Consider the following 56,411-nt stretch of genomic DNA (forward strand, 5'->3'; position numbering starts at 1 on the left):
GACCGGCGGGCTCGTCGTCCTCGCGATGGTCGTGGAGGTGGTCGTGAAGCCGAACCTGGCGGGCAAGGAGCACCTGGCGGCCATCGCCGCCGCCCTCGTCCTGATCGCGGTCGTCTCCCGGCGCGAGCGGCGTCAGGGCGGGGTCGAGCCGGGGCCCGAGACGCGCTCCTGGAAGCCGCCGATCAGGTCCTGAAAGCGGCGGCGGACCTTGGTCCAGCGCCGGTCGTGGCGGTACGTGCGGAGCCGGGAGCGGGCCCTGGCCCGGTGGCGGCGGCGGTAGAAGTGCTTGGACCACCAGGAGCCGGGGCGGGCGAGCCGGACGGCGCCGACGATCGCCACGAAGGGGACGAAGACCCCCATCACGGCCATCCGGAACTTCCCCTTCACCAGACTGACCAGGATGAAGAGGAAGTTGAGCACGACGGTGACGATGAAGGCGGCCCGGTCCTGGCGCTCGTCCTCGGACACGTCGTCGACGCCGAGCGGCGAGAAGCCGCTCAGGGCGAGCATCACCAGGGCCGCGGTGAGCACGACCACCTCGACGCTCTTGCGGCCGTCCTCGCTCCAGTACACGTCGTCCAGGTGGAGGATGAGCGCGAACTCGTCCAGGACGAGCCCCGCGCCGATCCCGAAGACGACCGCGAAGACGGCGGCGCCGACGCCGTGCCGGCCGCTGCCCACCGCGCCGAAGCCGCCGACCACGGAGAGGACGACGCCGGGCACGACGTGATGGATGTGGAGCCCGCCCGAGGAGACGTTCCCGAAGGGGCCCTTCCCCGCCCGGATGAGACGGGTGATGGTCCGGGTGACCAGGAACGTCACGACAAATGAGGTCAGGGCGAGGAGCAGCGGAAGCTTCCCCGGTTCGAGGATGTTCCGCGAGAACCAGTGACCCATGCCACCCCCTTCCGAAATGCGCGTTATGCGCAATCTACCGCCCGGAACCGGCGATTACCCTGCCCGGATGGACGGCCTGCGTTTCGCCTTCGGCACCCTCACCGTGCTCCCCACCCGCATCACCCGCTGGGACCGGGACGCGGCGCGCGCCGGCATGCTCTGCGCCCCGCTCGCCGGGCTGACCGTCGGCCTGGTCTCCGCCGCGCTCGGCACGGCGTTCCTGCTGCTCGGCTCGGGCCCGCTGCTCGCGGCCGTCGTCACCGCCGCCACCCCCGCCGTCCTCACCCGGGGCCTCCACCTCGACGGCCTCGCGGACACCGCCGACGGCCTCGGCAGCGCCAAGCCGGCCGAGGACGCGCTGCGCGTCATGAAGCAGTCGGACATCGGCCCGTTCGGCGTGATCGCCGTGGTCCTCGTCCTGCTCGCCCAGGTCGCCGCGCTCTTCCACCTGTACGAGGAGGGCTGGGCGCACGGCGCGGCCGGCGCCGTCCTGGCCGCCACCGCCGCCCGCCTCGCCCTCACCCACGCCTCCCGCCACGGCGTCCCGCCGGCCCGGCCCGAGGGGCTCGGCGCGATCGTCGCCGCGACGGTCCCGGTCCGCTCCGCCACCCTGGTGACGGCCGCGTTCCTGATCCTGGCCGCCGGGGCGGGCCTGCTGCTCTCCCCGTACGACGCGGTCCTCAACGTCCTGGCGGCGGGCGCCGCCCTGGGCGCGGCGGCGCTGCTGCTGCGCCGGTGCGTGCGCCGGTTCGGCGGGGTCACGGGCGACGTGTTCGGCGCGGTGGAGGAGACGGCGGCGACGGCGGCCCTGATGGCGCTGACGCTGGGGTGATCGTTTCGTGACCGGCGGCCGGACAACCATCGGCGCCGCCGCCCGGTCATGAGGGCGTGACCAGACCCCTCGCCCGTACCGTCAGCGCCGTCGCCGGAGCCGTCCTGCTGCTCGGCGCCTGCGACCCGGGAGCCGCGGACGCACCCGGCGCCGCCCGTCCCACCCCCCTCTTCTCCGAGCCCGCCTCCCGGCAGGTCGGCCTCGCGCTGCGGCACACCCGGGAGACCGGCGGCGCCGACCTGCGCCAGACGGTCACCTTCACCTCGGAGAAGGGCGACGCCGTCCAGAACCTCACCGGGCGGCTGGACTTCGCGGGCTCGCGCGGCGAGGCGGCACACACCTGGCGCATCGCCCCCGGCTTCCCCGAAGAGGCCCGCAGGACGATCCTCGGCACCCTGCCCGGACGCGGCACCGGCGACGCCTCCGGCCGGTACGCGGTGGACACCCGGACCATCCACTACCGGGCCGCGTCGGCCGGGTACTGGCTGCGGTACGAAGGCGACGTCGAACCGTTCCCGGGCACCGACTCGATCGACCACCTCCGGGGCACCGCGAGCCCGATCGGCGGCACCCTCCTGGAGGTGCTCGGCGGCGTGCGGCCCGCCGAGGCGCGGGAGCTCGCGGGCGGCGGGCGCTCCTACCGGGCGGACTTCCCGCTGGCCGAGGCCCTGGAGCTCTTCCCGTACGACCTGCGGCAGGAGTTCGTGCCCGCGCCCCTCAACGCCGGCGCGCCGGGTGCACCCGTCCCCGTGGCCGTCGAGGTGGACCGCGAGGGCAGGATCACCCGGGCCTCGGCCGACCTGACGTCCCTGCTGGACAAGGGGAGGGACGGGGCGCTCACCGGGGTGACCGGGCTCCGCGCGGAGCTGGCGCTGAGCGGCTTCGGCGCGCCGGAGCCGCCCCTCGACACCGTTCCCGGCGGGCGGGTCCTGGCGGGCGCCTCGGCGGTCGTCACCCTCTACGGGGCCCGGCCCGGTGACTGCCTGGACTTCAACACCGGCATGCGGCACCGCAGGCTGGTGGTCCGGGTGCCCTGCGCCGGCCCCCACGACGGCGCGATCGTCGAGCAGCATTCCCTGCCCGGCACCTTCCCCGGAACGGAGGAGGCCGCCGAGCGGGCCCGACGGGCCTGCGCGGCGGCCGGGGAGCGGGGGGCCGGCGGAACCCCCTGGCGCACCTGGTCGACCGAGGAGGAGTGGACGGAGCACGGCGAGGGCCGGGCCACCTGCTACACGGTCAGCAGGGCTGCCGCCACACCCCCAGTTCGTACCGCTTCCGCATCGAGCTGAGGCCCAGCTCCCGGGCCTCCGGACAGAACCGACCCGTCGCCAGCTCGTACTCGACGTGGAAGACGGCCTTGCCCGCCTTCACGAACGGGGTGAGCAGGTCGCACTCCTCGTACTGGGCGCACTGCTCGTTGACCGCGAAGTCGAAGTCCGCGAGGAGCTCCGGGATCTGGTCGAGGTCGTTCTTGAGGCCGACCGCGAGGCCGCGCTCGTGGGCCAGACGGGCGATCAGGCGGTTGTAGCGGAGCTGGTCGGCGGCGGTGAGGGGGAAGCCGGTGGTGTTCTTGTAGCCGTCCATGTTGTCGGGCTCGACGGCGTCGAAGCCCTTGTCGCGGCACATGTCGAGGCGTTCGGCCATCAGGGGGCCGAGGACGTCGGTGCGGCGGATGTCGAGCCAGCGCTCGCCCTCCCAGCCGTTGCCCCGGCCGAGCAGGGCCTTCGGGAAGCGGTCGGCGTCCGGACGGAAGTCCTCCCAGGCGCCGGTGGAGAGGTAGCAGATCACCTTCCGGCCCCGGGCGTGCAGGTCCTTCACGGCGGACGCCGGGTGCTCGAAGCCGTCGATGTCGTACACGGGGACGTCGACCGTCGGGTCGAGCCGACCACTGAGCTGCCACTGCCAGGCGAGACCGGGCTTCGGCCGCCAGCGCTCCTCCGCCCGCTTGGCGTCGGGGGCGGGGCCGGGGTCGGGGGACGTCGTCGTGCAGGCGGTGGCGAGGAGCAGGAACCCCGCGAGCAGGAGGGGCAGTCGTCTCATCGGGCGGGCTCCGGGAGGTGCGGGAGGGTGCCCCGGGGCCCTCGAAGGTGACGAGCGGGTCGGCACGGGCCCCAGGGCCTGTCCGGCGGATCATGGTCGCGGCCCCGGCCATGATCCGCCGGACAGGCCCTAGCGGTGGGCGGTGGGTCGTACCAGCAGAACACAGGTGAGGACGGCGAGCGCGGCGGCCGCTCCCCCGGTCGCCGCCGGGCCCGCCGCGGGCAGCGCGGTCTGCGCGGCCGCCGCGAGCAGGCAGACGGTGGCGGCGCCGAGCACCGCGCCGAAGGCCTGGAGCAGCAGCCCGAGCCAGAGCGCGGTCCCGACGAGGAGCAGGGCGAGCAGGTCCGGGAGCGCCGGCCGGGGCGCACCCGGCCAGAGCAGGGTCACGGCCAGGAGGAGGGCGGTGAGGACGGCGAGGTAGCCGCCGAGGCAGAGGACCAGGGTGCCGGTGGCGGCCCGCCGGAACTCGCGGGCGGTGGTGAGGGTCCGCAGCCGGGTCAGGGCCCCGTCCCGGAAGCGGTGCAGCAGCCATTCGGCGGGCCCCATGGAGAGGGTGAGGGCGACGACGGCCCCCGCGCCGCTCACCGGGGTGGTGCCGACGCCCGCGTGCAGGACCAGCAGGCCGCTGCCGAGGCCGAAGAGGCCGTACGGGAGCGAGGCCGCGCGCGGGGGTCCGCCGCGTCCCGCCGCCGCCCGCCGCAGGCCCGGCCGGAGCACGCGCGCGGCCAGGACGGTGGCGGCGGTGAGGGAGGCGAGGAGGAGGCCGATCCGCAGGGGGTCGGGCAGGTCCCGGTGGAAGGCGGGGACGGCTCCGGCGAGCGGCACCAGGGCGCCGAGCAGGGCCCGTTCGCGGCCGAGGACCAGGAGGACGGTCGCGGCGGCGAGGTAGAGCGCCTGCCCGGCGGCGAAGACGGCCGCCGGGCCCTCGCCGGGCGCGGCGACCGCGAGGGCGACGCCCGTCCCGGCGAGGGCGCCCGGGGGTGCGCCGGTGAGCAGGGCGCGGGCGGCGGCGGGCCGGTCGCCGAGGCCGAGCCAGGTGTACGCGCGGTGGGACAGGGCCTGGTTCCAGACCCAGCCGGTGACGGCCCCGGCGAGCAGCGGAACCGTTCCGCCGGGGAGCCCGGACCGGCCCTGCTCCCCCACGAGCAGCGGGGCGGCGAGCACGTACGCGAGGCCGGGCAGCGCGAAGACGAGCCCGCGCAGGAGGCAGTTCGCGAGCCCGCCGTGCCAGGGCCCGGCGGGCGGCGCCGCCGGGGCGGGGTGGCGCCGCTCCACACGCGCGTAGAGGTCCTCGGCGAGGGCGAAGGAGTCGGCGCGGCCGTAGGTGCGCCGGATGTGGTCGTCGGTCATGCCGTCGGACTCCAGGAGCGCGGCCACCTCGTCGGGGTGCACGGCGGCGGCGACGAACCCGTCGAGCCGCTCGGCGAGTTCGTCGAGGGGGTCGGGGGTGGGGTCCGTGTCCGGGGCCTTCTTCGGCTTCGGGATCTCCAGGGCCTCCGGGGCCTTCGGTGTCTCCTCCCGGCGGGGTCTCGGGATCGACGGCAGGGTGTCTTCCTCCGTCGGGGGTTTCGGCCAGGGGGAGCCGCTCATGCCGGGGCGCCTCCCGCCACGAGGTCCGCCGGGGGGCGGCGGACGGCGGGGGTCCGGGCAGGGCGGCGTTCCGGGTCGGGGCGGGGGGACGGGGCCGCGCCCGCCAGTTCGCGGTAGATGCGGCGGAAGCCGTCCACCGAGCGGCGCAGGGTGAAGCGGTCGACGACCCGCTGCCGGGCCAGGCGGCCCAGTTCGGCGCGGCGGGCGCCGTCGCGCAGGAGGGCGGAGAGCGCGGCGGCCATGACGGCCGGTTCGCGGGGCGGGACGACGATCCCGGTGTCGCCGACGGCCTCCCGTACCCCTCCGACGTCCGTGGAGACGGTGGCGCGGCCGCAGGACATGGCCTCGATGAGGGAGAAGGGGAAGCCCTCGCTGATGGAGGAGAGCACGACCACGCTGCCGGCCGCGTAGGCCGAGGGCACGTCGGCGACGCGGCCCTCGAAGGTGACGCCGTCGGTGACGCCCAGTTCGGCGGCGAGCTTCTCCAGGCGGGTCCGGTAGTCCTCGTTTCCGGCGGGCACGGGGCCGAACAACCGCAGCCGCAGCGCGGGGAGTTCGGCGCGGCAGATCGCGTACGCCCGGATCAGGGTCTCCAGGTCCTTGATGGGGTCGACGCGTCCGCACCAGCTGAGGGTGGGGGTCGCGGGCTCGGGGCCGGCCTCGGGGAAGAGGGCCGGGTCGACGCCGTTGTAGACGGTGCGGATGCGGTCGGCGGGGGCGCCGCCGCGCTCCTCCCAGCGCCGGTTGTACCGGTTGCAGGGGGTGATGAGGTCGGCCTTGCGGTAGCCGAGGGTGTTCAGCTCGCGGTAGAAGGCGAGCATCAGGGCCTTGACGGGCCAGGACTGCTTCTCGGTGCGGTAGCCGAGGTACCGCTCGCGGAGGTAGATGCCGTGTTCGGTCAGCAGGAAGGGGACCCCTTCGAAGTGCTGCGCGGCGAGGGCCGGCAGGGTGGCGAGTCCGCTGGAGACGGCGTGCGCCACACCGCCGGTGGATATCCGGGCGGCGAGCGGGCGCAGGGCGTGTTCGAGCAGGTCGGTGGCGGTGAGGGCGTCGTGGACGGTGGGCCGGGCCGCGCGCGTCGGCAGGTGCGGCATGGCCCACGTCCACATCAGGGAGCGCAGGGCGGCCTCGGAGCGGAGGGCGGCGGTCAGCCTCCCCTGCCGGGCGAGGGCGGCCAGCTCGTACAGGCTGGTGCCGAAGTCGTAGCCGGTCCCCGGGTCGAGCAGGGAGAGCAGGAGCCGTTCGTACGTGTCGAGGAAGCGGCGGCGCTCCCCTCCCCGGGGGGCCCGGCGCACGCGGACGGGCGCCGGGCCCCAGAGGGGGAACGCGGTGTGCCGGACGACGTTGGACGGCAGGTCCCAGGTGACGGGCTCCCGTCCGCTGCCGGTGAGGGCGAGGACGTCGAAGCGCACCTCGGGCATGCCCCGGACGAGCTGGTCGCACCAGGTGCTGACCCCGCCGTGGACGTGCGGATAGGTGCCTTCGGTGAGCATGGTGACGTGACGGCCACGGCTCGGCATGTGCGGTTCCCCCCGGAACGTGCTGGGTCAGGTGGTCGGGACGGTGAGGGTGACGGCGCTCTGGAGGAGTTCGGGCGAGGTCCAGGCGGAGCGGGTCCCGGCGTAGGCCGTGCCGAAGGCGGTGGTGCCGAGGAGCAGCTTCTTGCGGGTGCCCTCGGGGGCGGTCACGGGCGCGACGACCCCGGAGGGGGCCTTGACGGTGACGGTGGTGCCGATCCGGTAGGCGGTGACCTTCCCGGCGGCGAGGGCCCGGTCCCAGGCGGCGCGGCGGGTCAGCTCGGTGCCGACGTCCCGCTGGGCCGGGTTGACCAGCGGCGCGGAGGGCGCGAACAGGGCCCGGTAGTCGGCCAGTACGCGGTCGAGGACGGGGTAGAGCAGCCGCTCCTCGGCCAGGTTGGACTGGTGCACGTAGTGCGGGCGCGGGTCGTTGCCGAGGACGTGGGAGAGCGCGATGCGCGCCTCCTGCGGGACGATGTGGTCGGCGTAGCCGGTGGCGAGGGGCAGCGGGGCGGGCAGGCAGGTGGAGGCCGGGTCGGCCTCGCAGATGCCGCTGCCGCCGTCGGCGCGGGAGGTGTAGACCCAGTTGTACTCGTCGGCCATCTCGGCGGCGGTGCCCACGTTGTAGTACACGTTCATGGGGTGGCGGGGCACGGTCTGCGCGGCGCCGGTCGCGGTGCCGACGGTGCGCTGCCGCGGCTCGCGGGAGTTGTCGCTGGCGATCCACTTCACGCCGTTGTCGGCGAGGGCGCCGGCGAGGTTCGGGTTGTCGGCGGACTGCTGGGGCAGGGTCTTCAGGCCGGAGTGCTCGCCGGTGACGAGTTCGGAGCGGTCGACGGAGATGCCCTTGCGGACGGCCCAGTCGTGGTTGTCGCGGATCTGCGCGGACAGCTCGGCGCGGCTGACCCAGAGGGTGTTGCCCTTGGTGTCCGTGGCGCACCGCCAGGGGACGGTGGTGGTGTCCTGGACGCAGCCGAGGAAGGGGTGGGTGTAGGTGTGGTTGATCCACCGGTACTGGGCGCGGTCGGCGACGAGCCGGTCGGTGAGCGGGTCGGAGCCGCCGTGCTCGGCCTTCCACTGCTCGCCCTGGCCGCCGTTGTAGACCATGTCGAGGGTGAAGCCGGAGGCCTTCTGCCAGGCGGCGGCGTACTGGGCGTCCGCGGCGGTCATGCGGATCGGGGCCGTGCCCTCGCCGTCGCCGCCGGCGCAGTCGAAGTCGCCGGGGGTGCAGTCGCGTTCGGGGTCCCAGCGGGCGTCGGGGGCGAAGACGTCGTCCACGTGGACGGAGAGGTAGTTGCGGCTCTGCCCGAGGTGGATGCCCTGGGTGAGCCATTCGACGATGCCGCGGGCGAGGGCCCGGAACTGCCGCTGGTACCGGTTGTACGCGAAGGTGACGACCAGCTCGCGGCGCCCGTCGGCCGCGTACTCGCCGACGAGGCTGGCCCGCCCGCCGCCGTCGACGGGCACGTCGAGGTAGCTGGTGTAGCCGGCGCGGGGGCGGCCCGCGTAGCCGTAGCTCTCGGCGATCGCCGGGTCGTTGTCCTCGAAGGTGAGCGAGCCGGCGAGGTAGCGGAAGGGGCCCGCCCTCCCGGCGGGGGTGACGGAGGTGGTGACCCCGTCGAGGACGCCGGAGAGGCCGCCGTCGCCGGTGTAGTCGAGACCGACGCCCGGGTGCGACCAGGTGTAGGCGTCGACCTGCGGGATGCCGAAGGTCCGCTCGTACGCCTGGAGCGCGGTCTGCTCGGCGGAGCCGGCGCCGAAGGCGGTCTCGTGGGGCAGGACGACGCCCTGGTACTTGGCGCGGGGCCGCCCGTCGACCCTGTCGCTGAGGAAGGCCTGGTCCACGACCGGCCGGTTCGGGTCGTTCAGGTCGATCCTGCGGTACGGGACGCCGGAGCCCTCCAGCTCGGCGGTGATCGCCCCGACCGCGCTGCCGCCGTCGTCCACGACCAGGACGGTGAGGTCGATGCGCGGCATCGGGGCGGTGGCGGCCTGCGCGGACGGCACGGCGGTGGCGACGAGCGCGGCGACGGCGAGGGCCGCCGTCCGGGCTATGCGGCGCGCGGGGCGGGCGGTGCGGGCCGGGGCGGGGTCGCCCGGGGCGGTGCGGGACGTGTTTCCGGGCATGCGGATTCGGCCGGAGTCCATCGGTGGTTTCCCCCTCTGCAGGACCGCGCCGGGCCGGGACGGGACCGGGCGGGCCTGTGGAGACGTCGCAGATGGTGCGAAGGCGAGGGCGTCGCCCTTGCGTGATTGAGGCGAGTGTGGAGGGAGCTCTGCCGGCCAGGCCGGTAAACATGAAAGAGACACCACGGATGAGTGAATCAACGCCGCCGTGAGCGAACCGGGTGAGCGAGCGTAGGCTCGTCACCGGCGCTCTCCGGGCCGAAATACGATGCGGCGGGCACGGTCGGCCCATCCCTCGACCGCCACAGAACTCAATGGAAGCGAGAAATCACCACCGTGACTGCTCTCACTCTCAGCACTGCCGGCGCGGCGACGCTGCGCGCCGACGCCCTCGTCGTCGGCGTCGCGAAGTCCGGGAAGGAGCTGATCGTCGCCCCGGGCGCCGAGGCCGTCGACAAGGCCTTCGACGGCCGGCTCGCCGCCGTCCTGGAGACCCTGGGCGCCTCGGGTGCCGAGGGTGAGGCGACCAAGCTGCCCGCCCCCGCCGGCCTCAAGGCCCCCGTCGTCCTGGCCGTCGGCCTGGGCGGTGCCCCCGAGGACGGGGAGGCGTTCGGCACGGAGACCCTGCGCCGCGCCGCCGGCACCGCGGCCCGCGCCCTCTTCGGCTCGAAGAAGGCCGCGTTCGCCCTGCCGGTCGCCGAAGCCGACGCCGTCTCCGCCGTCGCGGAGGGCGCCCTGCTCGGCGCGTACGCCTTCACCGCGTACCAGGAGGCCGGCAAGGACGCGAAGAAGCCGCTCGCCGAGGTCGCCCTGCTCGGCGCCAAGCCGCGCGACAAGGCCCACAAGGCCGCCGCCGAGCGCGCCCAGGCCGTCGCGGAGGAGATCAACCGCGCCCGCGACCTGATCAACACCCCGCCGAACGACCTGACCCCGGTGACCTTCGCCGCCGCGGTGCAGACCGCCGGCAAGGAGCACGGCCTGAAGGTCCAGGTCCTCGACGAGAAGGCCCTCGCCAAGGGCGGCTACGGCGGCATCCTCGGCGTCGGCGCCGGCTCGGAGAACCCGCCGCGCCTGGTCCGCGTCGCCTACACCCACCCGAAGGCGGAGAAGACCCTCGCCCTGGTCGGCAAGGGCATCACCTACGACTCGGGCGGCATCTCCCTGAAGCCGGCCGGCCACAACGAGACGATGAAGTGCGACATGAGCGGCGCCGCCGCCGTGTTCTCCACCGTCGTCGCCGCGGCCCGCCTCGGCCTGGAGGCCAACGTCACCGGCTGGCTGGCGCTCGCCGAGAACATGCCGTCCGGCTCCGCCACCCGCCCGGGCGACGTCCTGCGCATGTACAGCGGCAAGACCGTCGAGGTCCTGAACACCGACGCCGAGGGCCGCCTGGTCCTGGCCGACGCGCTGACCCGCGCCTCCGAGGAGAACCCGGACGCGATCGTCGACGTGGCGACCCTGACCGGTGCGATGATGCTGGCGCTCGGCAGCCGCACCTTCGGCATCATGGCCAACGACGACGAGTTCCGCTCCACGATCCACGAGATCGCGGAGGAGGTCGGCGAGGCGTCCTGGCCGATGCCGCTCCCGGCGGACCTGCGCAAGGGCATGGACTCCCCCACCGCCGACATCGCGAACATGGGCGAGCGGATGGGCGGCGGCCTGGTCGCCGGCCTCTTCCTCCAGGAGTTCGTGGGCGAGGGCATCACCTGGGCCCACCTGGACATCGCGGGCCCGGCCTTCCACGAGGGCGCCCCGTACGGCTACACCCCCAAGGGCGGCACCGGCTCCTCGGTCCGCACCCTGGTGCGCCTGGCCGAGCGGGCCGCCGAGGGCGAGCTCTGAGCACCGCGCCACCCCGTGCGACGGACGGCCCCGGGCTGCGTGCCCGGGGCCGTCCCCGTTCGCTCCCGACGTAACCGCGACGGAATCCGCGGGTTCGTCCGCGGTCCGGAACCCTCCGTACGGACGATCGGCCGTCCCGGAGGGCGGCCCCGCGTCCCGCCATCCGCCAACAAGTGCGAAGATGGGTTCTCGGCAGGACAGGGCCCCCATCACAGGGCCGGAAAATAAGCGGCCGAATACCAGCCGCCGCCCGGTCATGGACGACCGGCGACGAGCGCACATGCATGGAGGACGTGACGTGGCGAACGACGCCAGCACCGTTTTCGACCTAGTGATCCTCGGCGGCGGTAGCGGCGGTTACGCCGCGGCGCTGCGCGGAGCGCAGCTGGGCCTGGACGTCGCACTGATCGAGAAGAACAAGCTCGGCGGCACCTGCCTGCACAACGGCTGCATCCCGACGAAGGCCCTGCTCCACGCCGGCGAGGTCGCCGACCAGGCGCGCGAGGCGGAGCAGTTCGGTGTCAAGGCCTCCTTCGAGGGCATCGACATCAAGGGCGTGCACAAGTACAAGGACGACGTGATCGCGGGCCTCTACAAGGGTCTGCAGGGTCTCGTCGCCTCCCGCAAGGTGACCTACATCGAGGGTACGGGTCACCTCTCCTCCCCGACCTCCGTCGACGTGGACGGCCGTCGCGTCGAGGGCCGTCACGTCCTCCTGGCCACCGGCTCCGTGCCGAAGTCGCTGCCGGGCCTGGAAATCGACGGCAACCGGATCATCACCTCGGACCACGCGCTGACCCTGGACCGGGTCCCGGAGTCCGCGATCATCCTGGGCGGCGGCGTCATCGGCGTCGAGTTCGCCTCGGCGTGGAAGTCCTTCGGCACCGACGTCACCGTCATCGAGGGCATGAAGCACCTGGTGCCGGTCGAGGACGAGAACAGCTCGAAGCTTCTTGAGCGCGCGTTCCGCAAGCGCGGCATCAAGTTCAACCTCGGCACCTTCTTCCAGTCCGCCGAGTACACCGACAACGGCGTCAAGGTCACCCTGGCCGACGGCAAGACCTTCGAGGCCGAGGTCCTCCTGGTCGCCATCGGCCGCGGCCCGGTCTCCGCCGGCCTCGGCTACGAGGAGCAGGGCGTCGCGATGGACCGCGGCTACGTCCTGGTCGACGAGTACATGCGCACCAACGTGGAGACGATCTCGGCCGTGGGCGACCTGGTCCCCACCCTCCAGCTCGCGCACGTCGGCTTCGCCGAGGGCATCCTCGTCGCCGAGCGGCTGGCCGGTCTGAAGACCGTCCCGATCGACTACGACGGCGTGCCGCGGGTGACGTACTGCCACCCCGAGGTCGCCTCCGTCGGCATCACCGAGGCGAAGGCCAAGGAGGTGTACGGCGCGGACAAGGTCGTGGCCCTGAAGTACAACCTCGCGGGCAACGGCAAGAGCAAGATCCTGAAGACCGCGGGCGAGATCAAGCTCGTCCAGGTCAAGGACGGTGCCGTGGTCGGCGTCCACATGGTCGGTGACCGCATGGGCGAGCAGGTCGGCGAAGCGCAGCTGATCTACAACTGGGAGGCGCTGCCGGCCGAGGTCGCGCAGCTCATCCACGCCCACCCGACGCAGAACGAGGCGCTCGGCGAGGCCCACCTGGCCCTGGCCGGCAAGCCGCTGCACTCCCACGACTGACGCTCACGTCATCACAGGGCGCGACGACCACTTTCCGCAATTCGTTAGGAGCAACTGAAACCATGTCGGTTTCCGTAACCCTGCCGGCGCTCGGCGAGAGCGTCACCGAGGGCACCGTCACCCGCTGGCTCAAGGCCGAGGGCGAGCGCGTCGAGGCCGACGAGCCGCTGCTCGAGGTCTCGACCGACAAGGTCGACACCGAGATCCCCGCCCCCGCCTCGGGCATCCTGGCCTCCATCAAGGTCGCCGAGGACGAGACGGTCGAGGTCGGCGCCGAGCTGGCCATCATCGACGACGGCTCCGGCGACTCCGCCGAGGCCGAGGCCCCGGCCGCCGAGTCCGCCCCGGCGCAGGAGGCCCCGGCTCCGGAGGCCCCGCAGGCCGAGCCGTCCACCGAGACCGAGCAGCCCGCCCCGGCCCCGACGGCCGAGGCCGCCTCCGGCGGCGGTTCCGCCGAGGGCACCGACGTCGTGCTGCCCGCCCTGGGCGAGTCCGTCACCGAGGGCACCGTGACCCGCTGGCTGAAGTCGGTCGGCGAGACCGTCGAGGCCGACGAGCCGCTGCTCGAGGTCTCCACGGACAAGGTCGACACCGAGATCCCGGCCCCGGCCTCCGGTGTCCTCCTGGAGATCGTCGTCAACGAGGACGAGACCGCCGAGGTCGGCGCCAAGCTGGCCGTCATCGGTGCCGCGGGCTCGGCCCCGGCCGCCGCCCCGGCGCAGGAGGCCCCGGCTCCCGAGGCCGCTCCGGCCCCGAAGCAGGAGGAGGCCCCCGCGGCTCCCGCCCCGGCCCCGGCTCCCGCCCCGGCCGCTCCCGCCGCCCAGGCCCCGGCTCCGGCCGCCCCGGCTCCGGCTCCGGCCGCTCCGGCCCAGGCCGCTCCGGCCGAGGACGGCGCCTACGTGACCCCGCTGGTCCGCAAGCTCGCCACCGAGAACGGTGTCGACCTGGGCTCCGTCAAGGGCTCCGGCGTCGGCGGCCGCATCCGCAAGCAGGACGTCCTCGCGGCCGCCGAGGCCAAGAAGGCCGCCCAGGCCCCGGCCGCCGCCGCTCCGGCCGCGTCCGCGCCGAAGGCCCCCGCTCTGGAGGCCTCCCCGCTGCGCGGCCAGACCGTCAAGATGACCCGCATGCGCAAGGTCATCGGCGACAACATGATGAAGGCGCTGCACGGCCAGGCCCAGCTGACCTCGGTCGTCGAGGTCGACATCACCAAGCTGATGAAGCTGCGCGCCCGCGCCAAGGACGCCTTCGCCGCCCGTGAGGGCGTCAAGCTCTCCCCGATGCCGTTCTTCGTGAAGGCGGCGGCCCAGGCGCTGAAGGCCCACCCGGTCATCAACGCCCGGATCAACGAGGACGAGGGCACGATCACCTACTTCGACACCGAGAACATCGGTATCGCGGTGGACTCCGAGAAGGGTCTGATGACCCCGGTCATCAAGGGTGCGGGCGACCTCAACATCGCCGGCATCTCGAAGAAGACCGCGGAGCTGGCCGGCGCCGTGCGCGCCAGCAAGATCACGCCGGACGACCTGGCCGGCGCGACCTTCACCATCTCCAACACCGGTTCGCGCGGCGCGCTGTTCGACACGATCATCGTGCCCCCGAACCAGGTCGCCATCCTGGGCATCGGCGCCACCGTGCGCCGTCCGGTCGTCATCGACCACCCCGACCTGGGCGAGACGATCGCGATCCGCGACATGACGTACGTCGCGCTGTCCTACGACCACCGTCTGGTGGACGGCGCCGACGCCGCCCGCTACCTGACGGCCGTCAAGGCGATCCTGGAGGCCGGCGAGTTCGAGGTGGACCTCGGTCTGTAGTCGCGTGCGGGCGGGCTCCGGTCCGTCCGCAACGTAACGAGCCTCACCTGCGGCGCCCCCGTCCGGAAGTGTTTCCGGACGGGGGCGCCGCCGTATTGTCTAAGGGTCAACACTCCCCGAGGAGCCCTTCATGACCGTCCCCGTCGTCCACTCGCTGCGCGAACAGATCCGCGAGCACATCGTGGAGGGGATCGTCAGCGGCCGCTGGAAGCCGGGCGAGCGGATCGTGGAGCGCCGGATCGCGACCGAGCTGGAGGTCAGCCAGACCCCGGTCCGCGAGGCGCTGCGCGAGCTGGAGTCGCTGCGGCTGATCGAGTCGGCGCCCAACAAGGGCGTCCGGGTCCGCAACCTGACCGCGGCCGACCTGGAGGAGAGCTACCCCGTACGGGCCGGTCTGGAGCAGATCGCGGCCGAGCTGGCGGCCGGGCGCCTCTCGGCGGACTGCTCGGCCCTGGAGCCGCACGTGGCGGCCCTGTACGAGGCGGACGCGGCCTCGGACGGGACGGCGCAGGTGCGGCACACGGTGGCCTTCCACCGGGAACTGGTGAAGGCCGCCGGGAACGCCGTGCTGCTGCACACCTGGGAGACGCTCGGCATCGAGGTCTTCACGGCCCTCTCGATCCGCTGGCTGGGGACGGTCCAGAAGTCGTACGCGGAGGAGCACCAGGAGCTGGTGGAGGCCTTCCGGCGGGGCGACCCGAACATCGGCGCGCTGGTGAAGGCGCACGTCCTGGGCTGCGCGCCGCGCGCCTGACCGTACAGAGACACCAGCGGGTCCGCTCTCCGGCGGGCCCGCTTCTTCGCGTCGTAGGACCGCTCATCCGTGCGCGCACCCCCTCAGAAAACCGCCCCCACCTGCGAAAACAAGGCACCGGGTGCCCCTTTTCGCGGCACCCTGTGCCGACTTTCTCGATCTGAAGAGGTTTTCGCCTTCAACCCTTTGATCGATCATCGATCGCCGGTTTACAGTCTTCGGCGGGCCACACCCGGCCCTCCGCCCTGTCCTGCCAGACAAGGGCCCCATCTTCACCCCCACCTGTCCGGAAGGCGGCGATCATGACCGATCCCGTAGGCAAGATTCCGAGCGAGCTCGACCAGCTCCCGGACCGTGACACCGAGGAGACCGCCGAGTGGGCGGCTTCCCTGGACGCCGTCACCAAGGCCGCCGGCCCGCACCGGGCCGCCTACCTGATGCGCCGCACGCTCCAGCACGCCGAGGGCGCGGGCCTCGCCCTCCCCAAGCTCCTGGAGACGGACTACGTCAACACCATCCCCACCTCCGCCGAGCCCTCGGTCACCGAGACCGGCGGCGACGAGGAGATGGAGCGAAGGATCACCGCCTGGAACCGCTGGAACGCGGCCGCGATGGTCACCCGCGGCTCCAAGTACGGCGTCGGCGGCCACATCGCCACCTTCGCCTCCGCGGCCTGGCTGTACGAGACGGGCTTCAACCACTTCTTCAAGGGCAAGGAGTCCCCGGACGCCCCCGGCTCCGGCGACCAGCTCTACATCCAGGGCCACGCCTCCCCCGGCATCTACGCCCGCGCCTTCCTCGACGGACGCCTGAACGAGGCGCACCTCGACAACTTCCGGCAGGAGTCCGGCGGCAACGGCCTGCCCTCCTACCCGCACCCGCGCCGCCTCCCCTGGCTGTGGGAGTTCCCGACCGTCTCCATGGGTCTGGGCCCGCTCTCCGCGATCTACCAGGCGCGCTTCAACCGCTACCTGACCAACCGCGCCATCAAGGACGTCTCCGCCTCGCACGTGTGGGCGTTCCTCGGCGACGGCGAGATGGACGAGCCCGAGTCGACCGCGGCCCTCGCGCTCGCGGCCCGCGAGGGCCTGGACAACCTGACCTTCGTCATCAACTGCAACCTGCAGCGCCTCGACGGCCCGGTCCGCGCCAACTTCAAGATCGTGCAGGAGCTGGAGGCCCAGTTCCGCGGCGCCGGCTGGAACGTCGTGAAGTCGCTGTGGGGCAACGCCTGGGACGAGCTGTTCGCGCTCGACACCACCGGCGCCCTGGTCCGCCGCCTCCGCGAGGTCCCGGACGCGCAGGTCCAGACGTACCAGACCCGCGACGCCGCCTACATCCGCCAGGACTTCTTCGGCAAGGAGCCGGCGCTCGTCGAGATGGCGAAGCTGCTGAGCGACGACAAGATCCTGGAGTGCTTCCACCTCTCGCGCGGCGGCCACGAGCCGCGCAAGGTGTACGCCGCGTACAAGGCCGCCCTGGAGTTCAAGGGCGCGCCGACGGTCATCCTCGCGCAGACCGTCAAGGGCTTCACCCTCGGTGAGGGCTTCGCGTCGAAGAACGCGAACCACCAGATGAAGAAGCTCTCCACCGACGAGTTCAAGAACATGCGCGACCTGCTCGGACTCCCCATCTCCGACGCGCAGTTCACCGACGGCCAGGTGCCCTACGGCCACCCCGGCGCCGACTCCCCCGAGGTCCGCTACCTCCAGGAGCGCCGCGCGGCGCTCGGCGGTCCGGCCCCGGCCCGCCGCGTCCACCCGCTGGCCCCGCTGCCGGCCCCGGCCGAGAAGGCGTTCACCGCCTTCGACAAGGGCTCCGGCGCGCAGTCGATGGCCACGACCATGGCGTTCGTGCGCCTGGTCAAGGACCTGATCCGCGACAAGGAGACCGGCAGGCGCTGGGTCCCGATCGTCCCGGACGAGGCCCGCACCTTCGGCATGGAGAGCCTCTTCCCGTCCCTCGGCATCTACTCGCCGAAGGGCCAGACGTACGAGCCGGTCGACCGCGACCAGCTGATGTACTACAAGGAGGCCAAGAACGGCCAGATCCTCAACGAGGGGATCACCGAGGCCGGTTCGATGGCCGATTTCATCGCCGCTTCCACCGCGTACTCCACGCACGGCGAGGCGATGATCCCGTTCTACATCTTCTACTCGATGTTCGGCTGGCAGCGGACCGCCGACCAGATGTGGCAGCTCGGCGACCAGCTCGGCCGCGGCTTCCTCGTCGGCGCCACCGCCGGCCGCACCACCCTCACCGGTGAGGGCCTCCAGCACGCCGACGGGCACTCGCCGGTGATCGCGGCCACCAACCCGGCGGCCCTGACGTACGACCCGGCGTTCGCCTACGAGGTCGCGGCCATCGTCAAGGAGGGTCTGCGCCGGATGTACGGCGAGGCCGCCGAGGGCGAGGACCAGGACGTCTTCTACTACCTCACGGTCTACAACGAGCCGATGCCGCAGCCCGCCAAGCCGGCCGGGATCGACGAGGGCATCGTCAAGGGCCTGTACCGCTTCAACACGGCCGAGTCCGCCGGGCTCGACCTCCCCGCGAACTCCTCCCGCATCCAGCTGCTCTCCTCCGGCACGGCCATCCACTGGGCCCTGGAGGCGCAGAAGCTGCTCGCCGCCGAGTGGGGCGTGGCCGCCGACGTGTGGTCGGCGACCTCCTGGACGGAGCTGCGGCGCGACGCCCTGGAGGCGGACGCGGCGCTGCTGCGCGGCGAGGAGCGGGTGCCGTACGTCCGCGAGGCCCTGGCGGGTGCCGAGGGCCCGGTGCTCGCGGTCTCCGACTACATGCGCCAGGTCCCGGACCAGATCGCGCAGTGGGTCGAGCAGGACTGGTCCTCGCTCGGCGCCGACGGCTTCGGCCTCTCGGACACCCGCGACGCGGCCCGCCGCCACTTCGGCGTCGACGCGCAGTCGATCGTCGTCGCGGCCCTCGCACAGCTCGCGCGGCGCGGCGAGGTGCAGGCGTCGGCCGTGAAGGAGGCGCGCGAGCGGTACGGCCTGTAAGGGTCCTTCCGTTCCGGCGAGGCGGTCGGCACGCATGATGGAGTCATGCGTGCCGCCCGCCTCATCAAGTTGGTCCTGCTGCTCCAGTCCCGTCCGTCGATGACGGCGGCCGAACTCGCCGCCGAGCTGGAGGTGTCGGAGCGGACGGTGGCCCGGGACGCGCTCGCACTCTCGGAGGCGGGGGTGCCGGTGTACGCGGACCGGGGCAGGGCCGGCGGGTACCGGCTCGTCGGCGGCTACCGGACGCGGCTCACCGGCCTCGCCCGGGGCGAGGCGGAGGCGCTGTTCCTGTCCGGACTGCCGGGCGCGCTGCGGGACATGGGCCTGGAGGACGCGGCCTCGGCGGCACGTCTGAAGGTGTCGGCGGCGCTGCTCCCCTCGCTGCGGGACGCGCCCCGTACGGCGGCCCAGCGCTTCCACCTGGACGCGCCCGGCTGGTACCAGGAGCCCGCGACCCCGGAGCTGCTGCCCGCGCTCGCGGAGGCCGTCTGGGACGACCGGTGCGCCCGGGTGCGCTACCGGCGCGGGGACGGCACGGAGGTGGAGCGGGAGCTGCGGCCGTACGGGCTCGTCCTGAAGGCGGGCGTCTGGTACGCGTGCGCGTGGACGGACGGTTCGTTCCGTACGTACCGGGTGGACCGCTTCACGGCGGTGGCGGTGGGCGGGGAGGGCTTCGAGCGGGACCCCGGCTTCGACCTGCCCGCGTTCTGGTCCGCCCGCTCCCGCGAGTTCGCACGCTCCCTGCTGCGGGCCGAGGCCGTGCTGCTCCTGACGGAGGAGGGGGCGCGGCGGCTGCCGTACGCGACGGACCGGGAGGCGGCCGAGGAGGCCCTGGCGGCGGGCACGGCGGAGGCCGACGGGCGGCTGCGGGTGACCCTGCGGGTGGAGAACGAGGAGGTGGCCTTCGCCCAGCTCCTGGGCCTGGGCCCGGAGGCGGAGGTGACGGCCCCGGCCGCGCTCCGGGAACGGTTCGCGGAGGCGGCACGGGGTTTCGGACGGCTCTACCGGTAGTCGCGCCTGTAGGCAGGCGTCTCCTTCGTCGGTCTACCGGTAGTCGTCCACCGACACGTTCTCGTCCGTCTCCTTGGCGATGATGAAGCCCCACGCGTCCGGCCGCGAGCCGTCCGCGTCCGTGAAGCCGTACTCCTTCGCCAGCTGCCCGCTGGAGAGCGAGCGGCCGTTCCAGCGGGCCCGGTCGGGGTCGGCGGCGAGGGCGGCGACCGCGCGGCCGACGTAGACCGGGGACTCGGCGACGGCGAAGTCGGGGAGCTTCTCGGCGGCGTCGCGCCAGTTCTCCTCGGTGACGCCGAAGTGGTCCAGCATCTGCTCCGAGCGGAGCCAGCCGGGGGTGAGCGCGACGGCCGTGCAGCCGGCCGGCTCCAGCTCGCGGGCGAGGCCGAACGCCATCCGGATCGGGGCGTTCTTGGCGAGGTCGTAGTAGACGTTCTCGCGGTAGCGGGTGCCGTTGTACTCCTGGGTGCCGTCGGTGACCTCGACCAGGAGGCCGCCGGGGTTGCGGACGAGCAGCGGGGTGGCGGCCGCGCTGGTGATCAGATGGCTCTTGACGCCCAGCTCCAGCATCCGCAGGCCGTCGGCGAGGTCCACCTCCCAGATCTTCTTGTCGAAGCCGGCGACGACGAGGTGTTCGCCGCCCCAGATGTCGTTGACGAGGACGTCGAGGCGGCCCCGCTCGCGGTCGATACGGTCGACCAGGGCGGCGACCTGGTCGGGTTCCAGGTGGTCGGTGGGGACGGCGATCCCCTCGCCGCCGGCGGCCGTCACCAGTTCGGCGGTCTCCTCGATGGTCTCGGTGGTCCGGCCGACCTCGCTGACCTTCTCGCGGGTGGTGCGTCCGGTGACGTAGACGGTGGCTCCGGCGGTGCCGAGCTGGACGGCGATGGCCCGTCCGGCGCCCCGGGTGGCCCCGGCGACCAGGCAGATCCGTCCGCGCAGGGGCTTGTTGTCGGATGTCTCGGTGCTCATGGGGACCAGGCTGGCAGGAAAGTAAGACACCTTCTGTCCGGATTCATTTCGGGCTTTCCGGGTGCGTCGTCCCCGCCGGGGCAGGATGCTGGTCCCGTGATGGACGAGACCGAGTTCTGGAAGATCGTCGACGCCGCCCGGGAGGACGCCGAGGGCGACGCCGAGGAGCAGGCGGACCTGCTGGTGGAGCGGCTGACCCGGCTGGACCCCGACTCGGTGCTCGACTACGCGCGCCATTTCGAGGCCCGCTACAACCGCGCGTACCTCTGGGACCTGTGGGGCGCGGCGGCCGTGCTGTTCGACGGGGCGGGCGAGGAGGTCTTCGACGCCTTCCGCTGCTGGCTGATCGGCCAGGGCCGGGAGGTGTACGAGGGGGCCGTGCACGACCCGGACGCGCTCGCGGAGCTGCTGGACGACTTCGACGCGGAGATCGACGGGGACGGCGAGGAGATCGGTTTCGCGGCGGACGAGGCGTACGAGGCGCTGACCGGCGCCGAGACGCCGGACCTGGGCATTCCGATGCCGGGGGGCGAACCGCTCGGGACCCCGATCGACCTGACGGACGACGAGGCCCTGGCGGCCCGCTTCCCCCGGCTGTGGGAGCGCTTCGGGGCGGGATGACGCGGTGACCGGGAGGCTCCCGGGCGGGCTCAGAAGTGGGTGCCGCCGTCGACGCGGACCTCGGTGCCGGTGATGAACCTGCCGTCCTCGCTCGCCAGCATCGCGACGACGCCCGCGACGGTCTCGGGGCCCGCGAAGCCCTGGCCGAGGGCGGGGGCGAGCTTCATGAAGAGCGCCATGTCGGCGTCGGCGGGGAGGCCGGGGCCGACGGACCGGCGGCTGGCGCCGCTGCCGTCGGTCATGCCGGAGGAGATCGAGCCCGGCTGGACGGCGGTGAAGCGGATGCCCCGCCCGGCGTACTCGGCGGCGAGCGCGTGGGTCATGGACTGGATGCCGCCCTTGCTGGCCGCGTAGGCGGACATGTACGGGTGGGCGAACGCCGCGGACGTCGAGGAGAAGTTCACGACGGCCGGGCCCTCGCCCTCCAGGAGGGCCGGGATCGCCTCGCGTATCACCAGGAAGGTGCCGGTGAGGTTGGTCCGGATCACCTGCTCGAAGGCGTCGAGGGTGGTCTCGTGGGTGTGCGAGGAGCGCAGGATCCCGGCGGCGTTGACCAGGACGTCCAGGCCGCCGAGCGCCTCGACGGCGGCGGCGACGCCGGCCCGTGCGGAGGTCTCGTCGGCGACGTCCAGGAGGACGGTGGTGAGGCGGACGGCGGCGGCGCCGGCCTTGTCGGCGGTGTCCTTGAGGCCGTCCTCGCTGATGTCGGCGGCGACGACCCGGCCGCCCTCGGCGAGCATGCGCAGGACGGTGGCCTGGCCGATGCCGGAGCCGCCGCCGGTGACGAGCGCGCGGCGTCCTTCGTAACGGGCTTCGTGACGGGTGGGCTGGTTCATGGGGGCGGCCTCTCGGTGTCGGGCTTCACTGCTGGAGCCCTGTCACCGTACGCCCAGGTGGCACGTTTTGCCATTACTGCATTTCGCGCACGTCTGGCAGGCGCGGGCGTACCCTGGGTGGGTGAGCGACACGACGCCCTCCCGGGCCCCCTCCCTGACGGAGCGCCGCAAGGCCGCGACGCAGCTCGACATCGCCCGCGCGGCCGTCGAGCTGTTCACCGAGCGCGGCCCGGACGACACCACGGCCGAGGACATCGCCCTGCGGGCCGGGGTCGCGCTGCGCACCTTCTACCGGTACTTCCGCTCCAAGCAGGACGCCGTCGCCCCGCTCCTCGCGGGCGGCGCCGACCGCTGGCGCGCCGGCCTGGCCGCCACCGCGCCCGGCACGCCCCTGGCCGAGGCCCTGGAGCGGTCCGTCACCGCGTCGCTGACCCCGGCGGACGCGGAGGCCGAGGAGGAGCTGCGCCGGACCCGGGGGCTGCTGCGCGCGGCCACCGGGGACCCCGCCCTGCGGGCCGTCTGGTACCGGGTCAACCAGGAGTCCGAGGAGCGGCTGCGCGAGGTCCTCGCCGGGCTCGCGGGCCCGGACGCCGACCCGCTGGGGGTGCGGCTCGCGGCGGCGGCGGCCACGGACGCGATCCGGATCGCCCTGGAGGGCTGGGCGGAGCCGGACGGCGAGCCGCCGGTGCGCGGCGAGGGCTCCCCGGCGTCCCTGGCGGTCCGCTGCCTGCGCGAACTGACCGGCGGAATCGCGATGTTGAAGGAGTGACGGAAGAGAACGGGCCTCCTCAGCCCACCAGCGACCGTCCCATGCACACGTCGTCCACGTACTCCCCGTCGATCAGGAACTCCCCCGGCAGGACGCCCTCCACCGCGAAGCCCTCGGAGGCGTAGAGCGCGCGGGCCGGGGCGTTGTGCCCGAGGACCCGCAGGGTGAGCCGGGTGGCGCCCCGCTCCCGCGCCAGGTCCCCGGCCGCCCGCAGCAGCGCCCTGGCGACGCCCTTCCCCCGGGCGGACTCGGCGACCACCAGGCCCTGGATCTGGAGCACGTGCGCGTGGGAGGCGAGCGGGATGGACTGCGCGACCCGGACGTAGCCGACGAGTTCGCCGCCGCGCACCGCCACCAGGTAGTCCTCGGGGAGGTGGCGGTCGTCGAAGAAGGGGCCGTACGGCGGGACCGGCGCGGGCACCACCGCGTGGAGGGTGGACCAGGTGTCCCGGTCGAGGACGCCGAGGTCGACGTCGTCGCCGTGGGCGGCGACGCGTATCAGCGTCTCGGGCACGTTCGTCTCGGGCTCGGTCATGACGGCCACTGTGCCATGGCGCGGCCGGTGTGCCATTCCCCGGCCGGAAGGGGGCAGGATGACCCCATGCAGCGTTCCGCCTCCCGCAAGCGCGTCGCCGTCACCGGCGCCTCCGGTCTCATCGGCTCGGCCCTGGTCCGCTCCCTGCGCGCCGACGGCCACGACGTCCTCCGCCTCGTCCGCCGCCCGGCCCGTACCGCCGACGAGGTCGAGTGGGACCCCGAGCGGCTGTACGTGGACGCCGCCGGGCTCGTCGGCGTGGACGCCGTCGTGCACCTGGCGGGCGCCGGGGTCGGCGAGCGCCGCTGGAACGAGGCGTACAAGAAGGAGATCCGGGACAGCCGGGTGCTCGGCACGACGGCGGTCGCGCAGGCGCTCGCCTCGCTCGCGGAGCCGCCGGAGGTCCTGGTGTGCGGCACGGCGCTCGGCTGGTACGGGGACACCGGCAGCCGCGCGGTCGACGAGGACGCCCCGGCGGGGACGGGCTTCCTGCCCTCGGTCTGCGTGGAGTGGGAGGCCGCGGCGGCCCCGGCCGAGGAGGCAGGCATCCGGGTCGCCTACGCCCGCACCGGTCTGGTGGTGGCCCGCGAGGGCGGGGCGTGGGGGCGGCTCTTCCCGCTCTTCCGCGCCGGGCTCGGCGGGCGGATGGGCGACGGCGGCCAGTACTGGTCCTTCATCTCCCTGCACGACGAGGTGGCCGCCCTGCGCCACATGGTCGACACGCCGTCCCTGTCGGGCCCGGTGAACCTGACGGCCCCCGAGCCGGTCACCAACCGCGAGGTGACGGCGGCGATGGGCCGGGTGCTGCGCCGGCCGACCCTCCTCACGGTCCCGGCGCCGGCCCTGCGGATCGTCCTCGGGGACTTCGCGCAGGACGTGCTGGGGAGTCAGCGGGTGCTGCCGGGGCGCCTGTTGGAGACCGGTTTCGACTTCGCGTTCCCGACGATCGACGAGGCGGTCAGGGCCGCCGCCCGCTGACGCGCGCCCCCGGCGGCAAGGCGGTCCGCGCCCCTCTCCCGACCCCTCCGTGCTCCCCCGTGCCGCGCGCACCCCGGTCGCGCGCTCCTGGCACCCGTGGGAGCGCTGCCTAGGCTCGACGCGGACCGTGAACTCCGGCATTCCGGAGGCCCGTTGGGGGCATAGGCCTCCCACCGGCCGCGCCGACCTGGGGAGGGGCACGTGCTCAGCAGCGCAGACAACACCGTCAGCAGCACGGAACACACCATCAGCACAGTCACCACGGGCGACACCGGCGGAACCGGCGGAACCGTGGACGTCGTCGTCGTGGGCGCCGGGGCGGCGGGGCTCGCGGCCGCCCACCGGCTGACCCGCGCCGGGCTCTCCGTCGCCGTCCTGGAGGCGGAGCCGTGGATCGGGGGCCGGATGGCGACCGCGTCCGTCGACGGCTTCCGGCTCGACCGGGTGGGCCCGCCGCTCACCCTCTCGTACGAGGAACTGCGGGCCCTGCCGGGCCTCGACGGCCTCGCGCTGCGGTCCTTCGCGCCGGGGGTCCTCGTGCACAGCGACGGCCGGTACGCGCGGTGGGGCGCCCCGCACCCGCGCCGGACGGCCGGAGCGCCCCGGACGGCGGGCGGCCGGAGCGTGGGGGGAGCGTTCAGCGTGGCGCGCGCCCTCGCGAGCGCCCCCCGCCGTCCGGCGGCCTCGCTCGACCAGGCGCGGCTCGGCGCGTCGCTCGTGCGGCTCGCCGCGACCCCGCCGCAGCGGATCCTGGCCCGGCCCGAGCGGACCGCGCGCGAGGCCCTGAACGCGCGGCTGCCCGCCCGGACGGTCCAGGGGGTGCTGCGGCCGCTGCTCGCGGCGCTCCTGGCCGACCCGGACCTCGGCACGTCCAGCCGGCGGGCGGACCTGGCGCTGCGCGCCTTCGCCCGGGGGCGGCTCGCGGTGCCGGAGGGCGGTGCGGCGGCGCTCCCGGAGCTGCTCGCGGCCGGGCTGCCGCCGGGCACGGTCCGTACCGGCGTACGGGTCACGGAGGCGTCCGTCTCCCGGGTCACGACGGCGGAGCACGGGGTGTTCCGCTGCCGTTCGGTGGTCCTGGCCACGGGGGCGCGCACGGCGGCGGAGCTGCTGCCGGGGCTGCGGACGCCGGCGTTCCACGCCGTGACGGTCCTGCACCACACGGCGCCGGTCGCGCCCACCGGCGATCCGGTGCTGCTCCTGGAGTCGGACCCGGGCGGGCCGGTGGCCCACACGGCCGTGATGAGCGCGGTCGACCCGGGCCGCGCCCCGGCGGGGCGGACCCTGATCACCTCGACGGTGCTCGGGACGCCGCCGGACGACACGGAGCGGCGGGTCCGCAAGCACCTCGCGACGCTGTACGGCACGTCGACGGACGAGTGGGAGCTGCTGGCGCTCCGGCACACCCCGGACGCGGTCCCGGCGATGCCGCCCGGTCACGACGGGCACCGCCCGGTCCGGCTGCTCGCGGGGCTCTACGTCTGCGGCGACCACCGCGCCACGAGCACCCCCCGGGGCGCCCTGGCCTCGGGCCACCGCGCGGCCCGCGCCCTCCTGACGGACCTGGGCGTCCGCCTCCCGGCGGAGCCCTCGGCGACGGAGGCGGCCTAGGGCCCGTCCGGCGGCTCGCGGGCCGGGACCGGTCAGCCGATCGCCGCCACCCGGTCGCGGTAGGCGCGGGCGGCGGCCGCGTCGCGGTGGGGCTCCAGGCGCCGTTCGAAGTCGCGCACGTACTCGGCGGCGCGGGCCGAGCGCATCTCGGAGGCCTCCCTGGCGGCCTCGGCGCCCAGCGCGCAGGCCTGCTCCAGTTCGCCGAGGGCGAGCCGGGAGGTGGCGAGGACGACCCGGCAGAAGAGGCGGCTGCGGGCGAAGCCGGGGGCGCGGAGCTGGAGGGCGCGTTCGGCGTGCTGGGCGGCGGGGCGGTACTGCTGGAGGTCGCGGTGGCAGTGCGCGAGCTCGTCGGCGAGCTGCGCCTCGTCGAAGGCGCGGGCCCAGTAGGGCACCTCGTCGCCGGGCCGGGCCGCCTCCAGGGCGCGTTCGGCCCGGACGAGGGAGGCGCTGCACACCCGCGCCTCCCCCAGGACGGCGTGGCCGCGCGCCTCGACGGCGTGCAGCATCGCCTGGACGACGGGCGGCGCGGCGGGCCCGACGCCCTGCTGGGCGACCCGGGCGAGCTGCACGGCCTCCCGCCCGTGGCCGAGGTAGACGGCCTGGCGGCTCATGGTGAGGAGCACGTACGAGCCGTACGCCCGGTCCCCGGCGGCCTGCGCGAGGCGCAGCGCCTGGACGAAGTAGCGCTGGGCGAGGCCGTGGGCGGCGATGTCGTACGAGGTCCAGCCCGCGAGGCGGGTGAGGTCGGCGACGGCGGCGAAGAGGCGGCGACCGGTGGACTCGCCGTACGTGCCGCGCAGCATCGGCTCGGCCTCGTGCTCCAGGTAGCGGACGAGGGCCTGGCGGGCGTGGCCGCCGCCGTAGGCGTGGTCGAGGGTGCGGAAGAGTTCGCCGACCGAGCGGAGGGCGGCGATGTCGCCGCTGGAGACGCGCTGTCCGGGGCCCCGGTCCGTACCGCGCTGGCGGGGCACGGAGAAGCGGCCCTGGGCCGGGACCCGGGGGTCGTGCGGGGGTGCCCCGGCGGAGGGGCGGGAGGGGGCGGGCTCGCCGCGCGCCACCCGTTCGTCGGCGCGGCCGATCAGCCAGTCCCGGCTGGGGACGACCAGGCCCGCCGGGGTGAAGGCGATCTTGCGGAGTTCGGCGTGGCTGCCGGAGTCCTTGCGCCACAGGCCGCTGACGATGTCGACGGCCTCCTCGGGGGTGGCGGCGAACTCCAGGCCCGCGTAGACGGGCGCGCAGGCGTCGAGGCCGAGGTCCTGGGCGGAGAGCCGGCGGCCCAGGCGGCGGGTGAAGACCTCGGCGATGAGGGCGGGGGTGGTGCCGCGCGGCTGCTGGCCGCGGAGCCAGCGGGTCACGGAGGTCTTGTCGTACCGCAGGTCGAGGCCGTGTTCCAGGCCCAGCTGGTCCACCCGTCTGGCGAGGCCCGCGTGGGAGAACCCTGCTTCGGCGATGAGCGCGGCGAGCCGGCTGTTCGGGATGCGCTGCGGGGGTCGTTCCGTCATCAGCTGTGCGGTCTCCTGTTTTCCGGGCCCGGGCGGCACCCCTGCGGACCCTCCTGGAACGGCGTGAATTTAGCGGCCCCCGCGGTCCGTACCGCCGCCTTCGCCCCACATTCATCCGATCGTGTGAGGATTGACGGCATCGCTGACGTGGGCGCCCCGCCCGGGCGCTCCGTCCGCCCGCCGGAGGGGCGGTCCCGGCGCCGCCGTACAGTGGCATGGGCGCGAATGACGCATGGTGCCGAACCGGCCCGGGATGATCCCCGGTCCCCGGACTCCCGGCACAGGAGGAGGCATGGCCGTGAGTGAGCTGCGATTCGTCCGTCTCGGCTTCGGCGAGGACGCCGTCGACTACCGGGCGGCCTGGGACAGGCAGCGCGAGGTGCACGCCGCGCGGTTCGCCGACGAGATCGAGGACACCTGCCTGCTCCTGGAGCACCCGCCGGTCTACACGGCCGGCCGGCGCACGGCGGAGAGCGAGCGCCCCCTGGACGGGACGCCGGTGGTGGACGTGGACCGCGGCGGGAAGATCACCTGGCACGGTCCCGGCCAGCTCGTCGGCTACCCGATCATGAAGCTGCCCCGCCCGGTGGACGTCGTCGCGCACGTGCGGCGCCTGGAGGAGGCCCTGATCCGCACGGCCGCCGAGTTCGGCGTGGAGACGACGCGGATCGAGGGGCGCAGCGGCGTGTGGGTGCTCGGCGATCCGGTGGAGCAGCGGCCGTCGCTGGGCGGGCTCTCGCTCGACTTCGACCCGCGTCTGAACGACGAGGAGTTCGACCCGCGCCTGAACGGGCCGGAGTACGCGCCCTCCAACGCCGGCCAGCGCCGCGAGGACCGGAAGCTGGCGGCGATCGGCATCCGGGTCGCCAAGGGCGTCACGATGCACGGCTTCGCGCTCAACGTGAACCCGGACAACGCCTGGTTCGACCGGATCATCCCGTGCGGCATCCGCGACGCGGGCGTCACCTCGCTCGCCAACGAGCTGGGCCGGGACGTCACGGTCCGGGAGGCGCTGCCGGTGGTGGAGAAGCACCTGCGGGAGGTCCTGGAGCACGCGGAGCTCAAGCCGCGGACCGTGGAGCCCGCGACCCCCGGGCCCCGGGCCGTGGAGCCCGCGTCCGCCTGACCCCGGGCCCGGCCCCGTCCGGACCGCCCCCAGGAATGCGGGGCACTGGCCAGAGGTTGGCCGGACGTAGGCAAGGCATGGAAGCCACGGGCGTACCCTGGTGTACGCCGAAGAATCGAAGCTACAGGAGCCGATGTGTCCGCAGTCGCACCCGACGGACGCAAGATGCTGCGCCTGGAGGTCCGGAACGCCCAGACCCCCATCGAGCGCAAGCCCGAGTGGATCAAGACCCGGGCGAAGATGGGGCCCGAGTACACGAAGATGCAGGGCCTCGTGAAGAGCGAGGGCCTGCACACGGTCTGCCAGGAGGCGGGCTGTCCCAACATCTTCGAGTGCTGGGAGGACCGCGAGGCGACCTTCCTCATCGGCGGCGACCAGTGCACCCGGCGCTGCGACTTCTGCCAGATCGACACGGGCAAGCCCGAGGCCCTCGACCGCGACGAGCCGCGCCGCGTGGGCGAGTCGGTCGTCACGATGGACCTGAACTACGCCACGATCACCGGCGTCGCGCGCGACGACCTGGAGGACGGCGGCGCCTGGCTGTACGCGGAGACCGTGCGCCAGATCCACCAGCAGACGGCGGACCGCGAGGCCGGCCGTACGAAGGTCGAGCTGCTCGCCCCCGACTTCAACGCGGTGCCGGAGCTCCTGGAGCAGGTCTTCGACTCGCGCCCCGAGGTCTTCGCGCACAACGTGGAGACGGTGCCGCGCATCTTCAAGCGCATCCGCCCCGGCTTCCGGTACGAGCGCTCCCTGGACGTCATCACGCGGGCGCGTGACTACGGTCTGATCACGAAGTCGAACCTGATCCTCGGCATGGGCGAGACCCGCGAGGAGATCAGCGAGGCGCTCCAGCAGCTGCACGACGCGGGTTGCGAGCTCATCACGATCACGCAGTACCTGCGCCCCTCGGTCCGCCACCACCCGGTGGAGCGCTGGGTGAAGCCGCAGGAGTTCGTAGAGCTGAAGGAGGAGGCCGACGAGATCGGCTTCTCGGGCGTGATGTCGGGCCCGCTGGTCCGCTCCTCGTACCGCGCGGGCCGTCTGTACCAGCAGGCGATGGAGAAGCGGGCGGCCGCGCAGAGCGCGTGAGCCGTGTGCGCACGGGCGGGCGCGCCCCCGTGTGAATCCGAGCACAAGCAGTTACCGGCCGGTAGTGGCCGGATCCGGTGCGGCCCGTACGACCCCGCAGCTCAGCGGGTGCGTACGGGCCGCACCACCGTTCTGCCACTGGGCCGACCGGCCGCACCGACGTTTCATCAGTGTTTGACCGTCGGGTCACGTCCTGGTAACACCGATCTGTGAGCCTGGTTTCACACACCGCCACCGCCCGCTCACACCCCCACCTCGTCTCACCCGCCATCGAGGGAGGACCCCGCCATGCCGGCCGCATCGACGCACGTCCGCGTCACCGCGATCCCGTCCGTCACCGACGCCCTGAGGGCCGTGGAATCGCTGCTCCTGGGCTCGGGACAGCGCACCGCCCGGCGCAACGCCTGGAACTCCGTCCTGGAGGACCGGCGCCGCGCCAAGGACCGGGTCGAGGCCCAGCGCGTGATGGAGGTCGCGTCGGGCCGCGCTTCCCGGGCCACGTAAACTTCAGGGCATGGCGAGGAAGGCAAACACGAGCAGCGCTGACGCTGCCAACCCCGGGCGACTGAAGCAGATCGCCCTCACGTACAAGATGACCCGGAAGGCCGACCCGAAGGTCGGTCTCGTCGTCGCGGGCGTGGGCATCGGCGTACTCGGTGTCCTCCTCGCGATCGGCTTCCTCATCGGTCATCCGGTCTATCTGGGCATCCTGGGCTTCGTCCTGGCGCTGCTGGCAATGGCCATCGTCTTCGGGCGGCGCGCCGAGACCGCGGCCTTCGGGCAGATGGAGGGCCAGCCGGGCGCGGCGGCGGCGGTGCTGCAGAACGTCGGGCGCGGCTGGACGACGACCCCCGCGGTCGCGATGAACCGCAACCAGGACGTCGTGCACCGCGCGGTCGGCCGGGCGGGCATCGTCCTGGTCGCCGAGGGCAACCCGAACCGGGTCAAGACGCTCCTCGCGGCCGAGAAGAAGCGCATGAACCGCGTCGTGCTGGACGTGCCGGTGCACGACATCATCGTCGGCGACGGCGAGGGCCAGGTGCCGCTGAAGAAGGTCCGCACGACCATGCTGAAGCTGCCCCGGGTGCTCTCCGGCCCGCAGGTGACCGCGGCCAACGACCGGCTGCGCGCGATGGGCGACCTGATGAGCAACATGCCGCTGCCGAAGGGTCCGATGCCGAAGGGCATGCGGATGCCGCGCGGCGGAAAGATGCGCTGACGCGCCCGACCGAACACGAGAGAGGGGCTCCGGACCGCACGGTCCGGAGCCCCTCTCTCGTACGTACGACGCCTCAGACGCGGACCTGGACCGCGCCGGAGAGGCGGTCGTGGAGGCCGCGGCCGTCGCGGTCCCAGATCAGGGCCGGGATCGCCAGGCAGACGAGGAGCGAACGGAGCACCGCGCGGAGCGGGCCGAGCCGGCCGCCGTTCACGGAGACGACGCGCAGCCGGAAGAGGAGCTTGCCGGGCGTGGCGCCGACGGTCCCGACGGTCAGGGCGCTGGTGACGAACAGGATGCCGAGGGCCCAGTTGCCGGTGGCCTGGTTGTAGCCGTCGGTGATCAGGCCGTATGCGATCAGCATGCAGAGGGCCCAGTCGACGGCGAGGGCGCCGAGGCGCTGCCCGGGGCGGGCGATCGAACCGGGGCCCTCCTCGGGCAGCCCCAGCTGCTGACCGCGGTAGCCGAAGTCGACGCCTGCGTCCTCGGCCGCCGCGCGGGGGCCGGAGAGCCAAGATCCGATTGCTTGCCTGTTGTCCACCCGACCACGGTACTGCGCCCGTTTTCGATCTCTTCGACCCGGGTGGGGAAAGGGATCCGGCGGCCTCCCCCCGGACCGCGCCGGGCACGCGACGGGCACGACCGGCACCCACCCCGGTTAACTTCGACGAAACAATTGGGTCATGCTTGAGAAATCACGTCTGCCTATGGTCGGGTCCAGCGTGTGCCACCGCACTGGCCGCACGACCGAGCTGCAACCCCGCCCCTCCCCGGGCCGGGAGTAGGAGGAGTGGGATGTCCCAGACGAACGGGTTCCAGAACGCCGAAGAGGCCCAGAAGTTCATCAAGGACAACGACGTCAAGATGGTCGACGTCCGGTTCTGCGACCTTCCGGGTGTGATGCAGCACTTCACGATCCCTGCATCGGCCTTCGACCCGGCGGAGGAGCTCGCCTTCGACGGCTCGTCGATCCGCGGCTTCCAGGCGATCCACGAGTCCGACATGGCGCTGCGCGCCGACCTGTCGACGGCCCGTGTGGACCCCTTCCGCCGCGACAAGACGCTGAACATCAACTTCTTCATCCACGACCCGATCACGGGCGAGGCGTACAGCCGCGACCCGCGCAACATCGCGAAGAAGGCGGAGGCGTACCTCGCCTCCACCGGCATCGCCGACACCGCGTACTTCGGCCCCGAGGCCGAGTTCTACGTGTTCGACTCGGTGCGCTTCGAGACCTCGGCGAACCAGGGCTTCTACCACATCGACTCCGAGGCCGGCGCCTGGAACACCGGTGCGGTGGAGAACAACCGCGGTTACAAGGTCCGCTACAAGGGCGGCTACTTCCCGGCCCCGCCGGTCGACCACTTCGCCGACCTGCGCTCGGAGATGTCCCTGGAGCTGGAGAACGTCGGCCTCCAGGTCGAGCGCCAGCACCACGAGGTCGGCACCGCCGGCCAGGCCGAGATCAACTACAAGTTCAACACGCTGCTGGCCTCGGCCGACGACCTGATGCTGTTCAAGTACATCATCAAGAACGTCGCCTGGCGCAACGGCAAGACCGCGACCTTCATGCCGAAGCCGATCTTCGGCGACAACGGCTCGGGCATGCACGTCCACCAGTCGCTGTGGTCGAACGGCGACCCGCTGTTCTACGACGAGACGGGCTACGCGGGCCTCTCGGACACCGCCCGCTACTACATCGGCGGCATCCTCAAGCACGCCCCGTCGCTGCTCGCCTTCACCAACCCGACGGTGAACTCGTACCACCGCCTGGTCCCGGGCTTCGAGGCCCCGGTCAACATGGTGTACTCGCAGCGCAACCGCTCCGCCGCCATGCGCATCCCGATCACGGGCGCGAACCCGAAGGCCAAGCGCGTCGAGTTCCGCGCGCCGGACCCGTCCTCGAACCCGTACCTCGCCTTCTCGGCGCTGCTCCTCGCGGGCCTCGACGGCATCAAGAACAAGATCGAGCCGCTGGAGCCGATCGACAAGGACCTGTACGAGCTGGCTCCGGAGGAGCACGCCAACGTCCCGCAGGTCCCGACCAACCTGGAGGCCGTCCTCTCGGCCCTGGAGGAGGACAACGAGTACCTCCAGGCCGGCGGCGTCTTCACCGCGGACCTGATCGAGACCTGGATCGACTACAAGCGCACGAACGAGATCGCCCCGATCCAGCTGCGCCCGCACCCGCACGAGTTCGAGCTGTACTTCGACCTCTAAATCGCGAGGCGCTGGTCGTATCGTGCCGTCGGCCGTGGTTCCCGTTCCGGGGGCCACGGCCGACGGCCGTTTCCGTGCTTGTTCTACGCCTGGTCGGGCTCGGGGACACGCCAGACGATGGGGAACCTCTGCTCCAGGGGCAGCCCCAGCCTCCCCGGAGGACCGATGCTCTTGATGAGATAGCCGAAGACCTGGTGCTGGGCCTCTTCGGAGATCTCGTGCCAGGTCTCCGGCGTCACGGTCATGACCTCGAACATCAGAGACTTGTCCGACTCGGACCGCAGCATCTCGATGCGGTCGTCGCGGTCCATCGTCTCGTCCTCGTGCATGGCGGCGATCGACCGCTGGAGCAGGTTCGGTTCGACCGCCAGGCGCTGGATGATCCGGTCGCAGCCGTAGCGGAAGGCCGTGTGGGCGTCGACGGCTTCCTGGTCGGGGAAGGTGTAGCCGAAGGGGCTGCCCTCCTCCGCACCGAGGTAGTCCCCCTTGAGAGCCTTCAGAAGGGCACGGAGGGCGAATTCGGCACCCTGCTCCTCGATGAGGCGAACGCCCACTCGCACCCATTCGTCCTCCGAGAAGATCGGCTCGTGCGGAACCGCCAGTGAAGGATGGATCTCAATGGCCGCGAACGGGTTGATCAACAACCCCACGACAGCTTCCGAAGTCCACTTCCCGTCGTCCGGTCCCCAGCCCTGGGACAGAGCCAACTCCCGTGCCGACTTCATGCTGTCCGGTCCCTTTTCCCGGGTGGCACGCCACAGGGCGCGGAAGCGAGCCACCTCGGCATCAGGGTCCCGGGGCGGATCGGCGCAGGCGGCGGCGAGCACCGCCACGATCGAGTGGATCGTCTCCCAACGCGGAGTGGTCAGCCCCTTGAGCGCACTCCGGACGCCTTCGTGGCTGATGTGCGCGGGATGGTCGCCCTCCTTGATCAGAGTGCTGATCTTCCGGAACCCCGGGCGATCGGCCGCCCGGTGGAGTTCGTCCAAGGCGCTCAGGAGTTCCTGCTGAGCTTCGTGGGAAGGCGAAGCCGCGATGTCGGCCACAGTTGAGGAGGCTCCTTCGGTCGGCTGCCGCTCCCGGCAACTGTCAGATGGTGTCAGCAGCCTAGAAGCCGCAGGCCACAAGGCACATGTCAGTTTTCGCCAGCTTTCTTTTCCTGGCCGTCAAGCCGCGACAAGCAGCCCGACAAGCGCCACAGCATGGGATCAGCGCCGGACTCTAGGACCGGCGCCTTCCCCAGGAGTTGAGCGCCCTTGCACATCCCTGCCTACGCCTACGCCACGATCCGGGCGGCGATCCCGCCCTTTCCCACGTCCCGGCAGGTGGGAGCCGTGGACTGTTGTCTGTGCGACCGGCCTTTCGAGGACCTGGCAGCCATACCGCTCGGTCCGACGCCGGAGTCGGGGCTCTTCGGCTGCCGCCCCTGTCTGACGCGCCTCGTTACCCGGGCCCGGCGGGCCCGTGACGCCTCGCTCCTCGAGAACGCCGAGCAGGCCCGGGCCGAGTCCGCCCATTGGGAGCCTGTACGCGAGCGGTATCTGGCCCGCCTCGACAGCGTCCGGGAGGCCGCCGAAGCCGTGGCCGAGCTGGTCAAGGACGAGAAGACAGAACCACTGCGGGCCGCCTGGCTCCTGGTCTCCCTGGAGTCAGCCTACAACTGGGTCCCGGACGCTCCCGAACCCCCGGCGTCCGCGGGCCGGGAGGATCGCGAGCTGAGGGACGGAGCGTTCCGGCTCGACCTGGCCATGATCTCGGTGCGCGAGGCGGTGGCGGAACGGCTGGCCTATCACCTCATCAACGAGGCGCAGCCCGACGAACCCGAGATGTGCGAGGAGTTCGAGTGCCCGGAGGACTGCTCGGGACGGCACGACTCCTCGGACGTCGACTGCGGTCCGGACGCCGTCTTCGAGGATCTGGCGGAGCACGGTGTCGTCGTGGAACCGCCGGAGCCGGAACCCTTCCCCGGCGAGTTGCTGCGCCGGTTCATGAAGACGGACCCCGAGGAAGAGCAGGAGGAGGACCCGGAGCGGGCGGAGCTCGAAAAAGGCCCCGCCACCGTCCTCGCCCACTTCGGTGTCGACGCGAACGACACGGACGTCCTCGTGAGCGCCGCGGCGGTGGGGCTCGTCGCCGACGCCTGGCGCGACGGGCCGCTCGACGAGATCCATGCGACGGACGGAGGGCCGAGCGACGGAGAGATCTTCGCGCAGAGCGTCGACCTCTACCGCAGGGCGCGCGAGGCCCTGGTCGCCGCGCGGGAAGACGGTCCCGAGGCACTGGCGGCATTCGTGGCCGTCGCCTCGGACACTCGTCTGCGGTGGGCGGGCGGCTCCCGCTTCATGCTGCGGGCGCTCTCCAGAACGCAGACCGAGGCCGTGGAGGGGTTCGTCCGGCACCTCGACAACCGGGTCCGGTTCACGACGGAGGCGATGCGGGCGAGGAGCTGGCGCGCGGCACTGCTGTACAGGGCCGCGTCGGCAGCGGTCAAAACCCCGGGACACTTCGGGATGCCGGCGTGGCCGGCAGTGGTGGCCGCGGCGATGGCACGGCTCGGCAAGCTGGACCGTACGGGTGCTCCCGAGGTGCTGAACGACCTCACGGCCGTGGAGAACGCCCTGCTCGAAGCGCCGGACCGGCTCGGGGCGGCAGCTCTCGACTGGCTCGTGGAACACGCGGTCTTCAAGGTGTCGCTGTCTGTCGAGCCAGGGGCCGGATTCCGCGTCACGCCGGAGGACGCGCCATGACGTGGGACAAGGCCACGCTCTTCGTGCTCGCTCTGTTCGGACTGGTGATCCTCGTCCTGGCGCAGGTCGGCGAGGTCCTTACCCGGCTGCCCCGGCTCATCCGCGCCTGGCGCGACGTACGGAACGAGCTTCGGGATGGAAACCACGGGGCCGCGGAGCACGACACCGACACGGAACAATCCGAAGGCCGCACCGCCGGGTGAGGTGCCGCCCGTCCTATCCCTGTCTTCGGTGTGGAAAGGGTGCTGCCCGGTCCGGGCGCCGGACCGGGCAGCACGGAAGGTGCCGGGTCAGCGCCCGTAGCGGATCAGGGCGCGGACCATGCGGCAGGTGGTGTCCGAGGGCGGGTGGATGCCGAGCTGCTCGGCCGTGGTGCGTATGGTCGCGTTCGTGGCCTTCGACGGGACGTAGACGCCGGCGTCGAGGAGGGCGATCGCGAGGCGCATGGCCTTCAGGCGCCGGTTGTGCGTGACGTACCACTCGCGGGGCCGGCCCGCGGGGAGCGGCTGCTTCTGGAGCGGCTTCCAGGGTTCGAGGGACGGCGTCCGGATCACGGCGAGAGCCATGGGCTACCTCCTGGCGAACGGCGGGGTGCGGGCCCTCCTCGGGACCCTCACCTTCACCCCTTATTTTACCGGCCCCCACTGACAATCGGCCCTGGCCAGGACCGGTTTTCGGCAGTACGGAAGGGGGGCTCGGGGGTAGCGTGGGCGGCATGGAGATCTGGATCAATCCCGCCTGTTCCAAGTGTCGCGGCGCCCTCACCCTTCTCGACGCAGAAGGGGCCGAGTACACCGTCCGGCGCTACCTGGAGGACGTGCCCTCGGCCGACGAGATCCGGGAGGTGCTCGGGCGGCTCGGGCTCGAACCGTGGGACGTCACCCGGACCCAGGAGGCCGAGGCGAAGGAACTCGGGGTGAAGGAGTGGCCCCGGGACGCGGAGGGCCGCGACCGGTGGATCGAGGCCCTCGCCGCGCACCCGAAGCTCATCCAGCGGCCGATCATCACCGCCGAGGACGGCACCGCCGTCGTGGGACGGTCCGAGGAGGCCGTGCGGGACGCGCTGTCCCGCCGCTGAGCGCCGCCGCCCTCGGTCAGTCCCTCGCCGTCAGGCGTTCCGCCTCCGTCAGGATCTCCGTCAGGCGCAGGCCGAAGCGGGCGTCGCAGGGGTGCGGGGCGCCCGTGCGGGCCGACGCGACCAGGGCGTCCACGGCCGCCCCGAACGCGTCCACCGCGCCGTTCCAGCGGGGCATCTCGGCGCGGCCCTCCGTGCCGTACAGGGTGAGGGCCGCCTCCGCCGCCTCCGGCGGGGCGCTCAGGGTGAGGGTGGCGGTGCTGCTCGCGCCCGACGCGTGGCGCAGGACCAAGTGGTGGGTGTCCCCCGGGCCCCGCGCGGCCGTGATCTCCGTGACGTCCCCGAGGACCGGCAGGTAGACCGAGAGGACGTGCGGGCCCACGTCCCACAGGCCGCCCTTCTCGCGCCGCCAGGGCGAGGCCGCGTACTCGCTCGTGGAGCCGGAGCCGTACAGCGAGCCCAGCCAGTGCGCCTCGCCCAGGAACCAGCCGTCCGCCGCCGCCCGCTCGGCGATCCAGGAGGCCGTCGGCTCCGCGAAGCGGAGGGTGCAGAAGACCACCGACGCCACCCCGGCCGCCTCGACCGCCTCCGTCACCTCGCGGGCCCCGGCCACCGTCGTGGCGACCGGCTTGTCCAGGAGGACGTGGCAGCCCGCGGCCGCGGCCCGGACCGCCAGCGGGGCCTGCACGTCCGGCGGGAGGGCGAGGGCCACGGCGTCGCTCGCCGCGAAGAGCGCGTCCACGTCCTCGTACGCGCGCGTGCCCGACACGGCGGCCAGCGCCTCCGCCGCCTCCGGGCGCCTGCCCCACACCCCGCTGAACTCGACGTCCGGGTGCGCGGCGAGCGCCGGCGCGTGGGTGTGACCGGCCCAGGGGCCGGTGCCGAGGAGTCCTATGCGGGGCCTCGCCCCGAGCTGCTTCGCCATGGACACAGTCTGCCGGGTGCCCCCGCCGGGCGGTGGTGACGGGGTGCGGCGCCGAAACCCCCTGGCTCCCCTCGCCCCTCCCGGGTTAACGTTCCCCCGCCGGCCGCGGGACTCCGGCGCGACTTCCGGAACCTGCCTATGAAGCAACGTCTTCGCTGTTCGCGCCCTCATTCCCCGGCCGGCACTCAGGAGGGGGAAGGTCCGTGTCCGAGCTCGTCGCCGCCGAGGACGTGCTGCTCTTCGTCAACGCCGCCGTCACCGCCACCGGCCAGCGCGAGTTCCGCTCCTCCGCCGGCGAGCAGCGGCTCTCGCTCGCCTTCCTCCACGAGTACGTACGGGTCAACTACCGCCCTGTGTACGCCGCTTCGCTCGCGCTCGACATCAACGACCACAACGCCGCCCTCGTCGTCGAGCACCTGCTGCGCACCCCGGCGGAGGCCGGACCGGGCGAGGGGCGGCTGATCGCCGCCCGGCTCGCCCTGCTGCCCCCGCAGCGCGCCTACCGGCTGTTCCGGGCGCTGCGCGCCGCCAAGGTCAACAACCGGCGCACGCGCGCGATCGTGCGCGAGTGGATCGCGGCCCGGCCCGATCCGGCGCTCGACGCCGTGAAGTACCGGCCCGGTCTGAAGACCGCCCTCCGGCACGTCCACGGGCCGGCGGCCGATCCGGAGACGGGCGACTTCCTCTTCGCGCCCCGCCGCCGCGTCCGGTACGGGAGCCCGCTGCTCGACGCGTACCGCCGGGCGCACTACGAGCAGGGCGCGCTGTACGAGCTGCCGTTCACCGTCGCGGAGGGGTTCGCCGCGAAGCACGGCGTGCCCCGGGCGCTGTTCCTGGAGCGGATCGCGCCCCGGATGACCCGGTTCGAACGGCTCAGGACCGAGCGGACGGCGGGGGCGGCGGGCGACCTGTCCGCCATGCCGCTGACCCGGCTCGCCGTGTACGTGCTGTCCCTGCCCTTCGCCGAGCGGGTCGCCCGGCGCGGTGAGCTGACCGGGGCGCTGCGGGCCGCCGCCCGGCGCGCGGCCGGGCCGCACGCCGGGAGCTGGGGGCGGGTGGCGGCCGTGCTGGACGACAGTTTCTCGTCGTCCGGTTCGGCGGTGAAGCGGCGCCGTCCGCTGGCCGTGGCCCTGGGCTGCCACTTCCTCCTGGAGGCCCTGGCGGCGCCGGGCGCGTACACCCCGCTGTGGACCTCGAGCGGGGACGATCCGCTGCTCGTCCGGCCGTACGGGCCGACGCCGCTCGGCCTGCGGGTCCTGGACGCGCTGGAGACCGGGCCCGAACGGCTCGTGATCGTCTCGGACGGCTGGGACAACGCCCCGCCGGGGCTCGCGGGCGAGGTCCTTCGGGTGTGGCGGACTCGGCTCGATCCGGAGCGGCGGACGAGCGTCGTGCACCTCAACCCCGTATACGACGCCGGGGGCTTCGACGTGCGCCGGCTCGCGCCGGGCGTGCCGACGGCCGGCGTCCGGGACGCGGAGGACCTGCCGGCCCTGGTGGAGATCGCGCAGTTCGCGGAGGGCCGGACGGGGTTCGGAGAGCTGCGGGCCTATCTGGACCGGCGGGTGGAGGCGTTCCTGAAGGGGGCCGGGGGATGACCCGGATCGATCTCGGCGGGCTGGAGGCGCGGCCCGCGCAGGTGTGGGGCGGGGTGCGGCTCGTACCGCTCGTGCGGACCGAGCCGGTGGCCGGGCTGCGGCTGCGCCGGGAGGTGTACGAAGGAGCCGGGACGGCCTCGGTGGAGCTCGGCGACCGGACCGCGTACACCTCGTACGTCCCGCACGGCTTCGTCGCCGACTGGTCCGGCGCCCGGCAGGACGGCGAGTCCGCCGCGTACGGGACGCTGCTCGGCGATCGTACGGGCGGGCCCCCTCCCTGCGTGCCCGTGCGCCGCGTCCACCGGCTCGCCAAGCGGCGGCGGGGCGAGCGGCGGCTGCGGTTCCTGCCGCTGCACCTCGCCCTGGAGGGCTATCTCGCGCTGCACTTCGGCGGGCCGTCCGTGGTGTGGGACGACTGGTCCCGGGAGGCGGTGCGGCGCGGGCTCTCGCCGCGGGCCGAGGCGGCGTACGCCGGGTGGGACGTGCCCGGACTCGGGGAGGCGCTGCGGGTGTTCGAGCTGCACCCGGGGCAGTGCGGGGTGCTCCTGTACGTGGCCGACGCCCTGGCCGCGGCCTTCGTCGTGCCGCACCCGGAGGACTACCGGGTCCTGCACCCGACGCTGGTCGAGGACCTGTACGGGGAGCTGGTCCACCAGTACGCGCACTACGGCGCCCCGGTGCCGGAGTTCACCGCGCGGATCCGGGACGGCGCCGGCGGGATCCGCACGCTCGCGGACCTGCGGGCGGCGGCCGTGGGGCAGGAGCGGGCCTGGGCGGCGGCGCACGACGGGCTGATGGCACGGGACCTCCTTGAGACCTCGTACTCCTTCGAGCGGGCGTACCGGGCGGGGGCGTTCGACCTGTACCGGTTCCTGCCGCCGTTCCGGCGGGACGGGCGGGAGCAGCACATCGGGGAGCTGATCACCGACCACAAGGGGCGGGCGGCCTATCTGAAGACCTTCCGGCTCTCGGAGAAGCAGGTCAGGAAGGGGTACCTACTGCACCGGCTCGCGGACCACGACTGGCACCTCGGGCGGACCGCGGAGGCCCTGGGCACCACGTACCCCGAGCTGGTGCGGCGGATCGGGGCGGCGGGGCTCGGGGGGCTCCTGGACGCCCACGTGGTCGCACGGAAGGCGAAAGGGGCCGGGGAAGGCTGAGTAACACGGGGTTCACAAACGGGCAACCGACGGGAAATCCCGTGTTGCGAAGCTGCGGTCCGAAAGCAACCGCGCGGTCCGGCCCCGGCCGGGTCCGTGCGGAGACCGCAGCTTCTCGCAGCGCCGCGAGCCGCCGCGGGCAGCCCCTCCCGCCGCCTCCGGGCGCCGGGGGAAACCCCAGCAGCACGCCACGCGCCCTAAGGATGAGCCCCGTGACCTTCAAGGCTGAGTACATCTGGATCGACGGCACCGAGCCGACCGCGAAGCTTCGCTCCAAGACGAAGATCATCGCCGGTGAGGGCCTGGCGCTCGACGAGCTGCCGATCTGGGGCTTCGACGGTTCCAGCACGAACCAGGCCGAGGGCCACGCCTCGGACCGCGTCCTCAAGCCGGTCCACGTCTGCCCGGACCCGATCCGCGGCGGCAACGACGTCCTGGTGCTGTGCGAGGTCCTCAACACGGACATGACGCCGCACTCGTCCAACACCCGCGCCGCGCTCGCCGAGGTCGCCGCCAAGTACGCCTCGCAGGAGCCGATCTTCGGCATCGAGCAGGAGTACACCTTCTTCGAGGGCACCCGCCCGCTCGGCTTCCCGGTCAACGGCTTCCCGGCCCCGCAGGGCGGCTACTACTGCGGCGTCGGCGTGGACGAGATCCACGGCCGCCCGATCGTCGAGGCGCACCTGGAGAACTGCCTGAAGGCCGGTCTCGGCATCTCCGGCATCAACGCCGAGGTCATGCCCGGCCAGTGGGAGTTCCAGGTCGGCCCGCTGGCCCCGCTGGAGGTCTCCGACCAGCTGTGGATCGCCCGCTGGCTGCTCTACCGCACCGCCGAGGACTTCAACGTCGCCGCGACCCTGGACCCGAAGCCGGTGAAGGGCGACTGGAACGGCGCGGGCGCGCACACCAACTTCTCCACGAAGGCGATGCGCGAGGGCTACGACGCGATCATCACCGCGTGCGAGTCCCTGGGCGAGGGCTCGAAGCCGCTCGACCACGTCAAGAACTACGGCGCCGGCATCGACGACCGCCTGACCGGTCTGCACGAGACCGCCCCGTGGGACCAGTACTCCTACGGCGTCTCGGACCGCGGCGCCTCGGTCCGCATCCCGTGGCAGGTCGAGCAGGACCGCAAGGGCTACATCGAGGACCGCCGCCCGAACGCCAACGTGGACCCGTACGTGGTGACCCGCCTCCTGGTGGACACCTGCTGCGAGGCCCTGGAGAAGGCCGGCCAGGTCTGACCGGAGGCTCTCCGAGCGTCTTCCGGAGGGGCGCCCACCGTTTCGTACGGTGGGCACCCCTTCCGTCATGTGGGACGGATGACACAGGTTTCGACCGCTCCGGGGGTCCAATCCAATTCCCGAGTAGTAGACTAGGGATATGGCCGACTTGCAGAACGACACCGCGACGGGTCGTCACGACCTCGAGCCGTTCTGGCCTTCCCGGCAGCATCACGACTTCGACCGGGTGTGTTGCCGCGCGAGGAACGCGTCGGCCCTCTAAAGCCCCGATCGGCCCTGTCCGATCCCCGGCCTTCGGCCGACGCGCACGACGTACGACGCCTGTCCGTCCGTTTCTCCGCGCGAAAGAGCTGACCTGCCATGGCCCACACCCAGACCGCCTCCCTCACGGCCGTCCGTCCCGGCCGGCACCGACTGCGTGCCGTCGATCCGAACGAGGTCGTCGACCTCTCCCGGGTGGCGGACTTCCTGCCGCCCGGCGCCACCCTGCTGCCCGCGCCGCCGCACGCGCTGCCCGCGCTGCCGGGCCGCCCGCCGATGGTCGGGTACCTCGTGCTCGTCCCGGCCGACCAGCAGCCGCACCTGCCCGTGGCCGCCGTCCCCTCCCCCGCGCCCGCGCCCGTCGCGGCCGAGGAGCGCGGGCCGGTGACCATCGACGACGTGCAGCGGATCGCCGTCTTGGAAGGGGAGCCGCTGGACCTGACGTACCTGGAGTTCGAACTCCTCGCCCATCTGGTGGCGCACCCCCACCGGGTGCACACCCGCGACCAGTTGGTCACCACCGTGTGGGGGTACGGGCACGTCGGCGACGGGCGTACGGTCGACGTCCACGTGGCCCGGCTGCGCCGCAAGCTGGGTGCCGAGCACCGCCACACGATCCAGACCGTGCGGCGGGTCGGCTACAAGTACACGCCCTGATCAGGCGGTTCGGTTCGTCCCCGACTTCGCCCTCGTCCTCGCCTTCGCCTTCGCGGTGAGGGCGAGGGCGAGGTCCACGGTCAGGAACAGCAGCAGGCTGATCCCGAGCAGCGGGACGAACCAGGCGACCAGCGCCGTGGCCGCCGCGAGCGGGAGCAGCAGGGTGACCGGGACCTTCCGCCAGGCCCCGCGTGCCGCCGGGCGGCCCGGGCGGCGCAGCCACCACATCCGGTAGCCCCAGAGGATCATCAGGACCAGGGCGAGCGCGAGGGCCGCGAGCAGCAGCTGGTTGAACAGGCCCAGGAAGACGCCCATGTGCGCGTCGATGCCGATCCGGGTGAGCTTCGCGAGCAGCGGGTAGTCCGCGAAGGCGAGCCGGTCGAGGACCGTGCCGTCGGCCGGGTCGAGGGCGACCGAGTCGAGTTCGAGCGGGAACTGCGTGTCGGTCTCCTTGACCACGTACCCCTTGCCGTCGGCGGGCAGGGCCACCGAGATCCGCGGGCTGTCGATGCCGGCGGCGCGGGCCGCCTCGACGGCCCGGTCCAGACCGACGTCCGGGCCCTGGGCGGTGGTGCCTCCGGAGTGGCCGTCGCCGTGTCCCTCGTGGCCCTCGTGGCCGGTGGGCGCGCCGCCGACCGTCGCGGTGAGGGTGGGGGTCGCGCCACCAAGGCCGTCCTGGACGGTGCCGATGTTCTCGCCCGCGTACCGCGACCAGGTCAGGCCCGTCGCGGAGAGCAGGACGAGGCCGGCCGCCGCCCACAGGCCGACCGAGCCGTGCCAGGAGAGGGTGCGGCGGCGGGAGGCCGGGCCGCCCTCGGGCACGAACAGGGCGCGGCGGTTCTTCCGGCGCCGGCCGATCCAGAGCAGCAGGCCGCCGAGCGCTATCACCCACAGCCAGCTCGCGGCGAGTTCGCTGTAGTTGCGGCCGAACTCGCCCAGGTGCAGGTCGCGGTGGAGGCCGTCGATCCAGGTGCGCAGCGGCAGGGCGCCGGAGCTGCCGTAGCTGGGCAGCTGCCCGCGCACGTCCCCGGTGTACGGGTCGACGAAGACGGCGAGCGAGGTGCCCTCGGGGGCGTCGGGGTCGGCCATCAGGACCCGGGTCGTCGCGCCGGGTTCGGCGCCGGGCCAGACGGCGGTGACGGTGCCGTCCGGGTTGGCCGCGCGGGCGGCGTCCGCCTGCCGGGAGAGCGGCAGGGTCGTGTCGCCGACCGGGACCTCCAGCTCGTGCGCGTAGACCACCTTCTCGGCCTGGAAGGAGAGGGCGTAGAGCAGGCCGCTGAGGGCGGCGACGAGGAGGAAGGGGGCGACGAGGACGCCCGCGTAGAAGTGGAGACGGAGGAGGAGGGGGCGGAGGGCGCTCCAGGTGGTGGGCTTGTGGGGAGTGGTGGGGGATTCCTGGGTGGAGGATTCCTGCGCGGGTGATTCCTGTACGGGTGGTTCCTGTGCGGGGGTTTCCGGGCGTGCGGGATCGTCGATCGTCATGGGTGACTGTCGTCCTGGTTCTCGAAGCGTGCGGACAGGGGGGAGCGGCCCCCGGGTCAGACGTGTGCTCCGAGGGCCGTGGCGCGGGGTGCGGACGACCGGGGCGGGCCGCGCCGGGACAGGGCGTGGGCGAGGACGACGGTGTGCGGGCGGTGGGCGTTCCGGCGCGCCCGGCGGACCGGGGCGCGCGGGGCGCCGGGGACGCGGACGCGCGTGAACAGCGGGCGCAGTGGCGTGAAGGCGTACGCGAGGGCGGCGCGGGCGAGCGTGAAGAACGCGGCCTCGCCGTGGGCCAGCCAGAGGCCGCAGAGGAGCGCGGCGAAGAGGTGGGCGGCGAGCATGCCGGAGCCGGAGGCCGTGACGGAGTCCACGAGCTGGGCGAGGGCGGGGTCCAGGGCGGAGGCCGTTCCCTCCGCGCCCGCCGTGCCGTGCGGCGCGTGGTGGTGGGCCGTGGCGGCGGGACCGTCCGGGGGCGCCGCGTGCCCTCCGTGGGCGCCCGTCGCCGAGAAGAGGACGTGGAGCGCGCCCTGGAGGGCGAGCAGCGCGCCCGCGATGGCGGGGGCGCCCCGGCGGCGGCCGGCCGCGGCCCAGGCGACGGCGGCCGTCACGACGAAGGCGCCGAGGAGGGCGGTGGCCGGGAGCTGGTGCGCAGACATGGACGAATGCCCCACGGCTGCCAGAGCGACGCACACCACCGCGAACAGTGCGGCTCTCAGGGCGCGCAGGGGCGACCGGGCATCCGTCATCGCCCGCCATGGTGTCATCCCGCCATCCGACCGAACAGACCCCCTTCCGGGGGCCGGGGCCGGGGCTTCCCGGCGGCTTGGTGGCTTGGTGTGCCCCGACGGCCAGGGGCTTGATGCGTCCCGGTGGCACGGGGCTCGGTACCTCCCGGCAGCCCGGGCCCAACACGTCCCGGCAGCCCGGGCCCGGCGCTTCCCTCCGGCCCCGGCCCCCGCGCGTCCGCCCCCGGCGGAATCCTCCCGGAGCGGAACCGCTGGTCTCCGGCCACGGGGGGCGGGCAGGCTCGGATCATGAAGCTGCTGATGCTCGGAGGTACGGAGTTCGTGGGTCGCGCGGTGGTCGAGGCCGCGCTCGAACGGGGGTGGGAGGTGACGGTCTTCCACCGGGGCCGGCACGCGCCCCCGGCCGGGGTCCGGTCGCTGCTCGGCGACCGCACCGCGGGGCCGGACGGTCTCGCGGCCCTCGCCGGGGGTTCCTGGGACGCGGTCGTGGACACCTGGTCGGCGGCCCCCTCGGCGGTGCGGGACGCGGCCGGGGCGCTCGCGGACCGGGTCGGGCGGTACGCGTACGTGTCGAGCCGTTCCGTGTACGCCTGGCCCCCGGCGGCCGGGCTCGCGGAGGACGGGCCGCTGGTGGCGGGGTCGCCGGACGACGGGGACGTGTCGTACGCGGAGGCCAAGCGGGGCGGGGAGCTCGCCGCCGGGGCCGCCTTCGGCGCCGACCGGACGCTGCTCGTCCGCGCGGGCCTGATCCTCGGCCCGTACGAGAACGTGGGCCGGCTCCCCTGGTGGCTGAACCGGATCGCGCGCGGCGGCCCGGTCCTGGCCCCGGGGCCTGAGGCGGCGCCGATCCAGTACGTGGACGCGCGCGACCTGGCCGCGTGGACGCTGGACGCGGTGGCGGCCGGGCTCTCGGGGCCGTACAACCTCGTCTCGCCGCCCGGGCACACCACCATGGGCGGGCTCCTCGACGCCTGCGTCCGGGCCACCGGTTCGGACGCCGAGCTGCGCTGGACCGCGCCGGAGGAGCTGCTCGCGGCGGGGGCGGAGCCGTGGACGGAGCTGCCCGTGTGGCTGCCGCCGGGCGAGACGTACGACGCGATGCACACCGCCGACGTGTCCCGCGCGCTCGCCGCCGGGCTGCGCTGCCGGCCCGTGGCGGAGACGGTCGCGGACACCTGGGCGTGGCTGGAGTCCCTGGGCGGGGTCGCGCCCCAGCGGCCGGACCGCTCCGGGGCGGGCCTCTCGCCGGAGCGGGAGGCGGAGGTGCTGGCGGCGCTGGCCGGGGGGTGAGGGCCTGTCCGGCGGATCACGGCCGGGGCCGCGACCCCGACCCACCGGACAGGCCCGAGGGGCGGGCGGGGCCGGTGGCCCGGGAGGCCGCCTGGACCTGCCCGTGGCGGTGTGATCGCTTACGGTCGACGGGAGAGGTGCGCAGCAGTACGAGGGTGTACGAACCGGAGGAGTCGACGTCATGGCCGCCATTCCCGCCGTCTCCGTCGCCAACCTCCGTGACCTCGGGGGCCTGCCGCTCCCCGGCGGGCGTTCGGTCCGTCCGGGGCTCGTGTTCCGTTCCGCGCAGCTGAACCGGCTCGACCCGGACGATCCCGCCGTGGCGGACCTGGGCGTCCGTACGGTCGTGGACTTCCGGACGGACGGCGAGCGCGGGGAGCGGCCCGACCGGCTGCCGGTCGGCGCGCGGCTGCTCGTCGCGGACGTGCTCGCCGACTGGCTGGCCACCAGCGGGCTGCCGCCGGCCGCGCGCCTGAAGACGCTGCTCACCCATCCGGCCCTGGCCGAGGAGCACCTGGGCGGGGGCCGGACGCGGGAGGCGTTCGCCCGTACCTACCGGGCCTTCGTCTCCGCCGACTCCGCCCGCGCCTCCTACGCCGCCCTCCTCGCCGAGCTGGGCGCGCCGGACGCCGGGCCGCTGCTCTTCCACTGCACTGCGGGCAAGGACAGGACGGGGTGGGCGGCGACGGTCGTCCTGTCGCTGCTCGGGGCGGACGAGGAGACGGTGCGGGAGGAGTACCTGTCGGTCAATCCGGCGGTGCGGCAGGCGTTCGCGCCGATGATCGAGGGGTTCACGGCCCAGGGCGGCGACCCGGCGCTCGCGCTCGAACTGATCGGGGTGCTCCCGGAGTACCTGGACGCGGCGCTCGACGAGGTGGCGGTGCGGCACGGCTCGATGGAGAAGTACGTACGGGAGGGGCTCGGGGTGCCGGACGAGGTGACGGAGCGGATCCGCGAGCGGCTGACGGCGGGCGGGGGTTGACGGGTCCCGGGCCGGCCTCGGGCGGAGGGGGCGGCAGAGGGCGACAGGGGCGGGAAAAAGGCGCCGCACGCACCTGTTCCCGCCGCTTACCCCTCAGTACATTGACGGCATGTCTAATACGCAGCCCGCACCGGTGGCGTCGGAGCACGTCGAGCTCAAGGCCCGCAAGGTCTCCTTCGACTGGGAGGAGACGCCGCTCCACTGGGTTCCGGGCGATCCGTTCACCACGCACACCATCAACGTGCTGCACCTGCTCCTCCCGGCCGGCGAGCGGTGGTTCGTGCACGTCTACAAGCAGGCGCTGCCGTACGTCACGGACGACCGGCTCCGCGAGGACGTCATCGGCTTCATCGGCCAGGAGGCCATCCACTCCCAGGCCCACGACGACGTCCTGCCGCACCTGCGGAAGCTGGGCCTCGACCCCACCCCGTACACCGCGCAGGTCGACTGGTTCTTCGAGAAGCTGCTCGGGGACCGCACCCTGCCGCCGGGCCGGGCGCGCCGCTGGTGGCTGATGGAGCGGGTCGCGATGATCGCCGCCATCGAGCACTACACCGCCTTCCTCGGCGACTGGGTCCTCAACGCCGACGCGCTCGACCGGGTCGGCGCCGACCCGACCATGCTCGACCTGCTGCGCTGGCACGGCGCCGAGGAGGTCGAGCACCGCTCGGTCGCCTTCGAGCTCTTCATGCACCTGGACGGCGGCTACCGGCGCCGCGCCCGCACCTGGGCCGTCGCCTTCGGCGGGCTCGCCTTCTTCTGGCAGCGGGGCGTCCGCTTCTTCATGGAGAACGACCCGAGCCTCTTCGCCGCCAAGCCCTCCCTCGCGGACTTCGTCCGCCGGGGCCGGCGGGGCGTGCTGCCCTCCACCCCGGCCATGCTGCGGTCCGTCCCCCGCTACCTCAGCCGCTCCTACCACCCCTCCCAGGAGGGCGACACCGCGCAGGCCCTGGCCTACCTCGCCTCCTCGCCCGGCGCCAACGGAGGCCGCTGATGCCCCGGTTCGCCGCCGTCGCCCTCGCCGCCGGGACCGCCCTGCTCGTCCGCCGGGCCGTCCGCCGCCGCATGTCCACCGCCCCGCTGTGGCCGATGCCCGCCCTGGACGAGCCCGTCTCCGGGTACGGCCGGGGCCGCACCGTCCCCCGCAAGGTCCGGGTCACCGCCCGCACCGCGCCCGCCGAGGGCGTCGTCGAGCTGCGCCTCGAAGGCGCCGACCTGCCCGCCTGGCAGCCGGGCGCCCACGTCGACCTGGTCCTGCCCTCCGGGCTCGTCCGGCAGTACTCGCTCTGCGGCGACCCCGCCGACACCGGCGCGTACACGGTGGCCACCCGGCTCATCGAGGCCGGGCAGGGCGGCCGGGGCGGTTCGCGCGAGGTCCACGAGCGGCTCCACGAGGGCGTGGAGATCGAGATCCGGGGCCCCCGGAACCGCTTCCCGCTCGTCCACGCGCCCGCGTACGTCTTCGTCGCCGGCGGCATCGGCATCACCCCGGTCCTGCCCATGCTGCGCGCCGCCGAGGCGGCCGGGGCGGACTGGCGGCTCCTCTACTGCGGCCGGAGCCGCGCCACCCTGCCGTACCTCGCCGAGGTCGAGGCGCTGGGCGGCGGCCGTACGACCGTCGTCGCCGAGGACGAGTCCGGCCTGCCCGACCTGGGCTTCCTCGCGGACGTGCCGGAGGGGACCGCCGTGTACTGCTGCGGGCCCGACGGCCTCATGGACGCGGTCGGCACGGCGCTGCCCGAGGGCCGGACCCCGCGCCTGGAGCGCTTCTCCGCGTCCGCGACGACCGGCGGCGCCCCCTTCGAGGTCGAACTGCGCCGCTCCGGCCGCACGGTGGCGGTGGCCGCCGACCAGACCCTCCTGGACGCGGTCCGCGCGGAGCTGCCGGACGTGCCGTACTCCTGCACGCAGGGCTTCTGCGGGACCTGCGAGCAGCGGGTCCTGGCGGGCGAGATCGACCACCGGGACGAACTGCTCACCGACGCCGAGCGGGACGGCTCGATGCTGATCTGCGTCTCGCGGTGCGCGGGGAAGCGGCTCGTGCTCGACCTCTGATCCCGTACGGCCCCGGGGCCTGCCCGGCCCCGATCCGCCGGGCAGGCCCTACGGGAGGACCAGCCAGTCCAGGGCGAGCGCGGTGAGCAGACCGCCCACCAGGAGCCAGGTGCCGAGGCGGGTACGGCCGTTGCGGGACAGCTCGATCACGATCCCGCAGAGGATCATGGCGAGTCCGTACACGCCGACGACCAGGACGGACGTGCGGCTGGCGAGGCGGACGACGAGGACGACGGCGAGGGCGACGAGGAGGACGGAGGCGGCTGTGACGCGGAGCCGCCTCGCCTGCTTGGGGGTGAGGCCGCCGACGGGCCGCCCGTCCTCGTCCTCTTCTTCCTCGTCCTCTTCTTCCTCGACCTCTTCATCGGCGAGTTCGCCGTCGGGTTCGTCGGCGGGTTCGTCGGCGGCCGGCGTCTCCGTGACCGGGGCTTCGGACTCCCCCGCCGTGTCGGGGACTTCGGGGCCCTTCGCGGCCTCGGCGGTCTTCGCGGCCCCGGTCGCCGGGGTGTCCTGGTCGGAAGCGCTCATGGGGCAGGAGCGTAACGGACACCGTTAGGCTGTTCGCATGACGACCGGGGTACGCCGCAGGATGGGCGTCGAGGAGCGCAAGCAGCAGCTGATCGGGGTGGCCCTCGAACTCTTCAGCCACCGCTCTCCCGACGAGGTGTCCATCGACGAGATCGCCGCCGCCGCCGGGATCTCGCGACCGCTGGTCTACCACTACTTCCCCGGCAAGCAGAGCCTCTACGAGGCGGCCCTGCGGCGGGCCGCCGACGAGCTGGCGGCCAGGTTCGTGGAGCCGCCCCGGGGGCCGCTGGGGGCGCGGCTGCTGCGGGTGATGGGCCGGTTCTTCGACTTCGTGGACGAGCACGGGCCCGGTTTCGCGGCGCTGATGCGGGGCGGTCCGGCCGTCGGGTCCTCCACGACGAACGCGATGATCGACGAGGTGCGGCAGGCCGCGTACGAGCAGATCCTCGCGCACCTGGAGGTCGGGGAGCCGTCGGCCCGCCTGGAGTTGGTGGTCCGCTCCTGGGTGTCCCTGGCCGAGTCGACGGCCCTGCTCTGGCTGGACGGGCGGCGGGTGCCGCGCGCGGAGCTGGAGTTGCAGCTCGTCCACGACTTCGCGGCCCTCGCCGCGGTGAGCGCCGCGTACGACCCCGGGATGGCGGAGATCCTGGTCGGGATCCTGGCGGACGAGCCGGCCGACGGGCCCTTCGGGGACCTGGTGACCCGGCTGGTCGCACTCGTACCGGCCCCCGGCCCCGCCCCGGACGCCCTGCCGGCCGTGCCCGATCAGCGCCTGCCGTAGAACGGTTCGAGACAGCGAACCGCCGTGCCGCCGGCGAGGAGCCGGGAAGGCTCGCCACCGACGGCACGTGCTACGGGGTCACCCTGATGGAGCGGGTGCTCCCCGGGGAGCGGGTCAGCCGGTCTTGAACACCGCCGTCGTCCGCGCCGGGACCGTGAAGGTGCCCGAGGCCTTCTCGTAGGCGGCGGTCCTCACGACCGCGTCGGAGCCCTCGGCCTGGACGGGGTGCAGGCGGTAGCCCTTGCCGGCCAGGTCGGTGACCTTCTGCGCCTGTGTCTCCGGGGTGGCGTTGAAGACGACGACCAGGTCACCCAGGCGCATGGTGATCACGCCGGGGGTCTCGTCGCGGCCGGAGAGCGGGAAGGTCAGGGCGGACCGCACCCGGTCGGTGGTGGCCAGGGAGAAGACCGGTTCGGTGGTGCGGATCTTCTGGAGGTCCCGGTAGGCGGCCGAGGCGCCGTCGATCTGCGCGCAGCCGACGGTGAGGGACGGGTTCGCCAGGAGCGGCTTGCCGAAGCCCCACTTGGGCTGGTTGTCGGCGGCGGGCGGGAGGCCCCGGCCGAAGCCGTTGCCGTCGCGGCAGTCCCAGTGGATGGCGTTGAACCAGTCGCCGCTGTCGTACGAGTTGCGGTCCAGGGACTTGGAGCGCAGCAGGTCCGAACCGGCCTGGGAGAGCGCCGGACCCTGCGAGAGGGTGGCCGTCGCCATGGCGAGGACCTGCGCGCGGGCGCGGTCGGCCGGGGACGTGCCCGCCGGGAGCTTGAAGGCGAGCGCGTCGTACAGGGACTCGTTGTCGTGGGCGTCGGCGTAGGCGAGGGCGTCGCCGGGGGCGGCCGCGTAGCCGGCCGGGGAGCCGTTGTAGTCGACCTCGGAGCCCTTGACCGTGCGGCCGGAGGTGTCGGTGAAGGTGTAGTCGGCGAGGTTGCCGGTCAGGCCGACCTTGATGAGGTCCTGGTAGTGCAGGAGGCGGGCCTTCTGCTCGGCCGGGGTGCCGTTGGCGGCCGAGGTGTTGGGGTCGGTGTACAGGCCGGAGGCGAAGCCCTGGACGCCGGGGTCCTCGTCGAAGGGACCGCCGCCGCGCACGGCGTCGCGGGCCCGGTCGGAGAAGGTCGCGATGCCGGTGCCGGCCATGTTCTTCTGGGTGGCCTGGACGAAGCGTGCGTCGTCGGCGACCTCGCCGAAGTTCCAGCCCTCGCCGTAGAGGACGATCGCCTTGCCGTCGACGCCGTCCTTCGCGACGGTCAGGGCGTCGAGGGCCTTGCGGACGGCGAGGATGTTCTCCTTCGGGTGGTGGCCCATGAGGTCGAAGCGGAAGCCGTCGACCTTGTACTCCTTGGCCCAGGTGACGACCGAGTCCACGACGAGCTTGCCCATCATGGCGTTCTCGGGCGCGGTGTTGGCGCAGCAGGTGGAGGTGGTGACGGCGCCGTCGGCGTCGAGGCGCTGGTAGTAGCCGGGCACGATCCGGTCGAGGACGGACTTGTCGGACTGTCCGGCGGCGACGGTGTGGTTGTAGACGACGTCCATGACGGTGCGCAGTCCGTCGCCGTTGAGGGCCTGGACCATCCGCCGAAACTCGACGGTGCGGCGGGTGCCCTCGGGGTCGGTGGCGTAGGAGCCCTCGGGGACGGTGTAGTGCAGCGGGTCGTAGCCCCAGTTGAAGGCGTCCTTGGCCGCGGCGGCGGCGACGCAGGCCTGCTGCTCCTCGGAGTCGGGGGCGTACGCCTTCAGGTCGCAGGCCGGGGCGGCCTGGTCGGACTTCTTCTCGGGGATGGTGCCGATGTCGAAGGCCGGCAGGAGGTGGACGTAGGAGGTGCCGGAGGCGGCCAGGTCGCGCAGGTGCTTCGAGCCCTTGCTGTCCTTGTCGGTGAAGGCGAGGTAGGTGCCCCGGTGGTCCGCGCGGGCCGTGGTGTCCGCGATGGAGAAGTCGCGGATGTGGAGCTCCTGGATCTGGGCGTCCCGCAGCGGCACGGCGGCGGGCTTCCTGAGCTGCTTCCAGCCGGTGGGGGCGAGCTTCGGGTCGGTGAGGTCGACGGCGAGGCTGCGGGCGGAGTCGGTGGTGAGGGCGGTGGAGTAGGGGTCGGTGACCTTGTTGGTGACGATCTTCTGGACGGTGGGGGCCCAGACCTTCACCGCGTAGCGGTACGGCTTGCCGGTCCAGGACTTCGGGCCGGTGGCGGACCAGACGCCGGTGGTGTCGTCGCGGCGCATGGCGACGGTCCTGCCGTCGAGTTCGAGGGCGACGGACCGGGCGGTGGGGGCCCAGACGGAGAGGGTGACGCCGTGGCGGCCGAAGACCGGGCCGAGGGCGGCGCCGGTCGCCTTCTTCGCGTACAGGTCGTCGAGGACGCCGGCGGTCTGGACGCCGGTGGCGGCGAGCAGGGCGCCGTTGGCGGCCCGCTGGGTGGCGATGAGCTGGCCGCGCAGGGACTCGCGGATCCGGTCCGCGTCGCGCGGGTCGACGGTGAAGGCCGGGTAGTCCTTGAGGTGCGGGTACTTGGCCTTCTGGGCGTCGGTGAGCGCGGCCCGGTCGAGCCGGAGCCACTGGCCCTCGGTGTTCAGGGCGCCGCCGGTGACGGCGATCCCGCCGTCCTTCGCGTACACCAGCTGCTGGCTGGTGGCGTCGGTGGCCTTCACCTTCCAGACGACGGTGTTCCGGTCGATCCACTGGGCCGAGGCCTTGGCGAGGTCGAGGTCGGGGGTGCCGCCGACGGTCGGCAGGAGGTACTTGGGCTCCCCGCCGAGCAGCCAGACCTCGTGGCCGTAGGTGGCGAGGTCGAGGGACTGGTCGGTGGGCAGGTCCTTCTGGTCGCCCTTGTGGAGGATGTACGAGAGGGAGGTCGCGCCCTCGGCGAGCGGCACCTCGTAGACGGCGCCGTACGCGTCGACGCGGACCGGCATGAGGGGCTTGGACCAGTCGGTGGGCTGGGCGGCGCCGGTCCAGGTGTGCAGGCCCCAGCCGTCGTAGTCGCCGTCGGCGCGCTGGTAGTGCAGGACGGCCTTGGTCTTGTCGGGGGTGACGGGGGCCGGGTCGGTGTCGGACTGGCCGTCCCGGCCCTGGGTGATCCAGACCTCGCCGGTGCGGCCGAGGTCGACGGTCCGCTGCGGGCCGTCGGCGGCGCCGTCCTTCTCGACGGTGTACGGGATCGTGGAGGCGCCCTCGGGGACCTTGACCCAGGCGAAGGCGCCGTGGGCGTCGCGGCCGGTGAACGCGGCCTCCTGCCCGGCGGCCTTCAGCTTCCAGCCGTCGTACTCCCCGTCCTGGCGCTGGTAGTGGACGATCGCGTGGGTGCGCTCGACGGCGACCGGCTTCTCGGGGGCCGGGGGCGCGCCCGCCGTGGTGGCGGCGGTGGCGCTCGCGGTGCGGCCGGAGCTGTCGACGGCGACGGCCTTGTAGCGCAGGGCGGTGCCGGCGGGGGCGGTCACGTGCTGGGTGACCTTGTAGGGGGCGTGGTCGGCGGTGCCGAGGGTCCGCCAGGGGCCGTTGCCGACCTGGGCGGCGAAGACGACCCGGTTGAGGCCGCCGCCGGTGACGTCGGCGGAGAGTTCGACGGTGCCGGTGGCTCCGGCGGCCGGCGCCTCGAGGTTCACGGAGGGCTTCACGGCCGGGGCCGGGAGGGGCCGGTCGGCCTTGAGGACCAGGGAGGAGAGGGCCGGGACGGTGACGGTGACCTTGCCGCCCTTGGCCGCGACGGCGCCCTGACCGCCGTACAGGGTGCGGAAGGTCGCCGAGTCGACGGGGAGGGTGACGGTCTTGGCGGCGGTGGAGCCGTTGGTGGCGACGAGGTATTCGGTGCGCGCCTTGGCGTCCGTGCGGGAGAAGGCGTAGACGGAGCCCTCGGCGTACCGCTCCTGCTGGATGCCGTCGCGCAGGGCCGGGTGCTCGCGGGTCAGCTTCGACAGGGCGGCGACGGAGCGGTAGACCGGGTGGCCGGTGTCGTACGCGTCGGTGGCGTGGGTGCGGTCGGTGCCGAGCTGGTCGTCGTCCAGGTAGTCGGCGGCCTTCGAGGCGAAGAGGGGCTGGCGGGCGTCCTTGTCGCCGCCGGCGCCGGTGAAGCCCTGCTCGTCGCCGGAGTAGATCACCGGGTTGCCCCGGGAGAGGAACATCAGCTCGTTGGCGAGCCGGGCCCTCTTGAGGAGTTCGGCGTCGGTGGCGTTCGGGTTGTCCTGCTTGAGGAAGGTGCCGATGCGGCCCATGTCGTGGTTGCCGAGGAAGGTGACCTGCTCGTAGGCGTTGGCCTTGTCGGTGGTGTACCGGTAGTCCTCGGCGAAGACCTTGGCGAGGCGGTCGGCCCCGGCGCCCTGGGAGGCGAAGGCGCGGGCCGCGTCCTGGAAGGGGAAGTCGAGGGTGGCGTCGAGCCGGCCCCGGGTGACGTAGGGGGCGGTGACGGTCGGGTCGGCGGAGTACACCTCGCCGAACATGAAGAAGTCCTCGCGGCCCCGCTTCTTGGCGTAGGCGTCGAGGGCGGTGGCCCACTGGGTCCAGAAGTCCAGGTCGACGTGTTTGACGGTGTCGATCCGGAAGCCGTCGATCTTGAAGTCGCGGACCCACTTCTCGTAGATCCGCTGCATGCCCTCGACGACCTCGGGCCGCTCGGTCCACAGGTCGTCCAGGCCGACGAAGTCGCCGTACTCGGCGGACTCGCCGACCCAGGTGGAGTCGCCCCGGTTGTGGTACATCGTGGGGTCGTTGAGCCAGGACGGGACCTTGACGCCCTTCTCGGCCACCGGGGTGTACGGGAAGGAGTCCGCGTCCACCTTGCCGATGGCGTTCCGGTCGTCGAAGGGGCGCCCGTTCCTGTCGAGGTAGGGGTAGGCGCCCTTGGGGCGGTAGCCGTACTTCTTCTCGGCGTAGTCGACGGTGTCGGCGGTGTGGTTGGTGATGACGTCGAAGAAGACCTTCATGCCCTTGGCGTGGGCGGCGGCGATCAGCTTCTCCAGGTCGGCGTTGGTGCCGAAGTGGGGGTCGACCTGGGTGAAGTCGGTGATCCAGTAGCCGTGGTAGCCGGCGCTGGCGTTCTCGCCCTCGCCCTGCACGGGCCGGTTCTTGAAGATCGGCGCCATCCAGATGGCGGTGGTGCCGAGGCCCTTGATGTAGTCGAGCCGCTGGGTCAGGCCCTTGAGGTCGCCGCCCTGGTAGAAGCCCTTGTCGGTCGGGTCGAAGCCGGTCCGGGTGCGGCTGCCGGTGAGGCCGCCGCGGTCGTTGGACGGGTCGCCGTTGGCGAAGCGGTCGGGCAGGACGAAGTAGAACTGCTCGCGGGTGAGGTCCTGGCGCGCGGGCTCGGCCGCCAGCGCCCGGTCGGACGGCGGGGCCGGGGGCTTCGGCGCGGCGGTCGCGGGGACGGCGGGCACGAGGGCCGCGCACAGGGCGGCGGCCAGTGCGACCGCCGTTCTCTTGCGTATCACGGGGTTTCTCCCTGGAGGTACGGGAAGAGGGGGCCGCCCCGGGTGGGGCGGCCCTTGCGGTGCGGAATCAGCGGGTGGAGTAAGGCTGGTGGGTTACGGCTGGTGGGGGGTCAGCCGTGGTTCAGCTGCGGAACGTGTCGTTCAGGACGAGCTGTCCGGAGGCGGGGACGGTCGCGGTGCGGTTGGCGCCGGACTCCCAGGTGACGTTCCCGGCGGCGTCCTTGCGGACGTACTTGTACGCGAAGGTCGTTCCGGCCGGCAGGGAGAGCGTCAGCTTCCAGACCGGGTAGGCGGCCGGGTCGAGCTTGGGGGCCGAGGCCGGGGACCAGTTGCCGAGTGCGGCGAGGTTCCCGGTGACGTGGATGTTCTGGCCGACGACGGTGGTCGCGGTGGCCTGGAAGGAGGTGCCGGTGGAGGCGGGCGGCGGGGTGGTGGTGCCGCAGCTCTTGGCGTTGACGTGCAGGGCGAGCGCGGTGTTGGCGCCCAGGGTGGCCGTGAACCGCCCCGAACCGTCGACCGTGACGGGGTTGTTCGACTGCACGTCGCAGTAGGTGCCGGCGGGCAGGGAGGTCTGGTGGGTGCGGGTGAGCGCCGAGGACTCGTGGTTGATGGCCACGTACGCCTTGGAGCCGCGGCCGAACGCGATCGCGTTGTTGCCGTTGTCCCACCAGTCGGTGACGGCCTGGCCGCGCGCGGTGTTGCGGAAGGCCACCATGGAGGAGATCTCGCGCCAGGCGTGCTGGCACTTCCAGCCGTCGGAGTAACAGGCGTTCACCTGGCCGCCGTTGGGCGGGCCGGCGTCCTTGTCGGTCCACTCGTAGCCGGAGTGGACGTCCGGGGAGCCGTAGGGCCAGGCGAGCAT

Annotated in this window: 48 protein-coding genes (2 of these 48 cut by a window edge); 30 read left to right on the plus strand and 18 right to left on the minus strand. The window is 73.3% G+C overall.

What is annotated here, in order from left to right:
• Positions 1–193: the end of a hypothetical protein gene (locus CP977_RS34450; RefSeq protein WP_062756354.1), read on the plus strand. It extends 533 nt beyond the left edge of the window; only the last 193 of its 726 coding nucleotides appear in the window; its start codon lies off the left edge, out of view; its stop codon occupies positions 191–193.
• On the opposite strand, the gene CP977_RS09810 is transcribed toward CP977_RS34450, so the two are convergent.
• Positions 133–897 carry a hypothetical protein gene (locus tag CP977_RS09810; protein ID WP_062756352.1) on the minus strand — a complete coding sequence of 255 codons (765 nt, stop codon included), beginning with the start codon at positions 895–897 and terminating at the stop codon, positions 133–135. The two genes, CP977_RS34450 and CP977_RS09810, sit on opposite strands and share 61 nt — an antisense overlap.
• A gap of 25 nt (positions 898–922) precedes the next feature.
• Here CP977_RS09810 and cobS point away from each other — a divergent pair, with 25 nt between their 5' ends.
• Together cobS and CP977_RS09820 are read left to right on the plus strand one after the other, a co-directional pair.
• Complete coding sequence (gene cobS, locus CP977_RS09815) at positions 923–1,729, plus strand: adenosylcobinamide-GDP ribazoletransferase (protein WP_152369919.1); 807 nt, start codon at positions 923–925, stop codon at positions 1,727–1,729.
• Positions 1,730–1,785: 56 nt separating this feature from the next.
• Entirely contained in the window at positions 1,786–3,018 is a 1,233-nt protein-coding gene (locus CP977_RS09820; RefSeq protein ID WP_152369920.1) for a hypothetical protein, read from the plus strand.
• Here CP977_RS09820 and CP977_RS09825 read toward each other — a convergent pair.
• From CP977_RS09825 to CP977_RS09840, 4 genes are all read right to left on the minus strand, one after another.
• On the minus strand, positions 2,966–3,769 hold the full coding sequence (locus CP977_RS09825; RefSeq protein ID WP_062756342.1) for an endo alpha-1,4 polygalactosaminidase: 804 nt from the start codon (positions 3,767–3,769) through the stop codon (positions 2,966–2,968). The two genes, CP977_RS09820 and CP977_RS09825, sit on opposite strands and share 53 nt — an antisense overlap.
• A 129-nt stretch (positions 3,770–3,898) precedes the next feature.
• Entirely contained in the window at positions 3,899–5,359 is a 1,461-nt protein-coding gene (locus CP977_RS09830) for a hypothetical protein (protein WP_152369921.1), read from the minus strand.
• Positions 5,356–6,879, minus strand: a complete 1,524-nt coding sequence (pelF, locus tag CP977_RS09835; protein WP_152369922.1) for a GT4 family glycosyltransferase PelF — start codon at positions 6,877–6,879, stop codon at positions 5,356–5,358. Before pelF ends, CP977_RS09830 begins: the two co-directional genes overlap by 4 nt.
• A gap of 27 nt (positions 6,880–6,906) precedes the next feature.
• Positions 6,907–9,024, minus strand: coding sequence for a hypothetical protein (locus CP977_RS09840; RefSeq protein ID WP_152369923.1), 2,118 nt, complete (start codon positions 9,022–9,024; stop codon positions 6,907–6,909).
• Between the two features lie 315 nt (positions 9,025–9,339).
• On the opposite strand from CP977_RS09840, the gene CP977_RS09845 reads away from it, so the two are divergent.
• The 6 genes from CP977_RS09845 (at position 9,340) to CP977_RS09870 (ending at position 19,134) form a co-directional block, all read left to right on the plus strand.
• Positions 9,340–10,848 carry a leucyl aminopeptidase gene (locus CP977_RS09845; protein WP_152369924.1) on the plus strand — a complete coding sequence of 503 codons (1,509 nt, stop codon included), beginning with the start codon at positions 9,340–9,342 and terminating at the stop codon, positions 10,846–10,848.
• Between the two features lie 298 nt (positions 10,849–11,146).
• Positions 11,147–12,535, plus strand: coding sequence for a dihydrolipoyl dehydrogenase (gene lpdA / locus CP977_RS09850; RefSeq protein ID WP_062756332.1), 1,389 nt, complete (start codon positions 11,147–11,149; stop codon positions 12,533–12,535).
• A gap of 62 nt (positions 12,536–12,597) precedes the next feature.
• Positions 12,598–14,352 carry a 2-oxoglutarate dehydrogenase, E2 component, dihydrolipoamide succinyltransferase gene (gene sucB / locus CP977_RS09855; protein ID WP_152369925.1) on the plus strand — a complete coding sequence of 585 codons (1,755 nt, stop codon included), beginning with the start codon at positions 12,598–12,600 and terminating at the stop codon, positions 14,350–14,352.
• 130 nt (positions 14,353–14,482) lie between these two features.
• The gene (locus CP977_RS09860) at positions 14,483–15,106 is read left to right on the plus strand and encodes a GntR family transcriptional regulator (protein WP_030205765.1); all 624 of its coding nucleotides are present in this window, start codon (positions 14,483–14,485) and stop codon (positions 15,104–15,106) included.
• A gap of 302 nt (positions 15,107–15,408) precedes the next feature.
• Positions 15,409–18,123, plus strand: a complete 2,715-nt coding sequence (gene aceE, locus CP977_RS09865) for a pyruvate dehydrogenase (acetyl-transferring), homodimeric type (protein WP_062756328.1) — start codon at positions 15,409–15,411, stop codon at positions 18,121–18,123.
• Between the two features lie 45 nt (positions 18,124–18,168).
• Positions 18,169–19,134, plus strand: a complete 966-nt coding sequence (locus CP977_RS09870; RefSeq protein WP_062756326.1) for a helix-turn-helix transcriptional regulator — start codon at positions 18,169–18,171, stop codon at positions 19,132–19,134.
• 33 nt (positions 19,135–19,167) lie between these two features.
• On the opposite strand, the gene CP977_RS09875 is transcribed toward CP977_RS09870, so the two are convergent.
• On the minus strand, positions 19,168–20,106 hold the full coding sequence (locus CP977_RS09875; protein ID WP_062756323.1) for an SDR family oxidoreductase: 939 nt from the start codon (positions 20,104–20,106) through the stop codon (positions 19,168–19,170).
• A 99-nt stretch (positions 20,107–20,205) separates the two neighbouring features.
• Here CP977_RS09875 and CP977_RS09880 point away from each other — a divergent pair, with 99 nt between their 5' ends.
• The gene (locus CP977_RS09880) at positions 20,206–20,727 is read left to right on the plus strand and encodes a DUF4240 domain-containing protein (RefSeq protein WP_152371542.1); all 522 of its coding nucleotides are present in this window, start codon (positions 20,206–20,208) and stop codon (positions 20,725–20,727) included.
• A gap of 29 nt (positions 20,728–20,756) precedes the next feature.
• Here CP977_RS09880 and CP977_RS09885 read toward each other — a convergent pair whose 3' ends face one another.
• Entirely contained in the window at positions 20,757–21,563 is an 807-nt protein-coding gene (locus tag CP977_RS09885; RefSeq protein ID WP_109185782.1) for an SDR family NAD(P)-dependent oxidoreductase, read from the minus strand.
• Between the two features lie 121 nt (positions 21,564–21,684).
• Between CP977_RS09885 and CP977_RS09890 the strand changes: the two genes are divergently transcribed.
• A complete protein-coding gene (locus tag CP977_RS09890) occupies positions 21,685–22,332 on the plus strand; it encodes a TetR family transcriptional regulator (protein ID WP_062756316.1) in 648 nt (215 codons plus the stop codon).
• 19 nt (positions 22,333–22,351) lie between these two features.
• Here CP977_RS09890 and CP977_RS09895 read toward each other — a convergent pair whose 3' ends face one another.
• Positions 22,352–22,867 carry a GNAT family N-acetyltransferase gene (locus CP977_RS09895; protein WP_062757134.1) on the minus strand — a complete coding sequence of 172 codons (516 nt, stop codon included), beginning with the start codon at positions 22,865–22,867 and terminating at the stop codon, positions 22,352–22,354.
• 66 nt (positions 22,868–22,933) lie between these two features.
• Here CP977_RS09895 and CP977_RS09900 point away from each other — a divergent pair, with 66 nt between their 5' ends.
• Positions 22,934–23,845, plus strand: a complete 912-nt coding sequence (locus CP977_RS09900) for a TIGR01777 family oxidoreductase (RefSeq protein ID WP_062756311.1) — start codon at positions 22,934–22,936, stop codon at positions 23,843–23,845.
• A 246-nt stretch (positions 23,846–24,091) separates the two neighbouring features.
• Positions 24,092–25,453, plus strand: coding sequence for an FAD-dependent oxidoreductase (locus CP977_RS09905; RefSeq protein ID WP_183953202.1), 1,362 nt, complete (start codon positions 24,092–24,094; stop codon positions 25,451–25,453).
• 32 nt (positions 25,454–25,485) lie between these two features.
• On the opposite strand, the gene CP977_RS09910 is transcribed toward CP977_RS09905, so the two are convergent.
• On the minus strand, positions 25,486–26,955 hold the full coding sequence (locus CP977_RS09910) for an NsdA family TPR-like regulatory protein (protein WP_062756309.1): 1,470 nt from the start codon (positions 26,953–26,955) through the stop codon (positions 25,486–25,488).
• Positions 26,956–27,253: 298 nt separating this feature from the next.
• Here CP977_RS09910 and lipB point away from each other — a divergent pair, with 298 nt between their 5' ends.
• From lipB to CP977_RS09930, 4 genes are all read left to right on the plus strand, one after another.
• Entirely contained in the window at positions 27,254–28,081 is an 828-nt protein-coding gene (gene lipB, locus CP977_RS09915) for a lipoyl(octanoyl) transferase LipB (protein WP_109186107.1), read from the plus strand.
• A 135-nt stretch (positions 28,082–28,216) separates the two neighbouring features.
• Positions 28,217–29,173: a lipoyl synthase gene (gene lipA / locus CP977_RS09920; protein WP_062756307.1), complete on the plus strand. Its 957-nt coding sequence runs from the start codon at positions 28,217–28,219 to the stop codon at positions 29,171–29,173.
• Positions 29,174–29,461: 288 nt separating this feature from the next.
• Positions 29,462–29,677, plus strand: a complete 216-nt coding sequence (locus CP977_RS09925; protein WP_062756304.1) for an SCO2195 family GlnR-regulated protein — start codon at positions 29,462–29,464, stop codon at positions 29,675–29,677.
• 10 nt (positions 29,678–29,687) lie between these two features.
• A complete protein-coding gene (locus tag CP977_RS09930; protein WP_062756301.1) occupies positions 29,688–30,392 on the plus strand; it encodes a DUF4191 domain-containing protein in 705 nt (234 codons plus the stop codon).
• Between the two features lie 73 nt (positions 30,393–30,465).
• Here CP977_RS09930 and CP977_RS09935 read toward each other — a convergent pair whose 3' ends face one another.
• Complete coding sequence (locus CP977_RS09935; RefSeq protein ID WP_062756299.1) at positions 30,466–30,933, minus strand: RDD family protein; 468 nt, start codon at positions 30,931–30,933, stop codon at positions 30,466–30,468.
• A gap of 254 nt (positions 30,934–31,187) precedes the next feature.
• On the opposite strand from CP977_RS09935, the gene glnA reads away from it, so the two are divergent.
• Positions 31,188–32,612, plus strand: a complete 1,425-nt coding sequence (gene glnA, locus CP977_RS09940) for a type I glutamate--ammonia ligase (RefSeq protein WP_062756297.1) — start codon at positions 31,188–31,190, stop codon at positions 32,610–32,612.
• Positions 32,613–32,695: 83 nt separating this feature from the next.
• Here the strand turns inward: glnA and CP977_RS09945 are convergent, their stop codons facing one another.
• Positions 32,696–33,658 (minus strand): hypothetical protein, encoded by a 963-nt coding sequence (locus CP977_RS09945; protein ID WP_152369926.1) that lies wholly within the window; start codon positions 33,656–33,658, stop codon positions 32,696–32,698.
• 210 nt (positions 33,659–33,868) lie between these two features.
• On the opposite strand from CP977_RS09945, the gene CP977_RS09950 reads away from it, so the two are divergent.
• Together CP977_RS09950 and CP977_RS09955 are read left to right on the plus strand one after the other, a co-directional pair.
• Positions 33,869–35,359 carry a hypothetical protein gene (locus tag CP977_RS09950; protein WP_152369927.1) on the plus strand — a complete coding sequence of 497 codons (1,491 nt, stop codon included), beginning with the start codon at positions 33,869–33,871 and terminating at the stop codon, positions 35,357–35,359.
• Positions 35,356–35,562: a hypothetical protein gene (locus CP977_RS09955; protein ID WP_152369928.1), complete on the plus strand. Its 207-nt coding sequence runs from the start codon at positions 35,356–35,358 to the stop codon at positions 35,560–35,562. Before CP977_RS09950 ends, CP977_RS09955 begins: the two co-directional genes overlap by 4 nt.
• An 87-nt stretch (positions 35,563–35,649) precedes the next feature.
• On the opposite strand, the gene CP977_RS09960 is transcribed toward CP977_RS09955, so the two are convergent.
• Positions 35,650–35,925: a hypothetical protein gene (locus CP977_RS09960; protein WP_030205803.1), complete on the minus strand. Its 276-nt coding sequence runs from the start codon at positions 35,923–35,925 to the stop codon at positions 35,650–35,652.
• 149 nt (positions 35,926–36,074) lie between these two features.
• Between CP977_RS09960 and CP977_RS09965 the strand changes: the two genes are divergently transcribed.
• The gene (locus CP977_RS09965; RefSeq protein ID WP_109185784.1) at positions 36,075–36,437 is read left to right on the plus strand and encodes an arsenate reductase family protein; all 363 of its coding nucleotides are present in this window, start codon (positions 36,075–36,077) and stop codon (positions 36,435–36,437) included.
• A 16-nt stretch (positions 36,438–36,453) separates the two neighbouring features.
• On the opposite strand, the gene CP977_RS09970 is transcribed toward CP977_RS09965, so the two are convergent.
• Positions 36,454–37,359, minus strand: coding sequence for a Gfo/Idh/MocA family protein (locus CP977_RS09970; RefSeq protein WP_152369929.1), 906 nt, complete (start codon positions 37,357–37,359; stop codon positions 36,454–36,456).
• A 203-nt stretch (positions 37,360–37,562) separates the two neighbouring features.
• On the opposite strand from CP977_RS09970, the gene CP977_RS09975 reads away from it, so the two are divergent.
• From CP977_RS09975 to CP977_RS09990, 4 genes are all read left to right on the plus strand, one after another.
• Positions 37,563–38,957, plus strand: coding sequence for a hypothetical protein (locus CP977_RS09975; RefSeq protein ID WP_152369930.1), 1,395 nt, complete (start codon positions 37,563–37,565; stop codon positions 38,955–38,957).
• Positions 38,954–40,117, plus strand: coding sequence for an ARPP-2 domain-containing protein (locus CP977_RS09980; protein WP_062756291.1), 1,164 nt, complete (start codon positions 38,954–38,956; stop codon positions 40,115–40,117). The genes CP977_RS09975 and CP977_RS09980 overlap by 4 nt, the downstream gene beginning before the upstream one ends.
• A 212-nt stretch (positions 40,118–40,329) precedes the next feature.
• Complete coding sequence (gene glnII / locus CP977_RS09985; protein WP_062756289.1) at positions 40,330–41,361, plus strand: glutamine synthetase; 1,032 nt, start codon at positions 40,330–40,332, stop codon at positions 41,359–41,361.
• Positions 41,362–41,721: 360 nt separating this feature from the next.
• Positions 41,722–42,279 carry a winged helix-turn-helix domain-containing protein gene (locus CP977_RS09990; RefSeq protein WP_062756287.1) on the plus strand — a complete coding sequence of 186 codons (558 nt, stop codon included), beginning with the start codon at positions 41,722–41,724 and terminating at the stop codon, positions 42,277–42,279.
• Here CP977_RS09990 and CP977_RS09995 read toward each other — a convergent pair whose 3' ends face one another.
• Together CP977_RS09995 and CP977_RS10000 are read right to left on the minus strand one after the other, a co-directional pair.
• Positions 42,280–43,761 carry a PepSY-associated TM helix domain-containing protein gene (locus tag CP977_RS09995; protein ID WP_152369931.1) on the minus strand — a complete coding sequence of 494 codons (1,482 nt, stop codon included), beginning with the start codon at positions 43,759–43,761 and terminating at the stop codon, positions 42,280–42,282.
• Between the two features lie 56 nt (positions 43,762–43,817).
• Positions 43,818–44,417 (minus strand): hypothetical protein, encoded by a 600-nt coding sequence (locus CP977_RS10000; RefSeq protein ID WP_167309043.1) that lies wholly within the window; start codon positions 44,415–44,417, stop codon positions 43,818–43,820.
• Positions 44,418–44,795: 378 nt separating this feature from the next.
• Here CP977_RS10000 and CP977_RS10005 point away from each other — a divergent pair, with 378 nt between their 5' ends.
• The 4 genes from CP977_RS10005 to CP977_RS10020 all read left to right on the plus strand — a co-directional run bounded on the left by CP977_RS10005 (position 44,796) and on the right by CP977_RS10020 (position 48,834).
• Positions 44,796–45,797 (plus strand): NAD-dependent epimerase/dehydratase family protein, encoded by a 1,002-nt coding sequence (locus CP977_RS10005; protein WP_109185789.1) that lies wholly within the window; start codon positions 44,796–44,798, stop codon positions 45,795–45,797.
• 181 nt (positions 45,798–45,978) lie between these two features.
• Entirely contained in the window at positions 45,979–46,779 is an 801-nt protein-coding gene (locus tag CP977_RS10010) for a tyrosine-protein phosphatase (protein ID WP_062756281.1), read from the plus strand.
• Positions 46,780–46,888: 109 nt separating this feature from the next.
• On the plus strand, positions 46,889–47,773 hold the full coding sequence (locus CP977_RS10015) for a metal-dependent hydrolase (RefSeq protein ID WP_152369933.1): 885 nt from the start codon (positions 46,889–46,891) through the stop codon (positions 47,771–47,773).
• Complete coding sequence (locus CP977_RS10020; protein ID WP_062756277.1) at positions 47,773–48,834, plus strand: PDR/VanB family oxidoreductase; 1,062 nt, start codon at positions 47,773–47,775, stop codon at positions 48,832–48,834. Before CP977_RS10015 ends, CP977_RS10020 begins: the two co-directional genes overlap by 1 nt.
• Before the next feature lie 48 nt (positions 48,835–48,882).
• Here CP977_RS10020 and CP977_RS10025 read toward each other — a convergent pair whose 3' ends face one another.
• Positions 48,883–49,362 (minus strand): hypothetical protein, encoded by a 480-nt coding sequence (locus tag CP977_RS10025; RefSeq protein ID WP_152369934.1) that lies wholly within the window; start codon positions 49,360–49,362, stop codon positions 48,883–48,885.
• Between the two features lie 37 nt (positions 49,363–49,399).
• On the opposite strand from CP977_RS10025, the gene CP977_RS10030 reads away from it, so the two are divergent.
• Entirely contained in the window at positions 49,400–50,143 is a 744-nt protein-coding gene (locus CP977_RS10030; RefSeq protein WP_062756273.1) for a TetR/AcrR family transcriptional regulator, read from the plus strand.
• A gap of 114 nt (positions 50,144–50,257) precedes the next feature.
• Here CP977_RS10030 and pulA read toward each other — a convergent pair whose 3' ends face one another.
• Entirely contained in the window at positions 50,258–55,549 is a 5,292-nt protein-coding gene (gene pulA, locus CP977_RS10035; RefSeq protein WP_152369935.1) for a pullulanase-type alpha-1,6-glucosidase, read from the minus strand.
• 121 nt (positions 55,550–55,670) lie between these two features.
• Positions 55,671–56,411, minus strand: the final stretch of a protein-coding gene (locus tag CP977_RS10040) for a carbohydrate-binding module family 20 domain-containing protein (RefSeq protein WP_062756271.1). The gene runs 954 nt beyond the window's last position; the window shows 741 of its 1,695 coding nt (coding positions 955–1,695); the start codon falls outside the window, past its right edge — the gene reads right to left on this strand; the stop codon is at positions 55,671–55,673.

It is taken from the genome of Streptomyces cinereoruber (assembly GCF_009299385.1).
Taxonomy (GTDB): Bacteria; Actinomycetota; Actinomycetes; order Streptomycetales; family Streptomycetaceae; genus Streptomyces; species Streptomyces bikiniensis.

Excerpts from the sequence above, each read along its gene's own strand:
- CP977_RS09810 (WP_062756352.1), bottom strand. The coding sequence starts at position 897 with ATGGGTCACTGGTTCTCGCGGAACATCCTCGAACCGGGGAAGCTTCCG.
- cobS (WP_152369919.1), top strand. The coding sequence starts at position 923 with ATGCGCAATCTACCGCCCGGAACCGGCGATTACCCTGCCCGGATGGAC.
- CP977_RS09825 (WP_062756342.1), bottom strand. The coding sequence starts at position 3,769 with ATGAGACGACTGCCCCTCCTGCTCGCGGGGTTCCTGCTCCTCGCCACC.
- CP977_RS09830 (WP_152369921.1), bottom strand. The coding sequence starts at position 5,359 with ATGAGCGGCTCCCCCTGGCCGAAACCCCCGACGGAGGAAGACACCCTG.
- pelF (WP_152369922.1), bottom strand. The coding sequence starts at position 6,879 with ATGCCGAGCCGTGGCCGTCACGTCACCATGCTCACCGAAGGCACCTAT.
- CP977_RS09840 (WP_152369923.1), bottom strand. The coding sequence starts at position 9,024 with ATGGACTCCGGCCGAATCCGCATGCCCGGAAACACGTCCCGCACCGCC.
- sucB (WP_152369925.1), top strand. The coding sequence starts at position 12,598 with ATGTCGGTTTCCGTAACCCTGCCGGCGCTCGGCGAGAGCGTCACCGAG.
- CP977_RS09860 (WP_030205765.1), top strand. The coding sequence starts at position 14,483 with ATGACCGTCCCCGTCGTCCACTCGCTGCGCGAACAGATCCGCGAGCAC.
- aceE (WP_062756328.1), top strand. The coding sequence starts at position 15,409 with ATGACCGATCCCGTAGGCAAGATTCCGAGCGAGCTCGACCAGCTCCCG.
- CP977_RS09870 (WP_062756326.1), top strand. The coding sequence starts at position 18,169 with ATGCGTGCCGCCCGCCTCATCAAGTTGGTCCTGCTGCTCCAGTCCCGT.
- CP977_RS09875 (WP_062756323.1), bottom strand. The coding sequence starts at position 20,106 with ATGAGCACCGAGACATCCGACAACAAGCCCCTGCGCGGACGGATCTGC.
- CP977_RS09880 (WP_152371542.1), top strand. The coding sequence starts at position 20,206 with ATGGACGAGACCGAGTTCTGGAAGATCGTCGACGCCGCCCGGGAGGAC.
- CP977_RS09885 (WP_109185782.1), bottom strand. The coding sequence starts at position 21,563 with ATGAACCAGCCCACCCGTCACGAAGCCCGTTACGAAGGACGCCGCGCG.
- CP977_RS09895 (WP_062757134.1), bottom strand. The coding sequence starts at position 22,867 with ATGACCGAGCCCGAGACGAACGTGCCCGAGACGCTGATACGCGTCGCC.
- CP977_RS09900 (WP_062756311.1), top strand. The coding sequence starts at position 22,934 with ATGCAGCGTTCCGCCTCCCGCAAGCGCGTCGCCGTCACCGGCGCCTCC.
- CP977_RS09910 (WP_062756309.1), bottom strand. The coding sequence starts at position 26,955 with ATGACGGAACGACCCCCGCAGCGCATCCCGAACAGCCGGCTCGCCGCG.
- CP977_RS09925 (WP_062756304.1), top strand. The coding sequence starts at position 29,462 with ATGCCGGCCGCATCGACGCACGTCCGCGTCACCGCGATCCCGTCCGTC.
- CP977_RS09930 (WP_062756301.1), top strand. The coding sequence starts at position 29,688 with ATGGCGAGGAAGGCAAACACGAGCAGCGCTGACGCTGCCAACCCCGGG.
- glnA (WP_062756297.1), top strand. The coding sequence starts at position 31,188 with ATGTCCCAGACGAACGGGTTCCAGAACGCCGAAGAGGCCCAGAAGTTC.
- CP977_RS09955 (WP_152369928.1), top strand. The coding sequence starts at position 35,356 with ATGACGTGGGACAAGGCCACGCTCTTCGTGCTCGCTCTGTTCGGACTG.
- CP977_RS09960 (WP_030205803.1), bottom strand. The coding sequence starts at position 35,925 with ATGGCTCTCGCCGTGATCCGGACGCCGTCCCTCGAACCCTGGAAGCCG.
- CP977_RS09965 (WP_109185784.1), top strand. The coding sequence starts at position 36,075 with ATGGAGATCTGGATCAATCCCGCCTGTTCCAAGTGTCGCGGCGCCCTC.
- CP977_RS09970 (WP_152369929.1), bottom strand. The coding sequence starts at position 37,359 with ATGGCGAAGCAGCTCGGGGCGAGGCCCCGCATAGGACTCCTCGGCACC.
- CP977_RS09980 (WP_062756291.1), top strand. The coding sequence starts at position 38,954 with ATGACCCGGATCGATCTCGGCGGGCTGGAGGCGCGGCCCGCGCAGGTG.
- CP977_RS09990 (WP_062756287.1), top strand. The coding sequence starts at position 41,722 with ATGGCCCACACCCAGACCGCCTCCCTCACGGCCGTCCGTCCCGGCCGG.
- CP977_RS09995 (WP_152369931.1), bottom strand. The coding sequence starts at position 43,761 with ATGACGATCGACGATCCCGCACGCCCGGAAACCCCCGCACAGGAACCA.
- CP977_RS10000 (WP_167309043.1), bottom strand. The coding sequence starts at position 44,417 with ATGTCTGCGCACCAGCTCCCGGCCACCGCCCTCCTCGGCGCCTTCGTC.
- CP977_RS10005 (WP_109185789.1), top strand. The coding sequence starts at position 44,796 with ATGAAGCTGCTGATGCTCGGAGGTACGGAGTTCGTGGGTCGCGCGGTG.
- CP977_RS10010 (WP_062756281.1), top strand. The coding sequence starts at position 45,979 with ATGGCCGCCATTCCCGCCGTCTCCGTCGCCAACCTCCGTGACCTCGGG.
- CP977_RS10015 (WP_152369933.1), top strand. The coding sequence starts at position 46,889 with ATGTCTAATACGCAGCCCGCACCGGTGGCGTCGGAGCACGTCGAGCTC.
- CP977_RS10020 (WP_062756277.1), top strand. The coding sequence starts at position 47,773 with ATGCCCCGGTTCGCCGCCGTCGCCCTCGCCGCCGGGACCGCCCTGCTC.
- CP977_RS10025 (WP_152369934.1), bottom strand. The coding sequence starts at position 49,362 with ATGAGCGCTTCCGACCAGGACACCCCGGCGACCGGGGCCGCGAAGACC.
- CP977_RS10030 (WP_062756273.1), top strand. The coding sequence starts at position 49,400 with ATGACGACCGGGGTACGCCGCAGGATGGGCGTCGAGGAGCGCAAGCAG.